This window comes from Nitrincola sp. A-D6 (assembly GCF_000764495.1).
GTDB lineage: Bacteria > Pseudomonadota > Gammaproteobacteria > Pseudomonadales > Balneatricaceae > Nitrincola.
Genome location: NZ_JRLB01000009.1, coordinates 1 through 56,438, shown reverse-complemented (window position 1 = coordinate 56,438; position 56,438 = coordinate 1). Strand labels below are relative to the sequence as shown.

65 protein-coding genes, 4 pseudogenes and 1 riboswitch are annotated in these 56,438 nt (G+C 50.5%); of the genes and pseudogenes, 34 read left to right on the top strand and 35 right to left on the bottom strand.

Translation table 11 applies throughout. The features are described from left to right. The first annotated feature begins 181 nt into the window (after positions 1-181). Genes LH51_RS02150 through LH51_RS02120 form a run of 8 tightly spaced genes read left to right on the top strand, consistent with a single transcriptional unit; the run spans position 182 to position 5,519 of the window. Positions 182-808, top strand: a complete 627-nt coding sequence (locus tag LH51_RS02150) for a sigma-70 family RNA polymerase sigma factor (RefSeq protein ID WP_235263431.1) — start codon at positions 182-184, stop codon at positions 806-808. Beyond that, the gene (locus LH51_RS02145) at positions 753-1,406 is read left to right on the top strand and encodes a ChrR family anti-sigma-E factor (protein WP_036519335.1); all 654 of its coding nucleotides are present in this window, start codon (positions 753-755) and stop codon (positions 1,404-1,406) included. Before LH51_RS02150 ends, LH51_RS02145 begins: the two co-directional genes overlap by 56 nt. Positions 1,407-1,414: 8 nt before the next feature. Further along, positions 1,415-1,834: a deoxyribodipyrimidine photo-lyase gene (locus LH51_RS21115; RefSeq protein ID WP_052063363.1), complete on the top strand. Its 420-nt coding sequence runs from the start codon at positions 1,415-1,417 to the stop codon at positions 1,832-1,834. Between the two features lie 14 nt (positions 1,835-1,848). Continuing rightward, complete coding sequence (locus LH51_RS02140; RefSeq protein ID WP_200881839.1) at positions 1,849-2,817, top strand: cryptochrome/photolyase family protein; 969 nt, start codon at positions 1,849-1,851, stop codon at positions 2,815-2,817. Between the two features lie 45 nt (positions 2,818-2,862). Then, positions 2,863-3,381 carry a retropepsin-like aspartic protease family protein gene (locus tag LH51_RS02135; protein ID WP_036519333.1) on the top strand — a complete coding sequence of 173 codons (519 nt, stop codon included), beginning with the start codon at positions 2,863-2,865 and terminating at the stop codon, positions 3,379-3,381. A 14-nt stretch (positions 3,382-3,395) separates the two neighbouring features. Beyond that, positions 3,396-3,755 (top strand): HopJ type III effector protein, encoded by a 360-nt coding sequence (locus LH51_RS02130; protein ID WP_442934802.1) that lies wholly within the window; start codon positions 3,396-3,398, stop codon positions 3,753-3,755. A gap of 5 nt (positions 3,756-3,760) precedes the next feature. Next, positions 3,761-5,089, top strand: a complete 1,329-nt coding sequence (locus tag LH51_RS02125) for a deoxyguanosinetriphosphate triphosphohydrolase (protein WP_144244142.1) — start codon at positions 3,761-3,763, stop codon at positions 5,087-5,089. A gap of 55 nt (positions 5,090-5,144) precedes the next feature. Beyond that, positions 5,145-5,519 carry a translation initiation factor Sui1 gene (locus tag LH51_RS02120; protein ID WP_036519330.1) on the top strand — a complete coding sequence of 125 codons (375 nt, stop codon included), beginning with the start codon at positions 5,145-5,147 and terminating at the stop codon, positions 5,517-5,519. 30 nt (positions 5,520-5,549) lie between these two features. Here the strand turns inward: LH51_RS02120 and LH51_RS21975 are convergent. The 4 genes and pseudogenes from LH51_RS21975 to LH51_RS23345 all read right to left on the bottom strand — a co-directional run bounded on the left by LH51_RS21975 (position 5,550) and on the right by LH51_RS23345 (position 10,550). Beyond that, positions 5,550-6,967: pseudogene (locus LH51_RS21975) on the bottom strand (putative bifunctional diguanylate cyclase/phosphodiesterase). 991 nt (positions 6,968-7,958) lie between these two features. Beyond that, the gene (locus tag LH51_RS02110) at positions 7,959-9,062 is read right to left on the bottom strand and encodes a lipid A deacylase LpxR family protein (RefSeq protein WP_036519403.1); all 1,104 of its coding nucleotides are present in this window, start codon (positions 9,060-9,062) and stop codon (positions 7,959-7,961) included. Between the two features lie 70 nt (positions 9,063-9,132). Next, positions 9,133-10,431: an aminotransferase-like domain-containing protein gene (locus tag LH51_RS02105; protein WP_052063360.1), complete on the bottom strand. Its 1,299-nt coding sequence runs from the start codon at positions 10,429-10,431 to the stop codon at positions 9,133-9,135. Beyond that, positions 10,428-10,550: a hypothetical protein gene (locus LH51_RS23345; RefSeq protein WP_268746516.1), complete on the bottom strand. Its 123-nt coding sequence runs from the start codon at positions 10,548-10,550 to the stop codon at positions 10,428-10,430. Before LH51_RS23345 ends, LH51_RS02105 begins: the two co-directional genes overlap by 4 nt. A 164-nt stretch (positions 10,551-10,714) precedes the next feature. Between LH51_RS23345 and LH51_RS02100 the strand changes: the two genes are divergently transcribed. From LH51_RS02100 to LH51_RS20720, 3 genes are all read left to right on the top strand, one after another. After that, positions 10,715-11,332, top strand: coding sequence for a LysE family translocator (locus tag LH51_RS02100; protein WP_036519326.1), 618 nt, complete (start codon positions 10,715-10,717; stop codon positions 11,330-11,332). Between the two features lie 76 nt (positions 11,333-11,408). Further along, positions 11,409-12,017, top strand: coding sequence for a retropepsin-like aspartic protease (locus LH51_RS02095; protein ID WP_081960623.1), 609 nt, complete (start codon positions 11,409-11,411; stop codon positions 12,015-12,017). Next, positions 12,014-12,172 carry a hypothetical protein gene (locus LH51_RS20720; protein ID WP_160173665.1) on the top strand — a complete coding sequence of 53 codons (159 nt, stop codon included), beginning with the start codon at positions 12,014-12,016 and terminating at the stop codon, positions 12,170-12,172. Before LH51_RS02095 ends, LH51_RS20720 begins: the two co-directional genes overlap by 4 nt. Here the strand turns inward: LH51_RS20720 and LH51_RS02090 are convergent. Next, complete coding sequence (locus LH51_RS02090; protein ID WP_036519321.1) at positions 12,132-13,088, bottom strand: hypothetical protein; 957 nt, start codon at positions 13,086-13,088, stop codon at positions 12,132-12,134. The two genes, LH51_RS20720 and LH51_RS02090, sit on opposite strands and share 41 nt — an antisense overlap. A 79-nt stretch (positions 13,089-13,167) precedes the next feature. Beyond that, positions 13,168-13,602, bottom strand: coding sequence for a hypothetical protein (locus tag LH51_RS20340; RefSeq protein ID WP_144244141.1), 435 nt, complete (start codon positions 13,600-13,602; stop codon positions 13,168-13,170). Between the two features lie 188 nt (positions 13,603-13,790). Between LH51_RS20340 and LH51_RS02085 the strand changes: the two genes are divergently transcribed. Next, positions 13,791-14,552 carry an SDR family oxidoreductase gene (locus tag LH51_RS02085; protein WP_036519318.1) on the top strand — a complete coding sequence of 254 codons (762 nt, stop codon included), beginning with the start codon at positions 13,791-13,793 and terminating at the stop codon, positions 14,550-14,552. A gap of 65 nt (positions 14,553-14,617) precedes the next feature. On the opposite strand, the gene LH51_RS02080 is transcribed toward LH51_RS02085, so the two are convergent. Next, positions 14,618-15,100, bottom strand: a complete 483-nt coding sequence (locus LH51_RS02080; protein ID WP_036519315.1) for a YajQ family cyclic di-GMP-binding protein — start codon at positions 15,098-15,100, stop codon at positions 14,618-14,620. Between the two features lie 65 nt (positions 15,101-15,165). On the opposite strand from LH51_RS02080, the gene LH51_RS02075 reads away from it, so the two are divergent. Both LH51_RS02075 and ppk2 read left to right on the top strand, forming a co-directional pair. Further along, positions 15,166-16,053: a ketopantoate reductase family protein gene (locus tag LH51_RS02075; protein ID WP_036519401.1), complete on the top strand. Its 888-nt coding sequence runs from the start codon at positions 15,166-15,168 to the stop codon at positions 16,051-16,053. 101 nt (positions 16,054-16,154) lie between these two features. Further along, positions 16,155-16,943 (top strand): polyphosphate kinase 2, encoded by a 789-nt coding sequence (gene ppk2, locus LH51_RS02070; protein ID WP_036519313.1) that lies wholly within the window; start codon positions 16,155-16,157, stop codon positions 16,941-16,943. Between the two features lie 5 nt (positions 16,944-16,948). Here ppk2 and LH51_RS02065 read toward each other — a convergent pair whose 3' ends face one another. Genes LH51_RS02065 through LH51_RS02050 form a run of 6 tightly spaced genes read right to left on the bottom strand, consistent with a single transcriptional unit; the run spans position 16,949 to position 20,045 of the window. Next, positions 16,949-17,497, bottom strand: a complete 549-nt coding sequence (locus LH51_RS02065; RefSeq protein ID WP_036519311.1) for a hypothetical protein — start codon at positions 17,495-17,497, stop codon at positions 16,949-16,951. A gap of 5 nt (positions 17,498-17,502) precedes the next feature. Further along, complete coding sequence (locus LH51_RS02060; protein WP_235263449.1) at positions 17,503-18,093, bottom strand: ABC transporter ATP-binding protein; 591 nt, start codon at positions 18,091-18,093, stop codon at positions 17,503-17,505. Beyond that, the gene (locus LH51_RS21110) at positions 18,012-18,233 is read right to left on the bottom strand and encodes a hypothetical protein (RefSeq protein ID WP_200881838.1); all 222 of its coding nucleotides are present in this window, start codon (positions 18,231-18,233) and stop codon (positions 18,012-18,014) included. The genes LH51_RS02060 and LH51_RS21110 overlap by 82 nt, the downstream gene beginning before the upstream one ends. Next, the gene (locus LH51_RS23340; RefSeq protein ID WP_268746515.1) at positions 18,224-18,607 is read right to left on the bottom strand and encodes a FecCD family ABC transporter permease; all 384 of its coding nucleotides are present in this window, start codon (positions 18,605-18,607) and stop codon (positions 18,224-18,226) included. Before LH51_RS23340 ends, LH51_RS21110 begins: the two co-directional genes overlap by 10 nt. Next, complete coding sequence (locus LH51_RS23335) at positions 18,604-19,206, bottom strand: iron chelate uptake ABC transporter family permease subunit (protein WP_268746514.1); 603 nt, start codon at positions 19,204-19,206, stop codon at positions 18,604-18,606. Before LH51_RS23335 ends, LH51_RS23340 begins: the two co-directional genes overlap by 4 nt. Further along, positions 19,197-20,045 (bottom strand): ABC transporter substrate-binding protein, encoded by an 849-nt coding sequence (locus LH51_RS02050; RefSeq protein ID WP_200881837.1) that lies wholly within the window; start codon positions 20,043-20,045, stop codon positions 19,197-19,199. The genes LH51_RS23335 and LH51_RS02050 overlap by 10 nt, the downstream gene beginning before the upstream one ends. A 93-nt stretch (positions 20,046-20,138) precedes the next feature. Beyond that, positions 20,139-20,348: riboswitch (cobalamin riboswitch) on the top strand. A gap of 116 nt (positions 20,349-20,464) precedes the next feature. Here LH51_RS02050 and LH51_RS02045 point away from each other — a divergent pair. From LH51_RS02045 to LH51_RS02030, 4 genes are all read left to right on the top strand, one after another. Next, positions 20,465-21,973 carry a TonB-dependent receptor plug domain-containing protein gene (locus LH51_RS02045; protein WP_144244140.1) on the top strand — a complete coding sequence of 503 codons (1,509 nt, stop codon included), beginning with the start codon at positions 20,465-20,467 and terminating at the stop codon, positions 21,971-21,973. A gap of 38 nt (positions 21,974-22,011) precedes the next feature. After that, positions 22,012-22,293, top strand: coding sequence for a TonB-dependent receptor domain-containing protein (locus tag LH51_RS23330; protein ID WP_036519305.1), 282 nt, complete (start codon positions 22,012-22,014; stop codon positions 22,291-22,293). A 222-nt stretch (positions 22,294-22,515) separates the two neighbouring features. Next, complete coding sequence (locus LH51_RS02035) at positions 22,516-23,088, top strand: cob(I)yrinic acid a,c-diamide adenosyltransferase (RefSeq protein ID WP_036519303.1); 573 nt, start codon at positions 22,516-22,518, stop codon at positions 23,086-23,088. 105 nt (positions 23,089-23,193) lie between these two features. Beyond that, positions 23,194-23,667, top strand: coding sequence for a YhcB family protein (locus tag LH51_RS02030; RefSeq protein WP_036519302.1), 474 nt, complete (start codon positions 23,194-23,196; stop codon positions 23,665-23,667). 112 nt (positions 23,668-23,779) lie between these two features. Here the strand turns inward: LH51_RS02030 and LH51_RS02025 are convergent, their stop codons facing one another. After that, positions 23,780-24,550, bottom strand: a complete 771-nt coding sequence (locus LH51_RS02025; protein ID WP_036519301.1) for a Nif3-like dinuclear metal center hexameric protein — start codon at positions 24,548-24,550, stop codon at positions 23,780-23,782. A 65-nt stretch (positions 24,551-24,615) separates the two neighbouring features. Between LH51_RS02025 and LH51_RS02020 the strand changes: the two genes are divergently transcribed. After that, a complete protein-coding gene (locus LH51_RS02020; protein WP_036519299.1) occupies positions 24,616-25,764 on the top strand; it encodes a trypsin-like peptidase domain-containing protein in 1,149 nt (382 codons plus the stop codon). 18 nt (positions 25,765-25,782) lie between these two features. Here LH51_RS02020 and hisD read toward each other — a convergent pair whose 3' ends face one another. From hisD to LH51_RS01975, 9 genes and pseudogenes are all read right to left on the bottom strand, one after another. Continuing rightward, on the bottom strand, positions 25,783-27,093 hold the full coding sequence (hisD, locus tag LH51_RS02015; protein WP_036519296.1) for a histidinol dehydrogenase: 1,311 nt from the start codon (positions 27,091-27,093) through the stop codon (positions 25,783-25,785). 1 nt (position 27,094) lies between these two features. Continuing rightward, positions 27,095-27,739, bottom strand: a complete 645-nt coding sequence (gene hisG, locus LH51_RS02010; protein WP_036519294.1) for an ATP phosphoribosyltransferase — start codon at positions 27,737-27,739, stop codon at positions 27,095-27,097. 11 nt (positions 27,740-27,750) lie between these two features. Then, positions 27,751-29,013, bottom strand: a complete 1,263-nt coding sequence (murA, locus tag LH51_RS02005) for a UDP-N-acetylglucosamine 1-carboxyvinyltransferase (RefSeq protein WP_036519291.1) — start codon at positions 29,011-29,013, stop codon at positions 27,751-27,753. Between the two features lie 24 nt (positions 29,014-29,037). Then, positions 29,038-29,277 (bottom strand): BolA family protein, encoded by a 240-nt coding sequence (locus LH51_RS02000; RefSeq protein ID WP_036519289.1) that lies wholly within the window; start codon positions 29,275-29,277, stop codon positions 29,038-29,040. Positions 29,278-29,367: 90 nt separating this feature from the next. Continuing rightward, on the bottom strand, positions 29,368-29,655 hold the full coding sequence (locus LH51_RS01995) for an STAS domain-containing protein (RefSeq protein WP_036519287.1): 288 nt from the start codon (positions 29,653-29,655) through the stop codon (positions 29,368-29,370). Then, on the bottom strand, positions 29,642-30,295 hold the full coding sequence (locus LH51_RS01990; RefSeq protein WP_052063359.1) for an MlaC/ttg2D family ABC transporter substrate-binding protein: 654 nt from the start codon (positions 30,293-30,295) through the stop codon (positions 29,642-29,644). Before LH51_RS01990 ends, LH51_RS01995 begins: the two co-directional genes overlap by 14 nt. A 5-nt stretch (positions 30,296-30,300) precedes the next feature. Then, positions 30,301-30,759, bottom strand: coding sequence for an outer membrane lipid asymmetry maintenance protein MlaD (mlaD, locus tag LH51_RS01985; protein WP_036519285.1), 459 nt, complete (start codon positions 30,757-30,759; stop codon positions 30,301-30,303). A 2-nt stretch (positions 30,760-30,761) separates the two neighbouring features. After that, positions 30,762-31,544: a lipid asymmetry maintenance ABC transporter permease subunit MlaE gene (mlaE, locus tag LH51_RS01980; protein WP_052063376.1), complete on the bottom strand. Its 783-nt coding sequence runs from the start codon at positions 31,542-31,544 to the stop codon at positions 30,762-30,764. Further along, positions 31,544-32,394, bottom strand: a pseudogene (locus LH51_RS01975) (ATP-binding cassette domain-containing protein). The gene mlaE and the pseudogene LH51_RS01975 overlap by 1 nt, the downstream one beginning before the upstream one ends. Before the next feature lie 179 nt (positions 32,395-32,573). Between LH51_RS01975 and LH51_RS01970 the strand changes: the two are divergent. The 11 genes from LH51_RS01970 (at position 32,574) to yjgA (ending at position 39,937) form a co-directional block, all read left to right on the top strand. Then, entirely contained in the window at positions 32,574-33,545 is a 972-nt protein-coding gene (locus LH51_RS01970) for a KpsF/GutQ family sugar-phosphate isomerase (protein ID WP_036519282.1), read from the top strand. 2 nt (positions 33,546-33,547) lie between these two features. Continuing rightward, positions 33,548-34,084: a KdsC family phosphatase gene (locus tag LH51_RS01965; protein WP_036519280.1), complete on the top strand. Its 537-nt coding sequence runs from the start codon at positions 33,548-33,550 to the stop codon at positions 34,082-34,084. Beyond that, complete coding sequence (gene lptC / locus LH51_RS01960) at positions 34,084-34,650, top strand: LPS export ABC transporter periplasmic protein LptC (RefSeq protein ID WP_036519277.1); 567 nt, start codon at positions 34,084-34,086, stop codon at positions 34,648-34,650. Before LH51_RS01965 ends, lptC begins: the two co-directional genes overlap by 1 nt. Beyond that, positions 34,637-35,149: a lipopolysaccharide transport periplasmic protein LptA gene (lptA, locus tag LH51_RS01955; protein WP_036519274.1), complete on the top strand. Its 513-nt coding sequence runs from the start codon at positions 34,637-34,639 to the stop codon at positions 35,147-35,149. Before lptC ends, lptA begins: the two co-directional genes overlap by 14 nt. 2 nt (positions 35,150-35,151) lie before the next feature. Further along, positions 35,152-35,880 (top strand): LPS export ABC transporter ATP-binding protein, encoded by a 729-nt coding sequence (gene lptB / locus LH51_RS01950; protein WP_036519271.1) that lies wholly within the window; start codon positions 35,152-35,154, stop codon positions 35,878-35,880. A 39-nt stretch (positions 35,881-35,919) separates the two neighbouring features. Further along, positions 35,920-37,425, top strand: coding sequence for an RNA polymerase factor sigma-54 (locus LH51_RS01945; protein WP_036519268.1), 1,506 nt, complete (start codon positions 35,920-35,922; stop codon positions 37,423-37,425). 48 nt (positions 37,426-37,473) lie between these two features. Beyond that, positions 37,474-37,764 carry a ribosome hibernation promoting factor gene (hpf, locus tag LH51_RS01940; RefSeq protein WP_036519265.1) on the top strand — a complete coding sequence of 97 codons (291 nt, stop codon included), beginning with the start codon at positions 37,474-37,476 and terminating at the stop codon, positions 37,762-37,764. Positions 37,765-37,785: 21 nt separating this feature from the next. Continuing rightward, positions 37,786-38,250: a PTS IIA-like nitrogen regulatory protein PtsN gene (gene ptsN / locus LH51_RS01935; RefSeq protein WP_036519263.1), complete on the top strand. Its 465-nt coding sequence runs from the start codon at positions 37,786-37,788 to the stop codon at positions 38,248-38,250. A gap of 3 nt (positions 38,251-38,253) precedes the next feature. Beyond that, on the top strand, positions 38,254-39,111 hold the full coding sequence (gene rapZ / locus LH51_RS01930; protein ID WP_036519261.1) for an RNase adapter RapZ: 858 nt from the start codon (positions 38,254-38,256) through the stop codon (positions 39,109-39,111). 73 nt (positions 39,112-39,184) lie between these two features. After that, positions 39,185-39,391 carry an HPr family phosphocarrier protein gene (locus LH51_RS01925; RefSeq protein WP_327124034.1) on the top strand — a complete coding sequence of 69 codons (207 nt, stop codon included), beginning with the start codon at positions 39,185-39,187 and terminating at the stop codon, positions 39,389-39,391. 9 nt (positions 39,392-39,400) lie between these two features. Continuing rightward, positions 39,401-39,937 (top strand): ribosome biogenesis factor YjgA, encoded by a 537-nt coding sequence (gene yjgA / locus LH51_RS01920; protein WP_036519258.1) that lies wholly within the window; start codon positions 39,401-39,403, stop codon positions 39,935-39,937. Between the two features lie 9 nt (positions 39,938-39,946). On the opposite strand, the gene LH51_RS01915 is transcribed toward yjgA, so the two are convergent. The 7 genes from LH51_RS01915 to LH51_RS01885 all read right to left on the bottom strand — a co-directional run bounded on the left by LH51_RS01915 (position 39,947) and on the right by LH51_RS01885 (position 48,058). Further along, entirely contained in the window at positions 39,947-41,860 is a 1,914-nt protein-coding gene (locus tag LH51_RS01915; protein ID WP_036519256.1) for a YhdP family phospholipid transporter, read from the bottom strand. Continuing rightward, positions 41,857-43,533, bottom strand: a complete 1,677-nt coding sequence (locus tag LH51_RS01910; protein WP_036519255.1) for a YhdP family protein — start codon at positions 43,531-43,533, stop codon at positions 41,857-41,859. The genes LH51_RS01915 and LH51_RS01910 overlap by 4 nt, the downstream gene beginning before the upstream one ends. A 9-nt stretch (positions 43,534-43,542) precedes the next feature. After that, positions 43,543-45,021, bottom strand: coding sequence for a ribonuclease G (rng, locus tag LH51_RS01905; RefSeq protein ID WP_036519394.1), 1,479 nt, complete (start codon positions 45,019-45,021; stop codon positions 43,543-43,545). A gap of 87 nt (positions 45,022-45,108) precedes the next feature. Beyond that, positions 45,109-45,621 (bottom strand): Maf family protein, encoded by a 513-nt coding sequence (locus tag LH51_RS01900; protein WP_327123986.1) that lies wholly within the window; start codon positions 45,619-45,621, stop codon positions 45,109-45,111. Positions 45,622-45,628: 7 nt separating this feature from the next. Then, positions 45,629-46,120 carry a rod shape-determining protein MreD gene (gene mreD, locus LH51_RS01895; protein ID WP_036519252.1) on the bottom strand — a complete coding sequence of 164 codons (492 nt, stop codon included), beginning with the start codon at positions 46,118-46,120 and terminating at the stop codon, positions 45,629-45,631. Then, on the bottom strand, positions 46,117-46,899 hold the full coding sequence (mreC, locus tag LH51_RS01890) for a rod shape-determining protein MreC (protein ID WP_268746513.1): 783 nt from the start codon (positions 46,897-46,899) through the stop codon (positions 46,117-46,119). The genes mreD and mreC overlap by 4 nt, the downstream gene beginning before the upstream one ends. Positions 46,900-47,020: 121 nt before the next feature. Then, a complete protein-coding gene (locus LH51_RS01885; protein WP_036519247.1) occupies positions 47,021-48,058 on the bottom strand; it encodes a rod shape-determining protein in 1,038 nt (345 codons plus the stop codon). Positions 48,059-48,205: 147 nt separating this feature from the next. Between LH51_RS01885 and gatC the strand changes: the two genes are divergently transcribed. From gatC to gatB, 3 genes and pseudogenes are all read left to right on the top strand, one after another. After that, the gene (gene gatC, locus LH51_RS01880; RefSeq protein WP_036519245.1) at positions 48,206-48,493 is read left to right on the top strand and encodes an Asp-tRNA(Asn)/Glu-tRNA(Gln) amidotransferase subunit GatC; all 288 of its coding nucleotides are present in this window, start codon (positions 48,206-48,208) and stop codon (positions 48,491-48,493) included. A gap of 31 nt (positions 48,494-48,524) precedes the next feature. Next, positions 48,525-49,978: pseudogene (gatA, locus tag LH51_RS01875) on the top strand (Asp-tRNA(Asn)/Glu-tRNA(Gln) amidotransferase subunit GatA). Between the two features lie 12 nt (positions 49,979-49,990). After that, positions 49,991-51,442 (top strand): Asp-tRNA(Asn)/Glu-tRNA(Gln) amidotransferase subunit GatB, encoded by a 1,452-nt coding sequence (gene gatB, locus LH51_RS01870; RefSeq protein ID WP_036519241.1) that lies wholly within the window; start codon positions 49,991-49,993, stop codon positions 51,440-51,442. Positions 51,443-51,519: 77 nt separating this feature from the next. Here gatB and LH51_RS01865 read toward each other — a convergent pair whose 3' ends face one another. Beyond that, on the bottom strand, positions 51,520-52,578 hold the full coding sequence (locus LH51_RS01865) for a cytochrome-c peroxidase (protein WP_036519239.1): 1,059 nt from the start codon (positions 52,576-52,578) through the stop codon (positions 51,520-51,522). A gap of 129 nt (positions 52,579-52,707) precedes the next feature. Next, positions 52,708-53,384 (bottom strand): annotated as a pseudogene (gene rpe, locus LH51_RS01860) (ribulose-phosphate 3-epimerase). A gap of 95 nt (positions 53,385-53,479) precedes the next feature. Here rpe and LH51_RS01855 point away from each other — a divergent pair. Next, positions 53,480-54,361 carry a DUF3530 family protein gene (locus tag LH51_RS01855; protein WP_036519238.1) on the top strand — a complete coding sequence of 294 codons (882 nt, stop codon included), beginning with the start codon at positions 53,480-53,482 and terminating at the stop codon, positions 54,359-54,361. On the opposite strand, the gene djlA is transcribed toward LH51_RS01855, so the two are convergent. From djlA to LH51_RS01840, 3 genes are all read right to left on the bottom strand, one after another. Next, complete coding sequence (gene djlA, locus LH51_RS01850; RefSeq protein WP_235263429.1) at positions 54,358-55,041, bottom strand: co-chaperone DjlA; 684 nt, start codon at positions 55,039-55,041, stop codon at positions 54,358-54,360. The two genes, LH51_RS01855 and djlA, sit on opposite strands and share 4 nt — an antisense overlap. A 145-nt stretch (positions 55,042-55,186) precedes the next feature. Next, the gene (murU, locus tag LH51_RS01845) at positions 55,187-55,879 is read right to left on the bottom strand and encodes an N-acetylmuramate alpha-1-phosphate uridylyltransferase MurU (RefSeq protein WP_036519237.1); all 693 of its coding nucleotides are present in this window, start codon (positions 55,877-55,879) and stop codon (positions 55,187-55,189) included. Beyond that, positions 55,876-56,438 (bottom strand): aminoglycoside phosphotransferase family protein (locus LH51_RS01840; protein WP_144244138.1); only part of this gene is annotated, 563 nt, incomplete at its 5' end. The genes murU and LH51_RS01840, both read right to left, overlap by 4 nt.

Sequence of the window (56,438 nt, the reverse complement as noted above, 5' to 3'; positions counted from 1 at the left end):
TCATGCCGCTGTGACTGGATATACCTTCTCTTACGATTCGGTATAAGCTTGTAGATCATCAGTGTTTATTAGATTTGTAGCATTTTACCTTTTATTAGCTAGATTTCTTTTTCAGTGATCCACCCGTTTAATGGCAGCGTAGGAGTTTGCAATGCAGGAAGATGAGCCCACGGGAGGCGATGTGAACGCAGTTATCAAAATCGCGGAAGAGAAGAAAAAAAAGGAACGTGACGAATGGTCAGCACGCCTTACTTCTCTGGCTGTAACTCAAGATAAAGCAACCTTTGCCGCTATTTTTGGCTACTTTGCCCCGCGTGTGAAGGCTTACATTGTACGCCTGGGCATGCCGCTGGCTACAGCTGAAGAAGTAACACAGGAAGCGATGCTGTCTGTATGGCGTAAAAGCCATATGTTCAACTCAGCCAAAGCCAGTGCCAGTACCTGGATTTTCACCCTGTCACGAAATCTTTGTATCGATCGTATGCGTCGAGAGAAGGCGGTTGAATATGAATTACCTGAAGAAGAACCAGATCCAGATCAACGTGATATGTCAGAACACGCCGTCATTGAAGAACGTATGCAAATAGCTATAGCTCAATTACCGGAAAATCAGGCACAGGTGCTGCATCTGTCCTATTACGAGGGCAAGTCGCACTCCGAGATTGCCGATCAACTGGGCATTCCATTAGGGAGTGTTAAATCAAGGCTGCGTCTGGCTTTTAGTAAGCTCAAAGCGCATTGGGGGAGGAAGAATGAATATTCGTCATCACTTCGACGATGCTACCTTGATGGCTTATGCGGCCGGTAGTTTGTCTCAAGGTATGGCGCTGTTGGTGGCGTGTCATCTGCACTGGTGTCCGGATTGCTGCGAGCGTGTGCGTCAGGCTGAAGCCATAGGCGGTGTATTGCTGGACAAAATCGCTCCCATGCCCGTAGATGACAGCGCGCTGAATCAATTGATGGCGCGACTGGATGACGATATGGCATCTGAAGTATCGTCACTGGTTACGCCAGCTCAATTGCCAGACGGTGTTCCCGCACCCTTGCATCATTATATTAACAGCTCACTGGACGATTTGCCGTGGAAGCGACTAGGTTATGGCGTACACCATATCGATCTGCATCTGGGGGGCAAGGGGACTACCCGTTTGCTTAAAATAGCCCCGGGTGTGTCTGTTCCACATCATACTCACAGTGGTAATGAGCTAACCCTGATTTTACGCGGATCTTACTCGGATGAAATCGGACGCTTCAGTGCCGGTGATGTGGCTGACCTGGATGGTGATGTGCATCATCAACCGCTAGTGGATACGGATCAGGACTGTATTTGCTTGATTGCTACTGACGCACCTTTGAAATTCAGTGGGCTGATGGGGCGTTTGGTGCAGCCTTTTATTGGTATGTAAGGGTGTCGATGAAACTGGTTTGGTTACGTAACGATTTGCGCCGGCTGGATAATCCGGCGCTTTTTTATGCTTGTGAAATGCGTCAGGGTGTTACCGCCGTAGTTACCTTGACTCCCTTGCAATGGCAGTTACACAGTGAAGGGCCTGCACGCATGGCACTGTGGCGTGACCAACTAAGGGCTTTGCAAAGCGATCTGGCTGAGCTGAATATTGGCCTGCGGGTGTTGCAACTCAAACACTTTGACGAGGTGCCTGGTGCATTGCAGCAGCTGGCAGCTGAATTGCAAGTGGATAGTCTCTATTTCAATTATGAATACCCCCTCAATGAGCGTCAGCGTGACCGCCAGGTGTGTACTGAGCTGGAGACCGCCGGTGTCCGTTGTCTGGGGTATCATGGTGAGCTTGTTATTGCTCCAGGCAGGTGGTGACCGGGCAGGGTGGGATGTTTAAAGTCTTCACCCCGTTCAGTCGTGCCTGGCGACAAAAATACCTGCAACAGCTACCTGAGCCCTTAGGTATGCCAGCCGCTCAACCCGAGCCAGCTCCTGCGGATAATATACCCGATGACCTGGGTTATCAGGCACTGGCTTCCCGTTTGATGCCTTATGACATGCAACACTGGCCAGTCGGTGAAGTGGCGGTGCATGAGCGTCTGAATGATTTTATTCACACGGCTGTGGCTGACTATGCGGGTCAGCGGGACTTTCCCGCTATCGATGGCACATCGCGCTTGTCACCCTATTTATCTATCGGTGCGTTGTCACCCCTGCAATGTCTGCAATGCCTTAAGGTTGAGACAGGTAGTGATGCCTGGCTGGAAAGCATCTGGCTGAATGAATTGATCTGGCGGGAGTTTTACCGTCATCTACTGGTCGCCTGGCCAGATATGAGCCGTATGGAGCCTTTCAGGCCCGAAGTCGAACAGCGTATCAGTTGGCAGCATCAACCGGCCTTGTTCGATGCCTGGTGTCGCGGTGAAACCGGTTATCCTATTGTAGATGCGGCGATGAAGCAGCTACTGACAACCGGTTGGATGCATAATCGGTTACGCATGGTGGTAGCTTCTTTTCTAACCAAACTGTTACGCGTCGACTGGCGCTTGGGCGCTGATTTTTTTATGGCACACCTGATCGATGCGGACTTCGCCTCCAATCTGGGAGGCTGGCAGTGGGCGGCATCGGTAGGTGCTGATGCCGCACCCTATTTTCGTATCTTCAACCCTCAGCTGCAGAGTGAAAAGTTTGATCCAGACGGTGCCTTCCTGCTGCATTGGTTACCTGAATTGGCCGATGTGCCTCGCCGACAACGTCACCTTCCTGGTGCCGGGCAGGAAAGGGGGCGTCCGGCCCCCATTATTGATTACAAGTCAGCCCGGCAGGCTGCATTGGATGACTATCAGCAGCGCTCCTAGGTATACTCTGGGGTTAATCTATGGCGATACAGGACTTAAGCGCTTATGAGGCACCCGGATCAGACTCGACGAACCACGGCACGCCTGTTCCAGGTGGCCTTCTGGTTGTTGTTGCTGCTAGCCTTTGCCCTGTACTTCAGTGGCTACCTTGAACAACGTGATCATCCCAATCGGCATCTTTCGCTAGCTGAAACAGACGGGCCTTCCGAGGTGGTATTACAGCGTAACCGCAGTGGACATTATATTGCTCCGGGCTTGATTAATGGCCACCCGGTGGTGTTTCTACTCGATACAGGTGCGACTACAATCAGTGTGCCAGAAGCTGTGGCGCGTCAGGCGCAGTTGCATCCCGGGCGGCGTAGCCGTGTTACTACCGCCAGCGGCGTGATTGATGTCTATCAAACAGAGCTTGAAACGGTGCAGTTGGGTAATATCCGTCTGGATCGGGTGCAGGCCCATATCAATCCGCATATGCCCAGCGATCTGGTCTTACTGGGTATGAGTTTTATGCAAAATCTTGAAATGACACAGCGTGATGGTACCTTGTCCTTGCGCATTCCCTGAGGAAAATTTACTCCATGACAGAACAAGCTATGACCCCTGAGTTGCTGATTCAATCCCTGCAGCAGGGTTCGGTGAACTTTACTCAGACTATCGAATGTATCGATGGCTACTATGACTTTACCCCAACTCCTTTTCAAAATGGTGATCAATCGAATCCGGCAGGCAGTAATACGGGCTCTTGCAAGATTCTGGCATTCGCGCAGCTACAGGGTTTGAGTGAAGCAGCAACCCTGAATGCTTTCGGTGATTATTATCTTGTGGATGTGTTGCAGCATCCGGATGCTGACGATCATCAAAATATCCGCAATTTTATGCGCCATGGCTGGTCGGGTGTAACCTTTGAAGGTCAGGCATTAGTGCCCAAACAGGATTGAATAACATGGGCAGAAGTATGCAATGGTCGCGATTGTTAACCACCAAACGCTATGGCCATGAGTTGCTGACAGCTGAAGAGACAGGTCGCAGTCACTTTCACAAAGATACAGATCGCATTGTTTTCTCCAGTGCATTTCGACGTTTGGGGCGTAAGACCCAGGTGCATCCTCTGGCATTGAACGACCATATCCATACCCGCCTGACTCACTCTATAGAAGTTGGAAGTCTGGGGCGCAGTCTGGGAATACGGGTAGGGGAGTTGATCGCTGATCAGTTACCCGACTGGGTGACACCGCATGATTTGGGTACTATTGTTCAGTCGGCCTGTCTGGCCCATGATATCGGTAATCCGCCGTTCGGCCATGCCGGTGAATATGCCATACGCGATTGGTTCAGGCGGCATGCCAAAGATCCGCGCTTTGAACATTTAAGCCCACTACAACTGGCAGACCTGCAAACCTTTGAAGGTAATGCACAAGGCTTCCGTGTGGTCACCCGTATCGAGAACAATCTGTTTGATGGTGGCTTGCGTCTTACCTATCCCACCCTGGGGACGCTGTTAAAGTATCCCTGGACGGTGGAGCGGGGTGGTAAACAGGGTAAGTTCAGCGTGTTCCAGACTGAAGTGGATATTTTGAATGCTCTGGGTAATGAGCTGGGCCTTATTTCACTGGGAGAGAATCACTGGTCACGCCATCCCCTGGCCTGGTTGATGGAAGCGGCGGATGATATCTGCTACGCCATCCTCGATCTTGAAGATGCCATTGAACTGCAGATTCTCACCTTTGACGAGGTCAAGCCTATCCTGCTGCAGCTTTGTGGTGATCTGAGTTTTGATGATGCTATATTTAACTCTCAGGCTTCGGCGCGGCGTAAAATATCCGCCCTGCGTGGCAAGGCCATGGAGAACATGGTCAACGCGGCGGTGCAAACCTATTGCCAGCATTATGAAGCCATCATGGCGGGTTCGTTCCAGGGGGAACTACTCAGTGATGGTGACCCCATGGTGGCTGAGGGATTGAGCACGGCAAAAGGTATCGCTCGTACCCGTGTTTTTCCGAACAATCGCAAAGCTGAACAGGAGGTAGGTGCCTATACCACTCTGGGGGTTTTACTGGATGCCTTTTGCGATGCCGTGTATGAATCTCATCAGCAACAGGGCGAAGCCTTAGGCTATCGTACTGAGAAAATTATTACCCTATTAGGCATTCATGCGCCACCGGCAAGCTGGCCCTTGTATGACAGTTATATGCGCGCTGTGGATTTTATCGGTGGCATGACCGATACCTATGCTAATTACCTGGCTCGCCAGATAGGTGGCGGGACAGGATAATCCCTGCTGAATTTTATGAGGTAACTTTTTTGAGGTAATTTTTTCGAGGTATCTAATGGCATCATTGAAAGATCAGCTCAGTGGACTGGTGTATTCCACTGAAACCGGCAAACATTGCCCGGAATGCGCAGAGCCTTTGGCATCCTGTCGCTGTGATGAGCTGTCCGAGGCAGCCCGCCTGGCTTCTCTGGACGGTGTGGTACGTATTCGTCGCGAAGTGGCGGGGCGAAAGGGCAAAGGGGTGACGACCGTTAGCGGCATTCCCTTGGCTGAAGCCGAACTGAAGCAGCTGGCAAAGAAAATCAAACAACGCTGTGGTACCGGGGGATCAGTGAAAGACGGTATTGTCGAGATACAGGGTGGTCAGCGTGAGCTAATCAAATCCATGCTGGAAGCGGAAGGTTTTAAGGTCAAACTGGCGGGTGGCTGATGAGTGAAATAGGGGGCTCCCTCTGATCTGCTAAGAAAGCCGTGTACGTTTTGCTTCTACAAAGCGTGTTAAGTCTGCTTTATCCAGTGGCCGTGCAAAGTAGTAGCCTTGAAACCTGTCGCAACCAAAACGGGTCAGCATCTCCAGTTGTGTCTGGGTTTCAATCCCCTCGCTATCACATCCATTTCAAGATTTTTACCAATAGTGATGATGCTTTGTACCATTTGTTGGGCACTTTTATCTGTTAAAGCGGCATCCATAAAGCTTTTGTCAATTTTAAGCTCATCAATTGGCAGTGTGCGCAACATGCTCAAAGATGAGTACCCTGTGCCAAAGTCGTCCATAGACAGCTGTATGCCAGCGCCTTTTAGGCTATGCAAAAGCGGCAAAACACTTGGTATATCTTCAATAAGCAAACTTTCGGTAATCTCCAGCGTTATCCAGGCACCATTGATATTTCCCAGGTGCATCTTTTCAATAAAATCGGCCGCAAAATCAGGCTCCAGCAATTGTCGTGCAGAAAGATTAATGGATGTGTGAAAAATGCTGCCAAGGGTGTGCTGTAGCTGTTTAATGTCGGCGAAGGTGGCTTCTATAATGTAGCGACCCAAAATGGGCATCTGTCCAGACGCTTCTGCCACGGGGATAAAAGCATCTGGAGGGACGTTACCCAGGCTTGAGCTGTCCCAGCGAACTAACGCCTCTACACCATAAAAGGAACCGTCGGCGGTGATTTGGGGTTGGTAAACCATGAACAGCTCACGATTTTCGATGGCACTGCGTAGCGCTTGCTCAATGTTAACGTTACGGAGATAGCTCTCTTGCATCGTATCTTTAAAAAGATGCGCCGTGTTTTTCAGACGCTTGGATTTGTACATGGCGATATCAGCCGCTCGTAACAGATCATCGATACTTTGGCCATGTTGAGGGTATTTGGCAATGCCAACACTGGCACTGACATGTAAACGCATGGAGTTGATCTGGTAGGGAGTTGATGCTGTTTCGATAAGCTGCTTTGCCAGGGCCATCAGGGTCGTGTCTTCATGGATGGAGGTTAGCAGGATGAATTCATCACCGCCATAGCGCAATAACGCAGCCTCGTTCGGCAAGACGCCAAGTAACCGTTGAGCCAGCTGTTCCAAAAGTACATCGCCGAGCTGGTGGCCAAAGTTGTCGTTGACGTTCTTGAAATTGTCCAGATCAATATAAAGCAGAGCAAAAGGGCTTGCTTGTGGGTAAATCCAGCTTTGCAGGTTGTTTTTTAGGTAACTTCTGTTTAGCAGGCCAGTAAGTTGGTCGTGGGTAGCCTGGTAAAGCAAGTCGGCATTACGCTTGGCTTCAGCTGTGGCGATGATGCGAAAGAGCACATACAGCAGTCCTTCCACACCTATAAAAATCAAAAAATAGGTGCCTAGTACTTTTGCAAAATCCTTCCAGATCACTTCCATTTGAGTCATCAGCATGAATCGGAGGTTATAGGTTGGATTGTATTGGAGGGAGGCTAAATGGGTTGTGCTTCCTGAGCTATAGAGAAATGAGATAGGCTGGTTTGAGTACCAAATAGCATCCAGTGCTCCCTCACCATGGGTTTTTTCTATGGCTTTTGTCATTGCTTCCTGTTTACTGGCTGGAAGAGGTTCCTGGTAAGGGGCGTAGCCGAGCTCTTCACCGTTGCTGGCGTATTGCACGTACATATCATCACGCATGATCAATGAAACATAGCGATTTTCCAGATCAATGTTTTTGACCAGGTGACCAAAAGAGTCTTCCAGGCGTAAAGCGGCCGTGATAACCCGGTAGACACTACCATCGGGGTTGCGTATTGCTTTGCGGATGGGAACAATCCAGTCTTGAAAGGGTTCAAAGAAATAAGTACGTCCAAAAACCATCGTCTCAGAATCCATTACTTGTATAAATGAAGTGCGAGACTCGGGTTGTTCCAGAAGGTTGGGAAAATTAGACACATCCAGCTCATTGGTGGCAAATAGCATATTTCCCTGGGGATCAACAAGGGCAATCGCAATGATAGCGGGGCTTTCTTCAAGGGCTGCATCAAGAATAACCATGGCGTTTTGATTATCCTGATAGGTCGCATCCTCTAAAAATCTATGTCCGAGGATGTCCAGCATAATTTCATTGGTTCTATAAAGGGCTTGTGTTGAGTTGGCAATCAGTCTGAGGGTATTTTCCTGGGAGTTTTGCGCATTGCTGAACAGTCTTTGCCACTGTGCGTAAGAAACAAAAATAAAATAAAGGCTAAAGAGCAGGGTCAAAATGTAAAAAATTGACCATAAGTTTTTTTTAAGAAGTGCCATAACACTGCCCTTTTATGAATTTTCATGAACCCAACGCTGCCCAAATAGCCATTGGTGTTCTATCACACATATATTAACTTATAGAATCATAGCAGTATTTTAGACATAAACGGATTAGCTTAATCTAAAGCGAATAAGATATCGCAAACGAGCCATAGCTGTGTGTACTTTCTTGTGATTTGAACTGTTTAGTGCGCCAGATAGTCGCGTAGGAGATCTTCCAGCGATCGATGGTTGTTGCTACGCCGATAGATAAATCACCCACCAAAGCACGCTTATCTACGGAATGACTGCTGCGAAAGGTGTTGCCATCCAGAAAAATATCCTGCAGTACCCAGCGTCCATCCATGGAAATAAAACCATGCGCCCCCCAGCTAGTGGATCTATTACTCTTGCCATTGATCGGTGCTGGTACACTGTTGTCTCCGCCAGGACGCAGTGCAGAGGTGCCAAAATCGGCAGGTAAGTTGTGGCCAATCCTGTACTGTACGCCCGTATTCAGATAGGTGGCGACATTGCCCAGACTGCCACCGCCGTGCACGATCAGATCTTGCTGTATGGCATCCCCCAAACGACTCCGGTGGATGCGGTTTTTATGCTCATAAACCAACTGTATACCCAGCTCGTTATGTAATTGATTATCCCAACCATTGAAGCGATCAAAATCACGCATATCATGAACCAGGTTTTGAAACTCCTCTGCCAGTGATGCCGGGCCAACCATGCCCAGATTAACTTCAAATGAATTCAGTCGGTTCAGCGTGCGCGTGTGATAACCCAGGCCAGCGTAAAGCCAGCCAGCATAAGGTCGATCATCAGGAACAATGCCGGTGCTTTCTGAGTTATCCGGGGTGTACATCTTCTGACCCAGAGAAAAGACAACCCGACGGCTGACTTCTTCTTTTGAACCTTGTGCTACCGGATCCAGAGGAGTCAGCAAACGGTTGGCTTGGCGCATCCACAGAGGCAGGCGTTCATCATCAATAAAGCTGTCTATGTCAGGCGAAACCCAGGAGGCACGCACACCATTGGTGTATTGCTGATCGGTTTGACTGAACAGATCATTCTCAAAAAAAAGATTAAGCACCCAGCGTTCACGTACTTCTGTGATGGCCTGCTGTTCGCTGAAGATCTCTGGAGTGTCTTCAGCTTGAGCGGAAAAGCTGAATAAGACCAAGAACATAGCGCTAAGGATAATAAGTGTTGAAAAGTGGCGTGAGAATGCCATGGTGAATACCTGAAAAAAGTCATGCTGAAGCCACATTGGCCAGCCCGCCATAGTACGCCTGTAGACGGGCTTATACCAGAGGTGCCGCATGGGAAGGTCCTTCTTGAAGTAAAGTTGCAAGCCGCTGTATGCCGGTTTCAAAGACAGCCGTGTCAGCCGGAGGAGTGACGCAAATGCGCACGGCCTGCGGTGCCGGATGGCTGCCAACACAGAAGGGGTCGGAGGCGATCAAGGTTACCCCTCGTCGCGCCGCTTCAGCAACGAAATCCACGGCACGCCAGGGTTCAGGCAGCTTCAGCCAGGCATGAAAGCCATAGGCGTGGGCTTCGGTTTCGTAATGTTGTAACTCTTTTTTAAGAATAGCCTGGCGCTTGCTGACTTCAGCCCACTGCCAGTCGATTAGCGTGTCGGCATTGCCTGAGCTGAGCCACTGGCAGGCAATGGCGCCCATTAAGCCCGGAACAGACCAGCATTGTGCACGAAGTGCTGCGCTGAGCCTCGGAATCAAATTACTGGGTGCCCGCAAGGCACCAAAACGCAGTCCGCCTTCAATGATTTTAGATACGCTGAAAATATACAGTGAGCGTTCCGGTGCCAGGCGGTAAAAGGGGATGCCGCGTTGCGCTGCAATCACATACTGTACGCCATCTTCAAGGATCAGCAGGTCGTGGCGTCGGGCGATCTGTACGATCGCTTCACGGCGTGCCTGACTCATATGCTCTCCGGTCGGATTGTTATATTCCGGCATAACGTAGAGCAGGCGGATTTTCTGTTGCTGACAGAGACGTTCTAATGCATCCGGAAGGATGCCTTGATGGTCTGTAGGCACCGGAAGATGCTTTAGACCCAGCTGCCGTGCCACGGCGATCATGCCAGGATAGGTTAACGCGGCAGAAGCCACCGCTTCACCTGGACGAATGAGCGCTTGCATGGCGAGATAATCGGCATGTTGACCACCTTCTGTGATTATCAGCTCACTCGCCTCAACCGGTAGCTCATGGAGGGTCATCCACTCGGCCAGAATCTCGCGCTGTGAGCGGTTGCCCTGCTCCGGCTGATACGCCAGTGACTGGCGCGTTATTTCTGGCTGGCTGGCTATCTGCTGTAAGCAAAAGGCTAATTGCTCAGCCCGAATCGGATTGGGCATCGGAATACTGAGTGACAAGTCTATGCTATCAGCACCGGCACGCGACAAGTGGTGAAACTCTGGTTCATCTGCCTGCGAACCGCGCACACGCGTACCACTTCCCACGCGGGCTTCGGTGAGTCCGCGGCGTTCCGCTTCGCGATAAGCCGGGTTACTGTACCCAGGTAATACCCAGGCATCCGCTAGCAGGCGCTGAGGGGGTAGTTTGTCGCCAGGGCTCATTTTCCCCAGGCAATATCAGCGGCCAACTGATCAGCCAATGTCAGATAAAGGGTGTCCTGGGTTTTATCCAGTTCCGGTAGCCAATGGCAACGGGACCGGGCTTTTTGTTGAATACTCACATGCCCTCCGAGGCGATTGTCCTGAATACAAAGGATTGTTTGCAGGACAATTAAGTAATTGCCGCATCAATTAATACACACTATGGTTAATTGTATGCATTTGTAAACCAAATATTAACTATATTAATTAAATTGTATCCATACAATATAATTTTGGAGGGGTTATGGAACTACCCGGCTATGAACTGCTGACCTTGATGATCCCGGTATTACTGTTTTCATTCAGTATGTCGGTCACACCCGGTCCAAATAATGTGATGTTGACCGCATCCGGGGCTAATTACGGTTTTGTACGCAGCATACCGCATATGCTGGGTATTACCGCGGGTGTGATGTTGTTGATGTCTTCAGTGGCACTGGGTTTGGGTATTCTGTTTGAGCAGTGGCCGGTCTTAATGACACTCTTAAAAATACTGGGTAGCGGCTATTTACTCTGGCTGGGATGGAAGATTTTTCACTCACCACCGCCTGAAATCCGTACTGAAACTGCAGGTAGTCCACTGACATTTTTTCAGGCAGCGATGTTTCAGTTTGTAAATCCAAAGGCCTGGATGATGGCCATTTCAGCCCTGGCGTCGTTCACCCTCAGTGGTGATGCTTTCGTCACCTCCGTGGTGCTGATCATTCTCGCTATGGCAGTGGTAAATCTGCCATCCATCGCTCTCTGGGCCAGCTTTGGGGTGTTACTCGGACGCTTGTTGAAAACGCCACGCCACTGGCGTGTATTTAACCGGTTAATGGGTGGGCTGACAGCATCTTGCGTGGTGATGATATTGATATAAGCGCTAGTGGAAATTGACCGGTATCTGGGTTATAAAGCCTGCATACCGGTCAATATATATACAGGAGGTTTACGCTATGCACAGGAAGCGCGTCACCCGTCAAATACATCGCATGGGTTTAATATTATTTTGTCTGCTGGCACCTGCAGCAGCACTTCAGGCGCAGATTCTGCATTACACTGATGATACAGGTCGGCGTATCTATGTGGATAATATCAGCAAAGTGCCGCATGCCTACCGTGATCAGTTGGAGAAACGTGGTTCACGTTTGACTCCGGAGCGTCGTGATGAGTTGGAAATGGAGCGTCAGGAACGCCTGAGTGCGCAGCAACAGCAGCAATACCTGCGGCAATTGGATCAGGCGATAGCGGCTCTACAAACTCCGCTGACCATGCGGGGGAATTCAGTGATGTTACCTGTTAAGGTGACCCTGCGAGGCCGCACTGCTAACACCCTGATGGTTCTGGATACCGGTGCATCGTCAACTGTGTTCCATCGGGATAAACTAAGCCAGTTACCGCTTGATGCACGCCCATCCGGTTATGCACGGGTGGCAAGTGGTGACGTGATAGAAACTTTTTCGGCACGCTTTGATCGCATCGAGATAGGCCCCTATCGAATTGATGGCCCTCGTGCTGACATTATCGATTTTCAGGGGGCGCTGGGGCACATGATGGCCTGTTGAGTATGGATTTTCTGCGCCAGGTGGATTACCGCATCGATTTTGATGCATCAAAGGTCATCTGGGACCCGGCCCGCATTGCTGAACTCAGGCAGCAGCGGGCGGACCTGGAAGCCGCTATCGCAGCGCTTGCTGAGCCAACTGAAGATCCAGAGTAGCCTTGAGTAGCCTGAACAGCTGAATAGCTGCATCTATCTCTTCTTTGCGGTTGGTCAGGCTTTCAATATTTAACCCTAATGGCAGCCCCAATGGCAGACAGGCTTCCAGTATCTGTTCCAGACTGTTCTGACAGATACGAATCGATTCTGATAAAGGATTTTCGGCATCCAGAATCCGCCAGCGAGTCGCTTCAGGGACAGAAATGCCCAGCCACTGCATAAAGCCCAGCGTTTTTTCACTGCCGCAAGGGGTGAATGTCAGAATAATGCGTTTAGGTGTTTCGCCACGCTGGCGACACTCGCGCGCATAGCCAGTGAGCAGATCAATGGTGGCCTGGGGGTTATAGACCGCCTGAGAGATGAAAAACTCACAGCCCTCCTTGCTTTTCTGTAGCAAACGCAGGTGTTCATTACCCTTAACAGCATGACGCTCCGCAATGGTGACACCACCGAGGTTAAAAGGTAATTGACTAGCGCGCAGTGTTGCATAAGCATCCGGCAAGCTCAGGCGGATCTGACCGTGCGAGGATGGACTGCCAACCAGTACCAGGTGCTGTTGACTGTATTTATCACTGGTTTCTTTCAGCCAGGCTGCAAAACTGGCACGGTCACGCTGGGCTACGCTTTTGTAGGCAATAGTGTCACGCCCCGACAGCTTTGCCAGCAGCCAGGCATAATCACGTGGATCCCGGGTTTCCATATAAGGAAAAGGGCGGGGCTGATCGGTACGACTGCTCTCATCCTGTATGTCATACACCACTACACCGTCGTAATCGATACTGTTCAAACGGCCGAGTAGTTTTTCAGCTATACCTGCCATCGCTTCATCATCAGTTCCAGCGCGTGGTGGCGTGGTGCCAATAAAATATACCCCTTGTTGTGGGTCGCGAAATTTGTCAGAAAGCGTGCGGCTCATGAATTACCCGGTTTGTCGTTGTGAGTTAAATTTTTGTCGCGATTAGTTTAACAATGAATTCTATTCAATAAACTATATTTCATTGTGAAATATTTGTGGGTATGGATGAGCGGTATTCATAGATGTTCGGATCATGGTCGGGTTTGTTGAAATTAGGGTGGGTGAAAGGGCTGATGGGATCGGAGTTTGTCTGACTCGCCGTGAACCCATCCATGGGGGCTCCAGTGCGCCTTCCATGGCGCACAGGGTCAGCCAAATCCGATCCCATCAGCCTCACTACCTGGGTGCCAGATTTAAGTTGGTTTGGCAGAGGAATTTGGGCGGGGTGGTGGTATCGCTTTGGTGGGACCGTCTGCCGCCCGGATGGCGGCAGTCGAGCGGTCATGGATGACGAAAAGCGCGTCACACCAAAGCGACACCACCACCCCAGCATGGCACCATGAAAAAAGGCACTGCCGCCTTTACCGGAGCCCCCATGCATGGGTTCACGGCGTGTCAGGCAGATCTGGCCCATTAGCCTGAGCGATATTGATACGGAAAAAGGGTACTGACCCCTTTACGACTCCTTTATTGCTATAAGGGTTTTTACTTATTACCTGGAACCTACTATCCTAGTCCGCTTATAACAGAATAATTGTTGCACTGCAGCATGATGCGGCGCACAATATGTAAGTGATATTAACGAATCAATAAGGGCAAACTATGGATCTGAAAGATAAAGTAGTCGTAGTAACTGGCGGTGGACGTGGTCTCGGTCGTGCAATGGCACTGGAATTGGCTGCTAAAGGCGCCAAACTCGCATTGGCCGACCTGAACCAACAGGACCTTGATGACACTATTACGCAGTGCAAGGAAAAAGGCTCAGAAGCACGTGGCTATATTTGCAACGTTTCGGTTGAAGCCGATGTTGAAAAACTTTTTAACGATGTTGTAACCGATTTTGGTGCAGTGCACGGTCTGGTAAACAATGCCGGTATTACCCGTGACGGTCTGTTTATTAAAGTTAAAGACGGCGCTGTCGTCAGCAAAATGAGCATGGATCAGTGGAACCTGGTTATGGACGTTAACCTGACCGGTACTTTCCTGTGTGGCCGTGAAGCCGCTATCAAAATGATTGAACTGGGCATCCAGGGCTGCATCATCAATATTTCTTCTGTGTCACGCTCCGGCAACATGGGCCAGACCAACTACACAGCGACAAAAGCCGGTGTACAGGCTATGGCCGTTACCTGGGCAAAAGAACTGTCTCGCTACGGTATCCGCGCCGCATCTATTGCGCCAGGTTATATCGGCACCGAAATGGTCATGAGCATGAAACCCGAAGCACTGGAAAAAATTGCAGCAGGTATTCCTGCCAAGCGCCTGGGTAAACCGGAAGAGATCGCTTCAACAGTGAGCTTCATTCTGGAAAACGACTATGTCAACGGTCGTTGCTTTGAAGTAGACGGCGGCCTGCGTATCTAACGCCGCGTCAGAGAAAAGGCTGCTACCGATAATACCGGTGCAGCCTTCGCTTTATTATTTAACTATTAATCGCGGAAATTATTGAACTGCAAAGGTAGTTCTACGTCTGATTCGCGCAGCAATGCCATCGCTTCCTGCAGATCATCGCGCTTTTTACCTGTTACCCGCACCTTCTCACCCTGAATCTGACTTTGCACTTTCATTTTGCTGTCTTTGATCAGCTTGGTGATTTTTTTACACTGCACCTGATCCAGCCCCTGGCGCAAAATAACTGTCTGCTTAGCCTTCACACCACTCAGATCCGGATCTTTAACCTCCATACAACGTATATCTATTTTGCGTGCGGTTAGTTTTGTACGCAGCAATTCAAGCATCTGCTGCAATTGGAAATCCACCTCAGCAATCAGCGTCACCGTTTCATCCTGCAGTTCAAATTCAGCTTTGACACCTTTGAAATCATAGCGACTGGCCAGATCTCTATTCGCTTGATCAACAGCATTGGTTACTTCGTGCGAATCCAGTTCGGAAACTATGTCAAATGAAGGCATACTATACTCCTGTCAGTAGTGAGCGGATGATCAAAACACCCGCCTCAGGTAAACGGAAAACAATTATGAAATGGCATATCCTCGGCGCTGGCGCCATGGGTAACCTGTTCGCGACCCGGTTGCTACAAGCCGGTCAGGACGTCAGCCTTATTCTGCGCCAGCCAAACCCTGAGGGCTATTATCAACTGCATTGCCTGGAGGGTAAAGCCAGACGCACTTATACCCTGACTGCACAATCCGCATCAGCGGATGAAGCGATCTGCAGATTACTCATTACCACCAAAGCCTATGACACCCAAGCCGCCCTGGCCTCAGTAGCCGATCGCTTAACACCAGACGCGACACTAGTGCTTTTGCAAAACGGCATGGGACAGCACCAGACTGTTCAGCAGCAGCACCCTTCAGCTGATGTCTGGGGTGCCGTCACCACTGCTGGCGCTTGGCGTCCGCAACCTGATGAACTTGTTTGTGTTGCTGCTGGAGAAACCCATATAGGTCCGTTTACTGCAGAAACGGCAGCATTACCCGCCGGTTGGACAGCACTGACTCCAGCACCCATCTATGTGCAGGATATACAAACAGCTCTCTGGCGCAAACTGGCAATCAATTGTGCCATCAACCCACTAACCGCCCTGCACCGCTGCCACAATGGCAAACTGGTAGAAAATCCTGAGTTTTATCAGCAGATGCAGCAACTCTGTGATGAAATTGAAACCCTGACTCACAGCCTGGGAATCACTCTGTTTGCAACAGACTTGATCGACCAGGCGGCCAAGGTAGCCCAGGCTACCGCGGATAATCGCTCATCGATGCTCCAGGATATTTGTCATGGACGCCCTACAGAGATCGAATTCATCACCGGTTACGTCTGCAGCCAGGCAGATCAGCTAGGCATCGACCTGCCCTGCAACAAGGCTTTACTGTCACAGGTTCGCGCCTTATCTGCAACCTGACCCTGTCTGCCAGAAAAGGTCGATTCAACTTGGCAGCCATCATGTTACACTTCAATGAAACCATCGGTAATACTTAACCGAACCCAGATCAGGATAGCGCTATGGCCGAAACCCCTACAGAGATCGAGTATCCCTACGATAAGAAAATGCAACGTAAGGTTTACGAGCAGGAAAAGCGTGCCTTACAGATCGAGTTGCTGAAAGTGCAGAGCTGGATGCGTGAAACAGGACAGCGCATCGTAATCATCTTTGAGGGACGCGATGCCGCAGGTAAAGGCGGTACCATCAAGCGCTTTATGGAACACCTTAACCCACGCCACGCGCGGATCATAGCTCTGGAAAAACCCTCCGATGTAGAGCGGGGCCAGTGGTACTTTCAGCGCTATGTTAAACAACTCCCCACCAGTGGCGAGATGGCGCTATTTGACCGTTCCTGGTACAACCGTGCCGGTGTCGAACGAGTGATGGGCTTTTGTTCACCTTCGGAATACCTGGAGTTCATGCGCCAGACACCCGAGCTGGAAAAAATGTTTGTGCGCAGCGGCATACGACTATTCAAACTATGGTTTGAAGTCAGCCGAGATGAACAGTTCGAACGCTTCCAGTCCAGACGTCTGGACCCGGTTAAACAGTGGAAACTGTCACCCATCGATATGGCATCTCTGGATAAATGGGATGCCTACACCGATGCCAAGGATGCCATGTTCCGCCATACAGATACGCCGGAAGCCCCCTGGACGGTGATCCTGTCGGATGACAAGAAACGCGCCCGACTCAATGCCATGCGCCACATTCTAAGTCAACTGCCCTACCCGGACAGAGATCCGGAAACGGATATTACACCTGACCCGCAAATCTGTATTCCGGCGCGAAAGCTGACTAACGGATAAGTTGATCACTGGTGGGAATTGCGCACAGCATAGCTTTTGCTGATGAAGACAGGTTCTTTAACGCCGCGACGCTGGTTAACGACCTGCGTCAGCACAAAACAAAAATTACACACCATGTTGAGTAATCGCGGCAGTACCTCCGGCACACTGATACCCTCTGCATCAACTCGCACCAGCGCACGGATAGCTTTTTTACTTGCGGAACGTGCCTGATGCAGCTGTGGTACAGGCGTGAGGCCTCGCGGCAATACAAAACCTGTGTTACGCGCTGCCACTTCAGTAGTGTAATGATTCAACCGGCTCCTGAGCCAACTCAGATCGTCTTCACTCACAGCCAGACGTCCACGAATAGAGCCGTTAGCATGAAAGGCTAAGGGTTGCAGCCGCTCCAGGTCTGCCGCCAGATCGTCCATGTCCGTCTCCAGAGCTGATAAAGCCATCCCCAGCAAAGTACACAACTCATCGGTGATGACTTCATAATCACACAGACAAGAAGACTCATGCACAAACGGATAGCAAATCTCATCCAGTTTTTTGCTTATTTTTAGTGACATCACAGTTATCCAATGACAGAAATGATGGGGGGATGGGCCTGCAGATCAACACAAGCATCTACCTGATATACCGCCCGCAGGTTATCCACTGTTAAGACTTCGGCCGGGGCTCCCTGCGCATAAACCTGCCCTTGATGCAGCAGACAAAGACGATCACAGTAACGCGCCGCTTGTGCCAGATCATGCAGTGACACTATCACGCCATGCTGTTGCTGTGCATAGTGGCGCAGCAGTTCCAACACACGACTTTGATAATACAGATCAAGACTGGCCAAAGGCTCATCGGCCAACAATAGCTGTGGCTCCCCTGCCAACACTCTTGCCAGCCAGACCCGGGCTTGCTCACCGCCAGACAATTTATCGACCGGCTGGTCCAACCACTGGGTCACACCCGTCTGATATGCTACCCGCTCCACGGGTGTCTTAGCTTCATCGTCCCACGGCAGGCGTCCAAGGCTGATAATATCGCGCACACTCAGTGCCCAGGCACTCTGACAACGTTGTGGCAACAGGCCTATCTGTCTTGCCCGCTGCTGTACCGACAGCCTGTTAAGTGGGGCGTTGTGCAGTTGAATATCTCCCTGGCAGGATTCAATACCCGCCAGACAATGCAGCAGAGTGGTTTTACCCGCACCATTAGGCCAATCAGCCCTAACATCTCACCGGGCTGCACTACCAGATCAACCGCTTTAAGCCGGGTATCAACTGTCAGCCCACTGACGTTCATCAGAGCCATCGTCTGCGCTCCCGCCATACCAGCCAGATAAACAAAGGCGCCCCCAGCAGCGAAGTCAGCACACCCAGTTTCAGCTCCGGACCGGCTGGCAGCAAACGCACCAGAATATCAGCCAGACAAACCAGGACGGCGCCCATCAATGCAGAAGGAATCAATACCCGGTCAGGTCGATTTCCGGCCAGCGGCCTGACCAGGTGCGGCACAATCAAGCCAACAAAACCGATGGCCCCTGCCACAGCCACTGACGTACCTACCAGCAAAGCCGCTCCCAAAATAATCAGTCGACTACCACGTGTATAAGAAAAGCCCATACTGCGTGCCACCTGCTCCCCCAAGCTTAGCCCCAGCAATAAGCGCCGCTGACTTAAGATCAATCCCCACCTACCAGCAATGCTGGCAGCAACAGCCACAGGTGTTCAAGCCCTCGCTCAGACACTGAACCCAGCAACCAGAACACCAATTCCTGCATAGCATAAGGGTTAGGTGCAAAATTCAACACCGCCGCCAGTAACGCACCTGTCAGGGTTGAGATGGCTAATCCAGCCATGATCACCATACCCTGACGCGCCGTACCTGCCAGAAACAGCATTAATGACATGGCCAGGCCTGCGCCCAGCAGACCGGCCAGCGCCGGCGCCGCACCACCAGCCATAGGAAACAAGCCAAAATAGAATACACAGGCGGCACCTAATGCCGCCCCCTGACTGGCTCCAGTCAAACCGGGATCAGCCAGTGGATTACGTAGCAGCCCCTGCAGCGCCGCGCCACTGAGACCAAGCGCGGCACCCACAGACATCGACAGCAGGGTGCGTGGCAAACGAATGTCACCGACCACTATCGCCGCCACACTATCTGAACCCAATACCCAGTCATACAAACCGGCCCATACCGCCACGTCGGTTGAGCCAACAGACAGCGAGAGGGTGGCTGTCAAACACATCAGCAACAGCAGAATGGGCAGAATCAATTCCACACCTCCCGTGCCTGGCGTAACTGTTCGATCAGCCCCCAGGTCCAGGGGCCTGGACACTGCCAGCGCCAGTAGTCTGTCATTAACCAACGCTGTTCCGGAATACGCCCGGCTAATGCCGGATGTTCAGCAAAGCGATTGGCCAGTGAAGGGCTATCCGGCGCTGCCCAAAGCAGCGCATCAGGTGGATCACTGACTAACTGTTCCAGATCCAGTGATACATACCCCTGATCGGTCAAATAATTAGACCAACCGGCCTGGCGCAAAATCTGGTCTTCGAAAGTCCCTGGACCTGTCCCTATACCGTTCGCCCCCAGCAGCAATAAACGCGGAGTCGGGAGGTCATGCAGCTGCTCATCCGGAGCGGGAGTAGCAAGATTGGCTGGCAGGCCGGTCAGTTGCAAAATAGAGCGTTCATAATCCTCAATCTGTTCAAGCGACTGAGGCAGGGAGACTACTGCCACCGGCAGGTGCAGAGTCTGCAGCCGATTTCGCAGCAACAATGCGTTGTATTCACCCACCAGAATCAGGTCTGGTTGTAACTGATAAATCTGCTCCAGCGAGCCATCATGTGCTGGCCAGTCATTCAATTTCAAGGGTAGAGGATAGCGTTTATGTAAGGGCGATAATCCGGCTATACGCGACCTGTCTACATGGTAAGCCAGTATCCAGTCCATACACAGATCCAAAGACAGGATACGCTGCGGAAACGACGATTCAGCGTCTGGCGCAGCTTCTGAGCTCAATGTTTCAGATCTCACAGCCAGTGCCCAGCCCAACAGCAAGGTCAGCATTAATGCACGCTGTAGCCCATTGCGCTTGTAAGGCATCCACTTCGCCATGATTTTTAAGACCTTCTCTGCCTGTAGAGGCTGGCAGAATAACGGAAATCCGGGATGACTTCACCCACTCGCCTCCCTATAATGGCACGGCTTATTTGATTTGCTCATTAAGGTGTCGCGTGATTCATGCACGCGATTAAACGGGAAACAGGTGCTGACACCCGTCAAAAGCCTGTGCTGCCCCCGCAACGGTAAGATGTTGTCATCGCAAACGCCACTGTGTTACTAAAACATGGGAAGGCGCGATGAACTGCGCTCTGCGCCGCATCAAGCCCGGATACCGGCCTAAGTGAGACTACTGTTGGTGTTGCGGAGGGCTTCACCCAGTCAAACTTACAGAACCGCCTGTTCTTGGTGGTGCTGTGTCTTTGGCTTTCCCTCCCTCGTCACGCCCTAACTTAGCGTATGAGGATACAAACTTGAAACATCCCCTGCTCAGACACACTCTGTTAATCACAACGTTAACGACCCTTAGTGCTCCACTTTTAGCCGATAGCGTTCAACTGGAACCCCTATTGGTGACGGTTACCACTCCGTTGCGCATGGCGCAGACTCTGAATGAGACCCAAGCTGCCACAACCGTCATCACCCGTGCCGATATTGAACGCCAGCAACCAGAATCTGTCGCGCAGCTACTGCGTGGACATCCCGGTATTGAATTTGCCAGTAGCGGTGGGGCAGGTTCGATAACCAGCCTGTTTATGCGCGGCAGCAACTCTAACCACACACTGGTAATGATCGATGGTGTCAAGATTAACAACCCAACCAGTGGCGGAGTCAGTTGGCAATTCCTGCCCGTCAACCAGATAGAGCGCGTCGAGATTGTACGCGGTCCACAATCCAGTGTCTGGGGTGCAGATGCTATTGGCGGTGTCGTCAACATCATCACCCGTAAAGCGACCGAACCCGGAACAGAAGGTGAGATTCGCGTAGGGGTTGGCCAGCAAAACACCCGACTGACCGACGCCAATTTCAGTGCGGCTAATGCAACCACACGTTTTACTTCGGCCTTGAGTTACCGTGAGTCTGATAGTATCAATGCCAGAACGGCTGATACCACTGATGAAAAAGATGGCTATGAGCATTATGGCCTGAGCTTGCAGCTTGAACATGATCTGAATGAGCGTAACACCCTTTCTGCCGGGTATCTGCGTAGCCAGGGCGACAACCAGTATGATAATTGCTCCGATGCTTTCTGGAACGCATCCAATGCCTGCAAAGAAGAGTTTGCCCTGCAAACACTCAACCTGGGCTGGACACATCAACTAACCAACGCCTGGCAAATAGATACATTGCTGCAACGCGTTGACGAAGATCGTGAAGATTTTTATGAAGGTCAAGACAATGGCCACACTCACACTCAGCGTGATCAACTCGGCATCAAGGCCACCCTGTCGACGGACCCTTTCAGCCTGGTTACCGGGTTGGATGCACAGAAAGAGCGCATACTGAAAGGCTCCGGCTTTACCCAGGACAGCCGGGATATCTTCGGTGTGTTTGCGCAGACTCACTATCGCCTGACCGATACCTGGACACTGTCAGCCGGGGTACGCCATGATGACGATGAGTTTTTCGGTAACCAGGCCACAGGTAACCTGGGACTGGACTGGCAACTGCATAGCGCCCATAACATTGGCGCCAGTATTTCTCAGGGATACCGGGCACCCAACCTGATGGAACTCTATGGACCGGCCAGTTGGGGTGCCAACCCGGATCTTAAACCAGAGGAGTCGATTAACTACGAGCTCTTCTGGCACTATCAGCCAGACTCGGCTTTTAATGCTGAGGTACGCCTGTTTCAGAATGAAATAGACAACCTGATTGTCTGGTCAGCGGGTCAAAACCTCAATATCAATGAGTCACGTATCAGAGGCACCGAAATTACACTGGCTATCAACTCGCCAACTGGCGCTTCGCTGGTGCCCTAACGCTTCAGGACCCGATCAACCGTGAAGATGACTCGCTATTGCTGCGCCGGGCACGGGAACATGGCCGGATTGATATTGACTATGCCGTCTCAAATTGGGGTGCAGGCGCCACAATTGAAGGTCAGAGCAAACGTTATGATTTTGGCGGTGACCGCATGGGCGGCTACGCGCTGCTGAACACCCGCGCGCATTGGCACCTGTCATCCGACTGGACCCTGCGCGCCAAAGTCGACAATCTATTCGATCAGGACTACGAACAAGCCCTTGGATACAACACTCCGGGACGCTACGTCGAAACCAGCCTGACCTATCGCTTTTAAAGGGAGCGGTGACTGCAGGCAGACAGGCCGGTAGGGCTTCTCCTTCAATCTGACCTCTGCTGCCATGGATGGCAGCAGTGAGCCCACAAGGACGTGTTCATGGCGCGTCAGATTGAAGGGGGAGCCCTGCCGGTCCCATACCAGCACTACTAGCAACTACCAGCACAACTACTCAACCCGCTATACTCAACCTAACTCCTTCACAACCAAGGTGTATAAACCATGTCTGACCGACTCGACCGTATCTACACCCGCAGTGGCGACAAAGGCACTACCGGATTGGCCAATGGCAAACGCATCCCCAAATCCCATCCGCGTATTGAAACCCTGGGCGATGTCGACGAACTGAACAGCCTCATAGGTCTGTTAATCGCTGAACTGGACGCTAACCATGCATTAAACACCCCCCTGGCACAGATCCAGAATGACCTGTTCGACCTGGGTGGTGAACTGGCGATAGCCGATGACAAGTATACCGTTATTACTCTGGACACCGTGACACGTCTGGAAACCTGCCTGGATCAGTTAAATACCAACCTACCGCCATTGAAAGAGTTTATTTTGCCAGGCGGCAGTCGTGCTGCAGCAACAGCCCACCTGGCACGTTCAGTCTGTCGCCGGGCGGAGCGACGCATCGTAGAGCTGAGCAGCCTGAATCAGGAAAGCATCAACCCGATGGGTGTCAGCTACTTGAATCGACTATCCGATTTATTGTTTGTAGTGGCTCGGACTCTGGCGCGGGAAAACAGTGGCAAGGAGATACACTGGAAACCAACCCCCCAGGAAAATCTCTAAAGCCTTATCCACCCGGTCAGCATTTAAGACCAAGGTTAATTTTACAGCCACGCCCGAAACGGGATAAGCTAAACACATCATCAGGATTATAAGAGGAAGCGTCGCATGGAACAGGAAACTCTCTGGATCGTTGCCGTAGTTGCACTTGTGGTGGGTGTATTAATTGGTTACCTGCTGGGAAAATCCGGTAGCAATAAAGTCAAGAGCAAGCGCCTCGAAGAAGAACTGCATGGTTCCAGAGCCGAGATGGACCGATATAAAGAGGAAGTGACCTCGCATTTCGAGCAAACTGCTGCTTTAGTTAATGAGCTAACCGACCAGTACCGCAAAGTGCACCAACACCTGGCTACCGGTGCACAAAATCTGTGTCCGGATCAGCAGGCGGGTCGTTCACTGCAGTCATCACTGCAGCCTAAACTGGAAGCTAACACTAGTGATGATACCACCCTTGAGCCAGCCACTCAGGAAACACCCGAAGCTGATCACCAGCCTCTAGCGATACAGCCCCCGAAGCGCCAAAAGACTGGGCACCGAAAAAACCCAATGATGAAGGAACACTATCTGACCGCTACGGGCTAAAAAAAGGGGGAGAAGAGAACCCTGAGGCTCCACCCTACCCAGATAGCGGCTTGAATGATGACGAAACAACACCTGCAAAGCCGAATCAGAAAAACTGAACCCCGGAAATCACTTAAACCGGATTGGCAATATCCACAAAACGGTGTTCAATTCCAAAATGGCGAGCCAGGTGCTCGCCTAACGCCTGAACACCATAGCGTTCCGTAGCATGATGACCTGCCCCGATGTAGTGAATACCGGCCTCACGAGCAATATGCACCACCGGCTCTGAAATCTCTCCACTGATATAAGTATCCGCACCCAGGGCGAGTGCCGTATCGATAAAACGTTCGGCGGCACCGGTACACCAGGCCACCTTACTCACCTTATGCTCCCCGCCAGCAATCACCTGGGGTTCGCGCTCCAGATGCTGCTCAATACGCCGAGCAAAGGATTTTAGTGTACAGGGTTCGGTGACATGACCAATATTTCCCAGCCCCAAGGGATTACCAGGTTCCATACTATCGTCAGATTCCAACCCCAAGCGTAAACCCAGGCGAGCATTATTTCCCAGAGTCGGATGTGCATCCAGCGGTAAATGATAAGCCAGCAGACTAATATCATGCATCATCAATGTTTTTATACGCCGGTACTTAATTCCTGTGAGGACTGCAGGCTCACCTTTCCAGAAATAACCATGATGCACAAGCACCAAATCAGCTTGCCAATCTACAGCCTCGTCTAACAAAGCCTGACAGGCGGTGACACCTGACAGGATTTTTTGCACTTGAGGACGGCCCTGCACCTGCAGACCATTTGGACAATAATCTTTGAAATCGCTGGACCGCAGTGTCTGGTTACAGTATTCCACCAGTACATTAATATCGACACTATTGTAATTCATCAGCTGATTCCCATTTATCAGTACAAAAACGTATACTATCAACAAACTTTAAACGAAATGGATTTATGCGTAAATTTAAACTCTTATCCTGGCCAGTGACCGTCGGTATTTTATTAGCTCTGCTGATCATTCAGTTTTTTTCTGAGCGCGCCAGTACACCAGAAACCAGAGTCAATGTAGTAGAGACACAGATATCACCTATTACAGATGGCATTTTGCAGCCACGTATTTCCTATGCCGACGCCGTGGATAAAGCCTCACCAGCCGTTGTGAATATTTACACCCAGACCCTTGTCAGAGAACCTGCTAACCCCTTACTTAGCGACCCTTTATTTCAGCAGTTTTTCAATATTGACCGCCTGCCACAGCAAGAGCGTATCCAGTCCAGTCTGGGTTCTGGTGTTATTTTAAGTGCAGATGGCTATGTGGTTACCAATAACCATGTTATCAGTGGTGCTGATAGTATTGTGGTGTCACTGCAGGATGGCCGGGAATCTCTCGCCCAAGTGATTGGCAGTGATCCGGAAACAGACTTAGCCTTGCTTAAGGTCAATCTAAACGAACTACCCAGTATTGTAATGAACACCTCCGAAACACTTCGTGTCGGTGATGTTGTATTGGCAATAGGCAACCCATTCGGTGTGGGACAGACCGTCACCCAGGGTATTGTCAGTGCCACCGGGCGCAACAGTATTGGCTTAAATACCTATGAAAACTTCATTCAGACTGACGCCGCCATCAACCCCGGCAACTCAGGTGGCGCATTAATTGACCCGAACGGCCATATGGTCGGTATTAATACCGCCATTTTTTCCCAATCCGGAGGGTCTCATGGTATCGGCTTTGCCATTCCGGCACTGACTGCGCTTCAGGTCATGCAGGATTTGATCGAGCATGGACGCGTGATTCGTGGCTGGCTGGGCATTGAAGTACAGGAAATCACGCCCAGACTGGCCGAGTCGTTTAATTTTGCCGCAGAAAATGGCGTAATTGTAACCGGTGTGGTACGTAATGGCCCTGCCCATCAGGCTGGACTGCAACCTGGTGATATCCTGACTGCTATTGATGCTGAATCCATCAGCAATGCACGTAGCCTGATGCTACAAATAGCACGCACCAAACCGGGCGAGAATATCCGTCTGGAGCTGCTCAGAAATGAACGCCACTTATCTCTGATTGTTCAACTGTCGGAACAAGTCCGCTCACCTAAATGAGCAGACCAGCCAGGGCAATTAGTCAGCTTTAATAATACGGTACTCAGCTGAGCGCGCATGCGCCGTCAGGCTTTCGCCGCGCGCCAGAACAGAAGCCACTTTACCCATCTCGGAAGCACCTGCCGCCGAGAACATAATGACAGAAGAGCGTTTCTGAAAATCATAAACGCCCAGCGGTGACGAAAACCGCGCCGTGCCCGAGGTGGGCAGTACATGGTTAGGGCCAGCACAGTAATCGCCCAGAGATTCCGCCGTGTAACGTCCCATAAAAATAGCACCCGCGTGGCGTATCTTCGGCAGCAAAGCTTCCGGATCGGCAATCGATAGCTCCAGGTGCTCTGGGGCAATACGATTACTTAACCTTGCTGCTTCATCCAGATCAGCTACTTCAATCAGAATCGCACGATTTTTGAGTGATACACTGATAATGTCACTACGCTCCATAGTGGGTAAGAGCTTTTCAATACTCTTAACCACCTGATCCAGATAGCTGGCATCAGGACAGATCAGGATAGACTGCGCATCTTCATCATGCTCAGCCTGAGAGAAAAGATCCATGGCAATCCAGTCCGGATCTGTCTGCCCATCACAGATCACCAGAATTTCAGAAGGACCAGCGATCATATCGATGCCTACTGCACCAAATACCGCACGCTTGGCTGTTGCTACAAAAATATTTCCTGGCCCGACGATTTTATCCACTCGCGGGACGGTTTCAGTGCCATAGGCAAGGGCCGCGACCGCCTGTGCGCCACCCAGGGTGAACACGCGGTCAACACCAGCTAAAGCGGCGGCGGCCAATACCAGCTCATTCACAACACCATCAGGTGTCGGTACCACCATAATAATCTCTTGTACACCTGCCACTTTGGCTGGTAAGGCATTCATTAGTACAGATGACGGATAAGCCGCCTTACCACCGGGTACATAAATACCCACTCGATCCATTGGTGTAACCTGTTGCCCAAGTACAGTGCCATCCGGTTCCGTATAGCGCCAGGACTCACTTTTCTGACGCTCATGGTAAGCACTGATACGCTGAGCTGCAGTTTCCAGCGCGGTGCGTTGATCCAGCGGCAGATTTTCCAATGCTTGCAGCAGACGAGTCTGGCTGACTTCCAGCTCAGCCATATGCGTTGCCTGCATGCGATCGAAGCGATTAGTGAACTCAATCAGCGCGGCATCCCCACGGGCTCTGACCTGCTCAATCACATCATCAACGATCTGATTAACCTTCTTATCCGAAACACTTTCCCAGGCCAGCATGCTATCCAGCTGACTATCGAAATCAGTCTGGCCAAACTTAAGACGTGTGATCTCTAATGACATATCAAACCTCACGTTTAGCTGCCACGGCAGCTTGCATTTGCTCAATTATGGGTTGGATCATCTCATACTTCATTTTCATGGAAGGCTGCCCCACCACTAAGCGTGAGCTGATATCCGCTATATGCTCTATGGGTTCAAGGCCATTGGCTCTTAAGGTATTACCTGTATCGACAATATCCACAATACGATCAGCCAAACCCATAATCGGTGCCAACTCCATCGCTCCATAGAGTTTGATAATATCCACTTGAGAACCCTTACGGGCATAAAAGTCACGGGTAATATTGACAAATTTACTCGCCACCCGCAGGCGCCCCTCGACAGGAGATGCCCCTTTCATACCAGCGACCATCAAACGACAGCGGGAAATCTCCAGATCCAGAGGTTCATAGAGTCCCTGCCCACCATGCTCCATCAGCACATCCTTACCTGCCACACCCATATCAGCTCCACCATATTCAACATAGGTAGGCACATCGGTGGCACGAATCACTAGTAGTTTGATATTGGCATGATTGGTATCAAATATCAGTTTACGGCTGCTGAAAATATCTTCCGCCGGATGTATATCGGCTGCCGCCAGCAAAGGAAGTGTTTCCGTCAGGATTCGCCCTTTGGAAAGGGCGATGGTCAGCTGCTGTGTCATAGACTACTCTCTTAACTTTTTACGCGTCGGATGGTAGCACCCAAACCCTGGAATTTTTCTTCTATGCACTCATAGCCCCGATCGATATGGTAGATACGATCTATCAGGGTTTCACCCTCAGCAACCAGCGCCGCAATGACCAGGCTGGCCGATGCACGTAAATCCGTTGCCATGACCGGTGCACCTTTGAGCTTATTCACACCTTCAATAATCGCCGTGTTGCCATCAATGGTAATATCGGCACCCATACGCTGCATTTCCTGCATATGCATAAAACGGTTTTCAAAGATCGTTTCACGCACAATACCGACACCGATTGCCACTGCATTCATCGCTGCAAACTGTGCCTGCATATCGGTAGGGAACGCCGGGTAAGGTGCTGTAGTCACATTGACCGCTTTCGGTCGGCGCCCATGCATATCCAATTCAATCCAGTCTTCACCCGTAGTAATTTCTGCACCGGTTTCCTGCAGTTTTTTCAATACCGCATCCAGTGTATCCGGGCGGGTGTTGTAGGCACGCACTTTGCCACCCGTTGTAGCCGCCGCGACCAAAAAAGTACCGGTTTCTATACGATCAGCCATGACTGCATAGTGACAGCCTTTGAGGGATTTAACACCGTGCACGCTAATCATATCGGTACCGGCACCACGAATATCTGCACCCATGGCATTTAAACAGTTGGCCAGATCCACGATTTCCGGCTCACGTGCCGCATTTTCAATCAGGGTTTCGCCATCCGCCAATGCAGCAGCCATCATGATATTTTCGGTACCGGTAACGGTAACGGTATCAAAAAAAACCTTACCGCCTTTCAGACGTCCATCACAGGTGGCTCGGATATAGCCCTGATCCACTTCAATATGCGCCCCCATAGCTTCCAGGCCACGCAGATGCAGATCCACTGGGCGACTACCTATGGCACAACCACCCGGAAGCGACACCTCAGCTTCACCAAAACGTGCCAATAGTGGTCCTAAAACCAGAATCGATGCACGCATGGTTTTCACCAAATCATAAGGTGCCACCACTGAGTCGATCTGCCTCGCATCTATCTCGGCACACTGATCACCAGTCAGTGTGACAGTGACGCCCAGTCTGCGCATCAACTCAAGCATGGTGTTAATGTCATGCAAATGTGGCAGGTTAGTTAGCGTCACTGGCTCATTCGCCAGCAGCGTAGCGGCCAAGATTGGCAGAGCCGCATTTTTTGCACCAGAGATACGCACCTCACCATTCAGGCACGCACCTCCTTGAATCAAAAACTTATCCATTTATCTGTCCGTATTAGGGCATGATTAATTCAGGGCAGCCCACTGCTCGGGAGTATAGGTTTTAATCGTTACAGCATGAATGTCACCACTGGCAATCTGCTTGTTCAGGCAGGCATAAACCAACTGCTGCTTCTTTACCGGACTTAAATCCGCAAACTGATTACTGATAACGGCAATTTCAAAATTACACCCTTCACCTGAGGTCAGTACCTGGCTATCAACCAGTTGACTTTCAATAACCTGTTTTACGTCTTCAGCTTGCATATAAACTCCGGAAACTTTTTTGACAGGGGGCAGATAATAACGCAAAACGGGTCTGAAAGGCGACATTACCTTTCAGACCCGTTAGGTCAATCAATGCAGATTTTCTTCAACACCAACCAAACGAGCTATAGCAAGCAGGTCCTCCGGCGTATTGATAGCCGTAAGCTCTATGCCTTTGGCCAGAGCCAGGCGCTCACAACAAAACCACAGAGACAAGGCGGAGCTATCAACCCGCCCCACAGCGGAAAAGTCTAACTGACATGGGCCTTGAAACTGTTTGATCTGACTCAGAAGCGCCGCACGTTTTTCTACAACTGTAGAAAACAGCAAATCGCCCGCAACAGGGATAACCTGAATGCCAGCCTCAGCCTTCGACATCTTCTACTACCTCGGCGATTGTACTGGCTACGCGCTCTTCCCAGCTGTCAATGACAGCCGAAATATCACGGGAGCTCTGATACATGTCAGCAAACTGGTTTTGAAAAGTCAGGCGTAAATTGATCCCTTCAACAGCCACGTTTACCAGCATCCAGTTATCATCAATATTACGCATATAGTAGAGTATGCTGTAAGTTTTCCCAGCGGTTGATGTCAACTGGACATTAACCACCTGCATATTTGGCTGTGGGCTGGGAGCACGTGGTGGTGTAATCGTATACTCACGAATAGAAAATTCACTCACAGCCATGGCGTAGGTTCTGATCAGGGTTGTTTTGAGTACACCCGCAAAACGCTCCAACTGATCTTCAGTTGCACTACGAGCAAAACGCCCCATAACCCCACGGCCAAAACCATAAAAATCGATGACAGGCGTAACTATCTGCTCAACTTCGGACTGCAAACGTATTCTGTTTTCCTCCTCAAACAGCGAGGTATCATTCATCAGATCAACTACTTTTTCGGTTGTATTTTCAACTACCAGCTTTGCAGCTTCCCAGTCCTCATCAGCCGCAAAGGCTTTAAATGTGAGTAGAATTGAAAACAAAAAAACCAGATTTGCTGCATACAACTTCTTCATGGTGTTTACTCACTAACCTGATTCATAAGGAACTTACCCACCAAATCTTCTAAAACAAGAGCAGACTGGGTATTAAAAATAAAATCGCCTTCGGCTAACACATCCATATCACCACCCGGCACAATGCCAACATATTGCTGACCCAACAGACCCGATGTCAAAATCATCGCTGAGCTATCGGAACTGATATAATCAACATCGGCAAATATTTCCATCTCCACTTCTGCCATCAGCATCTGCGGATCCAGGCGAATATTCTTGACCTCACCGATTTGCACACCGGACATGGCCACTTTAGCACGAGACGTCAGCCCCCCTATATTCTCAAAACTGGCATAGAGCTTATAACCACCCTGTTTCGGGGTAAGATTTAAACCACTGACATTCAATGCCAGCACGACCAAGGCCAGGAAGCCAATCAGCATAAACAGCCCTACACTGATTTCAACAGTACGGATACGCATTTTTACAAGTCTCCAAACATCAAAGCGGTAAGCACAAAGTCCAAGCCCAGAACAGCAAGCGATGCATAGACCACGGTACGGGTAGTAGCCTGACTGATTCCTTCTGAAGTCGGAATACAATCATAACCCTGATACACAGCGATCCAGGTAACGACAAACCCAAACACCACCGCTTTTATCAGGCCATTCAACACATCACCCTGAAAATCAACAGACTGCTGCATATTTGCCCAAAAAGCGCCACTGTAGATTCCCAACCAGTCAACAGCAACCAGAGAGGCTCCCCAGATGCCCACAACGGCAAAAATCATCGACAGCAGTGGCATACAGATAAAGCCAGCATAAAGGCGCGGCGCAATAATCCGGCGATAAGGATCAACACCGATCATTTCCAGGCTGGCCAACTGCTCAGTCGCTTTCATTAGTCCAATTTCAGCGGTAAGCGCTGAACCGGCACGCCCGGCAAACAATAAGGCGGTGACCACTGGAGCCAACTCCCGCAACAAGCTCAGCGCCACCATCTGACCGACCGCCTGTTCAGAGCCATAATCCACCAGGATCGTATAGCCCTGCAGTCCCAGCACCATACCGATAAAAATACCCGATACAGCGATGATCACCAGTGACAAAACACCGATAAAATAAATCTGTTTAATCAGCAAGGGAAACATCATTACCGGCGCGGGCGCTGCTACTACCGAATGAAACAGTATCTGGCCAGAGCGCCCAAGTGCCGCACACTTGGAAAGCGTTTTATGTCCCAGCCTTTGAATAGGGTCGAGTATCACCTAAAGGCTCCTCCTGCCATCAACTGTTCAGTAAGATCGGGGGCCGGATAGTGAAATGCTACCGGCCCATCAGGCAAACCTTCGATAAACTGACGCACCTGTTCAGAATCCTGATTTTTAAGCTGATCGGGTGTACCTTCAGCGATCACCTTACCCTCTGAAAGTACATAAATATAATCCGCAATCGACAGGGTTTCCTCAATATCATGTGAAACAATAATAGAGCTATGCCCCAGCGCTTCATTCAGGCGCTTGATCAGATTGACCAGTACGCCCTTAGCAATAGGGTCCTGGCCGGTAAAGGGTTCATCATACATGACAATATCAGGATCCAGCGCAATCGCACGGGCTAACGCCACACGCCGCGCCATTCCCCCGGAAAGTTCGCTAGGCATTAAGCCACAGCGCCACGCAAACCAACAGCCTGCAGCTTCATTAATACAATATCGCGAATCATCTCTTCGGGCAGCTGAGTATGCACCCGGATAGGGAAAGCGATATTATCAAACACGGTCATATCGGTGAACAGTGCACCGCTCTGAAACAACATGCCCATACGCTCACGCACAATAAACAGATCCCGACGACCGAGTGTAGGAATATTCTGATCATCCAGCAAAATCTGGCCAGAATCAGGCAATAGCTGACCACCAATCAACTTCAACAAGGTGGTTTTTCCGGTGCCCGAGGGTCCCATAATCGCAGTCACCTTACCACGTGGTATCTTGATACTGATATCATCAAAAATACGCGTTGAGCCCCGAAAAAAGCTCATATTACGTATTTCGATAATGATGTTATCCGAGGGTTGCGTTACCCCCTCCGCTGAGTCTTTTTCAACGTCCATCCCTATACCCTGCTACAACAGACAAGACCGGCAAATATACCATTATAGCGATCAAGTTAAAACGCACCTGTTATCCAGATTACGTACTGACAATAAATTGAGTTACGATCTCAGGCGATTCTGCGTTAAACTTATATTAACCTATCAAATTTCTAACAAGATGGCTGACCCCGATCCGAATGAGTACATTTAATTTTATTGCCGCCGGTACAAGAACTATTGAAATAGAACATGCCACCATCAGTGCTTTGCTGGCGCAGCTGAATGACAGTTTTAGCAAGGCCTGCGAGCTTTTGCTCAGTTGCGAGGGCCGCGTGATCGTGACCGGCATGGGTAAATCTGGCCATATCGGCAATAAAATTGCTGCCACCTTAGCCAGCACAGGCACTCCGGCTTTCTTTGTACATCCCGGAGAGGCCAGCCATGGTGACTTAGGTATGTTTACCGGCAAAGATGTGGTTCTGGCGCTATCCAACTCGGGGGAAACTACCGAAGTCATCACGATCTTACCCCTGATCAAGCGTATGGGCGCTCCTTTGGTCAGCATGACCTCAAATTCTGACTCCACCCTTTCACGCTTTGCCGATGTCAATCTGCACCTGCCCGTAGAACGTGAGGCCTGCCCTCACAACCTGGCGCCCACGTCCAGCACTACCGCACAGCTGGTAATGGGTGATGCGCTAGCGATTGCGCTACTGGAAGCACGTGGATTCAGCCCCGAAGATTTTGCATTTTCCCACCCAGGCGGCAGCCTGGGACGACAGCTGCTGCTGCGTGTTGATGACATTATGCATGCGGGTGAAGATATTCCTCAGGTGACTGTGAATACATCAATCCGCGAGGCGTTGCTGGAAGTGACACAGAAACGCTTAGGGATGACGGCTGTAACCAATACAACCGGTGAATTATTGGGTATTTTTACCGATGGTGACCTGCGTCGTACCCTGGACCAGGAAATTGACCTTAAAAACACCTCAATCGCCGACGTCATGACACCAGGTGGAACTACACTTAAAACAGGATCATTAGCTGCAGAGGCTCTGAAAGTGATGCAGGAGCGTAAAATCAATGCCTTGCTGATTACTGATCATCAAGGTCAGCTCGCTGGAGCACTGAATATGCATGATCTGTTAAAAGCCGGAGTCATATAACCATGACTGAAGTACTCTCCGATGCCCTGAAGCAACGCTTACAATCTATCCGGCTAGCCGTCTTTGACGTAGACGGCGTACTAACCGACGGTTCGCTGTACTTTTTACCTGATGGTCAGGAAGTCAAAGCCTTCAATACACTGGATGGATTAGGGTTAAAACTACTACAGAAAGCCGGTATTAAAACCGCTATCATCACAGGCCGTAGCTCGTCACAGGTCAGTATGCGCGCTAAGGCTCTGGGCGTAAACTGGTTAATCCAAGGGCGTGAAGATAAGCTCGCAGCACTGGAAGAGATCTGGCAGGAAAGCGGCGACAGTGCAGCCACTACAGCCTATATTGGTGATGATCTGCCTGATCTTGCCGCTATTATCACTGTTGCTTTTGGCGTATCCGTTCCCAACGGCCACCCAGTCGTTTGTAAAGAAGCCGACTGGTGTACCTCTCGCCGCGGCGGCACAGGCGCTGCACGTGAATTCTGCGAGGTATTATTATCAGCTCAGGGCAAACTATCCGGGCTGATTGAGGAATTTCGCTAATGTTTAATGCGGCTCGCCTTAAACTGATCACCGGTTTAGCCTTATTACTGGCAGCACTGCTTTACTGGGGCATTTTTGGTAGCCCTGGTGAAATACTGTCAGGCGACCCGGACGACCCCGAACGGGTGGATTTTTTTATTCGCGATGCGTATATCACCCGCTTTGATGAAAACGGCCAACTGTCCCGTATTATTGAATCTCCCCACCTGCAACATTTTCCGGTACCCGAGCTGATCACCTTAACCAGCCCATTGATTACACTACCTCGCGACAACGGGGGTGACACACAAATATCATCAGACCTGGGAAGCATGCCTGATGATGAAAGCAAGATTGAACTTGCAGGAAACGTCAGGGTTATTGATAATTCGGCTGCAGAAACACCCTGGGTACTGACAACATCAGTGATGACATTACTGCCGCCAGATGATTATGCCGAGACAGATGCCCCCGTACAGCTTATACAGGGCACTAACCGTACTGATGCAATCGGCATGCAGGCGTGGCTAAGAGAGCACCGCATAGACCTGCTGTCTGACGTAAGAGGATATTATGCCACATACTAAAACGTTAATACTGAGTCTTATCACAGGGCTACTCATGCTGAGTCAGACGGCCCACGCCCTGCCTGAAGACCAGGAGCAGCCAATCTATGTCTCAGCCGATCATGCCAGCATGAACGAACTCACCGGTGTCGCCGTGTATACCGGATCAGTTGAGATACGTCAGGGCACCATGCTGATGTTGGGCTCACGTGTCGAAATGCACCGTGATAATACGGGCAGCATTTCCAGAATTCTGTCTACTGGCTCTCCTGCTGAATTTCATCAGCAGGCCAGCACCAACCAGCCGCTAACCAAGGCCTATGGCTTGCGTATGGATTACCAGGTACCTACGCAGACGGTAACCATTACTGAAAACGCCCGTGTACTGCAGGATGCCGATGAGTTCACCGGTGAGCGCATTGTTTATGACATGGACAAATCTGTTGTTGATGCATTCAGAAGTGAATCTCAGGATGGTCAGCGTGTGCAAATGATCATCCAACCGAAAGGCAACCAGTGATTATGACAACCACACTGGAAGCGCTACATTTAGCAAAATCGTACAAAGGACGTGAGGTTGTACGTGACGTATCCTTAAAAATTGATCAAGGTGAAATCGTCGGCCTGCTCGGCCCCAATGGTGCGGGAAAAACCACGTGCTTCTACATGATCGTGGGGCTGGTGAATGCAGAAAAAGGAAATATTCGCCTTGCAAATCAAGATATTACAGACCTACCAATGCATAGGCGTGCCAACAAAGGCATAGGTTATCTACCACAGGAAGCCTCAGTGTTCAGAAAACTGAGTGTCAGTGACAACCTGATGGCCATTCTGGAAACACGCAAAGAACTATCAAAATCAGATCGGACTCAACGACTCGAAGACCTGTTACAGGAATTTCATATTACCCATATACGTAACAGTCCTGGCATGGCCTTGTCTGGAGGTGAACGTCGGCGCGTTGAAATAGCCCGCGCACTGGCCACTGAACCACGCTTCATTCTACTTGATGAGCCCTTCGCAGGCGTTGATCCAATTTCAGTCAATGATATTAAACAAACAATACGGCATCTTCAGGCTCGTAATATCGGTATACTGATAACAGATCACAATGTTCGCGAAACACTCGACATATGTGAACGTGCCTACATTGTAAGTGAAGGCGCCATCCTTGCAGATGGCAGCCCATCTGACATAATGGACAACGAGCAAGTACGCAGCGCCTATTTGGGCGATCAGTTCCGGCTGTAGTCGCTATCCCTGCCTCTGAATAAGTGATCTAAACGGCATATGAAGCAAGCGTTACATCTTAAGATCGGCCAACATCTCACGATGACGCCACAACTGCAGCAAGCCATCCGCTTACTGCAGTTGTCAACATTGGATCTGCAACAGGAAATTCAGCAAGCGCTGGATAGTAATCCTTTGCTGGAAGTCAGTGATGAAGAAACTGACACATCCGAAACGTCCGTGGATGAAACTTATGAAGATAAAGAGATTGCCGCGCTCAGCAGCAATAGCGAAACCTCAGATAGTTTCAGTGAAGAGTCAGTTGCTGATAACGACTGGAATGAATCCATTCCCGAAGACCTCCCCACCGACAGTAGTTGGGACGACACCTTTCAGGCCCAAAGCTCTGGCGTAGGCTCTGCTGCAGACAGTGACTGGTCTAATCAAGATAACGACACCCGCGAAGACACCCTCCAGGACCATCTGACCTGGCAGCTAAACCTGACACCCATGAGTGAACAGGACTACATGGTGGCTGAAGCCATCATCGACGCGACCGATGCTGATGGTTATCTGCGCAGCGACATACCCGAATTGCTGGAGCAATTTAAGGCACAACAGCCTGAGCTGTTTTCAGAGGCTGATGAAGATGAAATCCTCGCTGTCCTCCATCGTATTCAGCAGTTTGATCCACCCGGTGTAGCGGCGCGGGACCTGAGTGAATGCCTATGCATTCAGATCAAGCAACTACCGGAAGCGATTGAATGGCGTGAGCAAGCTATCCGCCTTTGTCGGGAGTTTCTCCCGCTACTCGGTAGTCACGATTACAAAACTCTCATGCGTAAAATGCGCCTGAATGATGTAGAACTGGACAGTGTCATCAACCTGATCCGCTCACTAAATCCCAAACCCGGTGCGTTGATCAGCTCCAGTCAATCTGAATACGTGATACCCGATGTCATGGTACGCAAAATCCATGATGAGTGGGTCGTATCACTCAATCCTGAGATTGCACCCAAACTCCAGATTAACTCCCAGTACGCCGATATGATCCGCCGTGCTGACAGCAGTGCTGACAACACTTATCTGAAAAACCACCTGCAGGAAGCCCGCTGGTTTTTAAAAAGCCTGTTAAGCCGAAATGACACTTTATTGAAAGTAGCGACAGAGATCGTTGAGCGTCAACGCGACTTTCTGGATAATGGCGATGAATCCATGAAACCGATGGTACTGCATGATATAGCCGAAGCGGTCTCGATGCATGAATCAACCATTTCCCGTGTCACCACGCAAAAATTCATCCATACCCCCAGAGGTATTTTTGAGTTGAAGTATTTCTTTTCCAGCCAGGTCAATACGGCGGATGGGGAAGGGGCTTCCTCCACAGCGATTCGAGCGCTGATCAAAAAGTTGATTTCTGCTGAAAACACAGCCAAACCCCTCAGCGACAATAAGATCGCACAACTGCTGAAAGAGCAGGGAATCAACGTAGCAAGACGCACCGTTGCAAAATATCGCGAAGCTCTGGGCATTCCACCTTCTAATGAGCGCAAGCGTCTGCTTTAATTAACTATAGAGTACGAGCTTATCGTACCGGCACTAAGGAGATATACCATGCAGATCAATATAACTGGTCACCACGTAGAACTGACAGATGCATTAAACGAATATGTTCGCAGCAAGTTTGTGCGCCTTGAACGTCATTTCGACAATATTACCAACGTACAGGTGACCCTGAGTGTTGAGAAGCAGCGCCAAAAAGCTGAAGCAGACTTACATGTAGCTGGTGGTGAAATATTTGCACAAGCCGAACAGGAAGACATGTATGCTGCTATAGACTCCATGATCGACAAACTGGATCGTCAGGTCATTAAGCACAAGGAAAAAATGAAATCTCATAAATAACCACTAACTACTGACTATCACATGCCTATATCCGAACTGCTGACCGAATCCCTGACACTCTGTCATATTGATGCTGTCAGCAAAAAACGCGTTTTAGAAATTGCCAGTGAAACCCTGGCAGCCGAAATAGATGAACTGGAAGCTGAAGATGTTTTCAGTGCCCTGTTGAATCGTGAGCGTCTCGGCAGCACCGGAATCGGCGACGGTGTGGCGATCCCACACTGTCGTCTGGCTGGCTGCACTCGTGCACTGGCACTGCTAATTACGCTGAAGGAGCCGATTGATTTTGATGCGATAGATAACCGTCCTGTCGACCTTCTCTGTTGCCTGCTGGTCCCGGAAGATGCTGCCACCGAGCACTTACAAACACTGGCTGGGTTAGCCGAACTCTTCAGCCAGTCTGAAATACGTGAAGCTCTGCGCAGCGAGACAGAAGCATCTGCTCTTTACAGTAGCTTTGTGAATTTCTCCAGGCAACGGTCCTAAGCTGTGAAACTTGTCATTTTGAGTGGTCGCTCCGGATCAGGCAAAACTACCGCCTTGCAAGCGCTTGAAGATGCGGGTTTTTACTGTATCGACAACCTGCCAGCCATACTCCTGCCGGAACTGATCAAGCAAATGACGGAGGCTAGCGGAAATCCCTCCAAGATAGCCGTTAGTATTGACGCCCGCAATCTGACCAGCAATCTGGAGCGTTTTCCAGCGCTACTGGAACAACTCAAACAGTTCAGCAATCTGAGTTGTGAGGTTATCTATCTTGATGCATCCGAATCCACGCTATTAAAGCGCTTCAGTGCAACCCGCCGTAAACATCCGCTCACAGATATTCATTCAGGATTACGTGAAGCAATTAACTACGAACGGGCCCTGCTTGAGCCGATAGCAACCCTGGCTGACATGCGCATTGACACCACCCGACTAACGCTCTATGAACTGCGTGATCGCATCAAACTGCGGATTACCCAAAGGCGTGAGCAATCACTGTCGCTGCTGTTTGAGTCTTTCGGATTCAAGCATGGAGTCCCCCTGGATGCTGACTTTACTTTTGATGTACGCACACTACCCAATCCGCATTGGGTGCCAGAGCTGCGCCCATTGACCGGACTGGATACCCAGGTACGTGATTTTCTGCAGCAATCATCTGATGTAGACGAAATGAAAGCTGATATTATCCACTTTCTGGAGCGCTGGTTACCCCGTTTCCGGCAGGATAACCGCAGTTATCTGACAGTTTGCATTGGCTGTACTGGTGGCCAACATCGCTCTGTCTATCTGGCTGAACACCTGGCTAGCCATTTCAGTGTGTCAATGGATAATGTCCATGTCCGACACCGTGAACTGACTTGATTGAGAAAGGCATGATTAAATCACCCATCACTATCATTAATAAACTCGGTTTACATGCCCGGCTGCCGCCAAACTGAGTACCCTGGCCAGTGGTTTTTCCAGCCAGATACAGGTAGAAAAAAATGGCCGCTGTGTCGATTGCAAAAGCATTATGGCGGTCATGATGCTGGCAGCCAGCAAAGGCACGGATCTGGTCCTTCACATTGAAGGCGATGATGAACAACAGGCTTTTGAAGCCATAACCACGCTGATCCACAACCGCTTTGATGAGCCAGAATAGAGCCTTCTTATGAATTCACCTGATCAAAATAAGTTTCAAGCTGATGATGAAGATACCCTTATCAGCCGCTCCGAACTGAAACGCCAAATGGAGGCGCTAAAGCAGCTCGGTAAACGCATTACTGAACTGCGCCCAGATCAGCAGGAAAAAATTCCTATGGATGAATCCCTGCGCGCCGCTGTCACGGAAACCCGACGAATCACATCCAATGGTGCACTGAAACGTCATATGCAGTTTATTGGCAAACTGATGCGTCATGCCGATGTTGATGCTATACGCCATGCACTGGATGAATTTGATACAGCCAGTCAGGCGCATAACCAGAAATTTCATGCTATTGAGCAGTGGCGAGAGCGATTATTAGTCGAAGGTGCGACCGGAAATGAAGCACTGGAAACCTTTATCGATACTTACCCACAGACTGATATTCAGCAACTGCGACAGTTGATCCGCAATACCCGCCAGGAAATAAAAAAGCAGCAGGCTCCTGTACAGTATCGCAAGCTCTTCCGCTTCCTTCGCGACACTACTGAAGAGCCCGTCTGAGTTGATCTGTCAACGCTCGTTGGTATTCAGCAAGCTTAATTGAGGGTCATCCCAGTGGCCCGTTAATGTATAGGCAATACGGGTTATTTTTTCGATCCGATCGCCCATAATTTTATCAAAAATGAACAGGGCTCCAGCTACCTGCGGCGCCCCAAGCAACACAGCTCCCAGAGCAAGGTTACTGCTCAATGGCACACTCACCTGAATTTTCTTATCCAACTGCTGAGTATTCAGGTTGACACTACCCGCAATTTCCATAGAAGCTGAAGGACCATCCAATATCAACGGATTGCGCGTTGTTGCTATACCCTTATTCAGATCATAGTCTGCTTTTAACTGATCAAATACCAACCCACGCTGAAGCAAATCACTGAAATCCAAACGTAAACGTCTGGATAGCGTATTCAGGTTAAGCAGCCCGAATACACGCAGTAAGTTTGCACCACTTCCAGATTCAATAATACGCCCATCATCAGCCTTAAAGCTGAACACACCGCCAAGGTCAGCAACACCAAACTGCCAGGGAGCACCTGGCCAGGTCAATTGAGCAGTAGCGGCCAGCTGGCTCGTTTCCAATGGCCTTCCCTGCCCCCAAAGTTCAAGCACATCAGCCAAATCAGTTCCGGACAGGTTTAAGGTCAGGTCCGTTGCCGCATGTGTCCCGGTCTGCCAATGCGCCCTACCACTAAGCGTGAAATCTAACAGCTGCCCTTGTATATCGTTAAAGATAACCTGCTGCGCCTGAGGTTGCATATGTAGTGTCCAGCGCCCCAGTGCACGCTGTCCCAAGCGGAGATCGTTTATTTGCAAGTCAAGCTCTGGTAGTTGTGTCATATCCACTGGCAAGTTTTTTTCAGTCATATCCGATTGTAACAGCGGTGCAGAAGAGTCTGTGTCGTCATGGGTCAAATGTAGATACTCAAACTGCGCCAACCATTCACCATCAGAGGTGAGTACCGACGGTTGAATATAGCCCTGAGTGCGTAACCCAGGCAACTCGCCCAACACTTCAAGCCTTGAGGCTTGTGGAAGCACCGGCTGTCCCTGCCCCAACACCAGTTGACCACGCAGCTTGGCTGACAAGTCTAAAACGCCTTGCAGCAACTGATCATAGTGAAAATGTAACCGAGAATTTTCAGGATAGATATCTACGTAGAGTGAGCGGCTTTCTTCAGCTGGCTTTGCCAGCATCAGCGGAAGATCAACGGCAGTTCCCACCAGATCGGAACGCAGCTCGATACGTGGACAGAGTGACTGTTCAGAACAAAGTGTCATATCCAGCTGTACCTGACTTTTGCCACTTAACCTGTCTGAAAGTGTTATACCCGCCAGATGATCCAGGTTAACGCTTGAAACGGCACCCTGCAGATGAACCCGAGTGGTGGATCCCTCAGTTTCTATCCGAGCATCTACCGACTCATCAAACAGGCGCCCCTGCAATCTATCAGAAGTCAGACCCTGTGCTGTTGTATAGCGGATCTGTCCATCTATAGCGTTAAAGCGTAAGTCTCTCTGTGACAGATGGAGGGTATTTTGATGCAGTGTCGTGTGCACCTGCACACCAAGTTTGTCTGGGTTATCAACCGGAACCTGTAGGCCTAAGCGGGTGGTAATATCTCCGGCCAGCTGCCAGTCATCAAAGGCCGGGCCCAGATAATCACCCAGCGCTGATTCAGACAGGAGCACACCAAAGTCAGAAGCATCCCCCTGTAAAATCGATGCCATATGCAACTGCTGACTTTTCGGCGGCAGATAGATCCAACCACTGTCGATCTGTGAATTGAGGATTTTCCCTTCGGCAATATCGATACGCAATTCGGTATTGCGCAGGTGCAAAAAAATTCGTCCATCGCGTACCACAGGCCAGTCGGGATGAAAGGCAAATTCGGCTTGCTCGGCATCCAGAAATAACTGTACGCTCACCGGCAAATGTTGGGAATCAGGCGTAAGCCGGCATGGATCAACAAACCCGCCTGATTAACCTGACCGGCACGGATAGCCCCCTTAAGCCAATCGTATAGCGTCTCGCCAAGTTCCCGTGGCGGGGTGTAAAACTCAGTTTGCAGGGCATCCGTATCAGTAATACCGATCAATAAACTGAATTCGATCTGCTCTTCGGGATCAAAGGGACGATACAAGCCAAACCGCCCGTTCGCACTAATCGCTTCATTACGCAAGCTGAGTAAGCCAGTATTCAAACGTAAAGCCTCACCCGTGATTTGCCAACTCACCAAACCACTCGCTTCAGTGTAGTCCCAGCCATTACCAAAAAGCTGCGGAAAGTTCAGTGTAAACGCCGCGCTTTCCAACTCAATCTGTCCCATCATCAGATTGGCATGTAACTGACCACTGATGCCAGACGCTTCAGGTGCATCCTGCCAGGCCGATACAGCCACATCATCCAACCGGGCCGTCAATACAAAACTCAACCAGTCTTGTGGATTCTCCCAACCCACCACCAATTGACTGATCTGTCCTTCTGGAGCCAGACGATCCAACACCTGCTCTGCCGCATCCGGCAACACATCCAGCATTTCCACCCAGTAATGCAATGCCGCAAGGTCAAGTGAATCAAGGGTAAAATGCAGCGGTTCAATACCTTGATTCGCTGCCAGGCGAAACTCGGAAATCAGCTCCGTCAACACCAGCGGCACCCCCTGCACACTGGCCTGCAAGGTTTTAAACTGTAATTGGTAACTATCATCGACCAGCGGCAGTAACACAAAGCGGCCTTTCAGATTATCAATTTCAGGCCACTGCGGGCCGGAGATCGACAGAGGTGTAACTGAAAAATCTCCTTGCAGCTCCGTCAGTTGGTGGTCAGACCAACCACCCCAAAGGTGTGCAGACAGGTTCAGAGCATCCATTTCCACTGGCAGAATACCCAGGTTCAGTAATTCAGTGCCCAACGCATCGCTCTGAAAATAGAAACGGTAATCCCCACCCAACGGATCAGCCGGATCAAAAGCACTGGCATGCAGCGCAAACACACCATAAGCGTCCTCACCAATACGTGGCATACGTGCTGAACCGCTGATCTGATATTCACCCCGGGCTGCTTCAAAAACGGCATTCAAGGGTGATATTAACTGCAATTCACCCACTTGCGGCTGCAAACCTATGTGCAAATTACTTAATATCAGGGAAGGCTGATGCTGCAATAGTGCCAGGAGTTTTGCGCTAGCATCTTCATTTTCGCTAGCTGATGGCAACCACCGCCCGTCATACTCCTGCCACAAGATGTCAGCATCCCGAAGTTCAGCCACACTGAAAACGGGCATCAGATGCTTCAGACTCTGTAGCACATCCAGGGTCATCTCCAACTGCTCTGCTTGCAACGAGAGAGTCGGCGCGTTTGTCGCTGAAGACAGTAGGGTCAGATCCTCGATTCGCACTTGCAAGTGCAGGCGGGAAAGTGAAGCATGAAGTTCACCAAAGCGGACATTTACACCAAGATTGGCACTAAGGCTGGCCGCAATTTGATCAGAAAAACGCGAAAGCTGAGGCAAGCCAAAGCGCAGGGATAAAAGCAACAAGGCTGGAATCAGCGCCAATATCAACAGGATTTTATATAGTTTGACTAACCGACGAGTCATAGTTCGGTCTCAGCGCAATACAACATCAAACTGCTCAGGCGTGTACTGTGTTTCTGACTGAAAACGAATCGTTTTACCAATAAATGCTTCCAGTTCAGCAACATGATCCGACGCCTCATCCATAAGGTAACCAACTACACTGGGAGCAGCCAACAGCAGATAGCTTTCGGTGTCATAAGCACGATGTTGCCGCAGTATTTCCCTGAAAATCTCATACGCCACTGTTTCAGGGGTTTTGACACTACCCCGACCCTCACAAACCGGGCAGGACTCGCATAGAATATGCTCCAGACTTTCCCGGGTTCGCTTGCGCGTCATCTCAATCAGACCCAGTTCGGAGACACCTGTTACTTTGCATTTAGCATGATCTTTTTCCAATACACGATCCAGTGTCCGCTGTACCTGGCGCTGATGATCCGGATCAGTCATATCAATAAAATCGATGATGATAATACCACCCAGATTACGCAGTCTAAGCTGACGCCCTATGGCCGTAGCCGCTTCCAGATTGGTTTTAAAGATGGTCTCTTCCAGATTACGGTGACCCACAAACCCACCGGTATTGATATCCACCGTAGTCATGGCTTCAGTCTGATCAAAAATAAGATAGCCACCCGATTTCAGCTCTACTTTACGCCCCAGCGCTTTCTGCATCTCTTCTTCAACATTAAACATGTCAAACAACGGGCGCTCACCCGGGTAATATTCGATTTTGTCGACTATTTCCGGTACCAGTACCTGTGCAAACTCCAGCGCACTCTGATAAGTTTCTTTGGAGTCAATACGAATACGCTCCACATCGGCGTGCGCCATATCGCGCAGAGCGCGCATATGCAACGGCAGATCTTCATAAACGATGGAAGAAACACTCGCCGATTGTATTTTTTGCTTCAGATTACGCCATAAGCGCCGCAGAAAATCCACATCGGCCCTGAGTTCATTCTCAGCTACACTTTCGGCTACAGTACGCAGAATAAAACCGCAGCTATCCTCACTTTCATCACTTTCTGACAACAGCGATTCCATAATCCCTTTGAGACGCTCACGCTCGTCTACATCATCAATCCTTTGCGAAATACCAATATGATCATTCATTGGCATTAAAACCAGATAACGTGACGGAATAGACAAATGCGTTGTCAGGCGCGCACCTTTACTACCGATAGGGTCTTTGGTCACCTGAACCAGCAGCGTCTCGCCTTCACGGATGACCTGCGCGATAGATGTCGTGGTTCTGCCAGTGCTATTAGCGCCATTATCAGCTACTACAAGCTCATCTACAGGAATAAATGCCGCACGCTCAAGGCCGATATCTACAAAAGCGGCCTGCATACCCGGCAAAACCCTGACTACACGCCCTTTATAAATATTACCGACTATACCGCGACGGCTGGCACGCTCGACGTAAATTTCCTGTGGCATACCATTTTCAACAACAGCGACACGGGTTTCCATCGGCGTAAAGTTGATCAATATTTCTTCAGCCATCGGCATGATCCTTTCCTCCTGTACCCTGCTGCCAGATCATCACACCATGGCGCTGCAACAAAGCGGCTGTTTCAAAAAGTGGCAGACCTACGACACCGGAATAACTGCCCACAAGGTACTAACGAAGACGGCGCCCTTACCCTGTATAGCGTAGCTGCCCGCCTTATCCCAAGGTTCCCCGGTATGCCAATAGGCTCGACACAGGGTTTCATTCAATTCGGTAAAGGAGACCTCACTACTCACATGAATGACTTCCTGTTGCTGCGGTGTTACCAGTGCGACAGCCGTGATGACCTGATGGGTACGCCCCGACAAAGCCATCAGCATATTAATCGCATCGGTCTCATTTTCAGGCTTACCGAGTATAGTGCCATCGACGGCCACACTGGTATCTGCACCGAGAACAGCCAGGGAATTTCCCAGTTTCTCATAACAGGCTGAGGCTTTATCCAGCGCCAGTCTGCGTGTGTAAGCAACAGGGCTTTCTCCGGCCTGAACAGCTTCACAGATACAGGCAGGTATGACCCGATATGCTACCCCTATCTGGTCCAGCAACGCTCGACGACGCGGAGATGCGGAAGCCAATATCAGCTCAGTCATGACAGTCTCACTCTATCCTGAAGGTTCTGCGTACACCGTGCAAAATAACATAGACCCAAGGCCAGAGCAGTGCACTCACTAATGAGGGCAGCATAAACTGCAAACCGCCTGATGTGGTGCCCGTAATACCCTGCATCCAGAAGAACAGTAACTGATTAACGCCTACCAGTACCATGATCATCATCGACTGCTGCCACAAGGGAAACATACGCAAACGTTTGTATAATAAAAGCACCAGGTAAGCAATCAATGTCAGCGATAAGGCATTCAATCCCAATACACTGCCACGAATAATATCGAGCAATACGCCCAGTGTAAAAGCACTCAGCAGGCCGACCCGGTGCGGCAACATCAACACCCAGTAGATCAACACCAGCGCCACCCATTCTGGTCGATACCAGAGCAAAAACTCAGGCAAGGGAATCTGACTGAGAATAAGCCCAATCAGAAAGGTCGCAAATATAATCAGCGAACCGCCCTGAGAGTGATCCTGTCTCATGGCGTAGGTAGCTCACCAGGAAAGTCGATTACCAACAACTGCCGACTACGATCAAGTCGTGCAGAAGGTCTGGCCTTGACTAGCAGAAAAGGACGGCCAGGGTCATGAATAATCTCTTCCACAACAGCGACCGGATAACCTCGGGGGAAGCGTCCACCCAGCCCGGAAGTCAGCAGCAAGTCACCCTCTTCTATATCTGCCGTACTAGGTACATGACTTAATTCCAGCTCACCTAACAGCCCTTTACCCAACGCAATACTTCTAAATCCACTACGATTCACTTCAACCGGAATCGCTGTGCGTGCATCCGTAATTAACATCACACGACTGGTATAGTGTGCCAGAGAAAGCACCTGTCCCATGATCCCACCGGCATCAATGACCGGTTGGCCTATGCGCAAGCCATCTTCAGAGCCTCGATTCAGAATAATCTCGTGTAAAAAAGGGTCAGGATTAATGCCAATAAGTTCTACTGCTTTGACATCAGGTTCCAGGCGTTCACGCGCATTCAGCAGCTCACGCAGCTGTCGATTCTCTTCGGTCAAAGACTCCATACGCTGTGACTTGCGCTGCAACTCCAGTGCCTCTGTACGCATCTGCTCGTTGTCACGAATTAACGCAGCGCGATCCACAAACAGATCTGATAGCTTATCAGCCGCGCGTGATGGCATATCCACCAGCCACTGCAGCGGCGTTACCAACAAAGAGAGATACATCCGCCCCTCTTTCATTTTCGGCCAGTTCAGATCCGTAGCGATGAGCCCCAGCGTCATCACCAAGAGGAAGACAAACAGAAAACGCGGGTTTCGGCCCCGAAAGATAGGATTAATCGGACACCTCCTGCTGTTCAGGGAACATAGGTATCCGATTCAGAGTGAGGGCTGGCCAGGTCGGCATGCGTTACTCGTGCGTCAATATCTCGAAAGAGTGCTTATCCAGCATCTCAAGTGCACGACCACCCCCTCTGGCCACACAGGTCAGCGGGTCTTCAGCCATGATCACCGGTAAGCCGGTTTCTTCACTGATCAGTCGATCAATATTACGCAACAGCGCACCGCCACCGGTCAGGACAATACCATGCTCAGCGATATCAGACGCCAGCTCAGGCGGACAACCTTCCAGCGCACTTTTAACGGCCTGAATAATCGCCGATAAAGGCTCCTGCAGCGCTTCAAGAATTTCATTGGAGTTCAGGGTAAAGCTACGCGGAATACCTTCAGCCAGGTTACGGCCACGCACATCAATTTCCAGCACTTCATTGCTCGGATAGGCGGTACCCACTTCCTGTTTGATGCGCTCAGCCGTGGCATCACCGATCAGGGTGCCGTAGTTGCGACGCACATAGGTGACGATGGATTCATCAAAGCGGTCGCCACCCACCCTGACTGATTCGGCGTAGACTATACCGTTAAGTGAAATCACGGCAATTTCAGTGGTGCCGCCACCTATATCCACCACCATGGAACCGGTGGCTTCATCGACAGGCAAACCTGCGCCTATGGCAGCCGCCATGGGCTCCTCAATCAGGTAAACTTCGCGGGCACCCGCACCTATGGCCGACTCACGGATGGCACGACGCTCAACCTGGGTGGATTTACACGGTACGCAGACCAACACACGCGGGCTGGGTGTCATAAAACTATTATCATGTACTTTACTGATAAAATACTGCAACATTTTTTCTGTAACATGGAAATCAGCTATCACACCGTCTTTCATGGGACGAATCGCGGTAATATTGCCTGGCGTACGACCCAGCATACGCTTGGCTTCAGTGCCTACGGCCGCTACAGTTTTCTGATTTCCTATGGTGCGAATAGCCACCACGGAAGGTTCATTTAGTACAATGTCACGATCCCGGACATAAATCAGTGTGTTGGCTGTACCGAGGTCGATGGAAAGGTCGCTTGAAAAAAGCCCTCTGAATTTCTTAAACATGTGAATGAGTACCTGAGATTCGCCAGTTTGGCCAATAATCCTGAAAGGCTGTAACTCTAACAATGGCAGGGATTTTGAGCAAGGCACAAATGTGTTAACTTATGCAGGATACCCATTTTTTTCAAGTTTAACGTGAGAAACTGCTATATGTCTCTGGATCGATCTGATGTCGAACGCATCGCGCATCTTGCCCGCCTGGCGATTTCTGAACCGGAAGTGCCTGAATATACCGAGAGCCTCAACAGCATTCTCAGCCTGATCGATCAGATGCAGGCCACCCCGACCGATGGCATAGAACCACTTGCACATCCGCTGGATGCTGTTCAACGCCTGCGCGCAGACTCTATCACTGAAACCAATCAGCGTGATCAGCTACAAGCCTGCGCACCAGCTGTAGAAAATGGCCTGTTCCTGGTCCCCAAAGTTATCGAATGATTGCCATCTTATTAGCGCAAGGAAACCACTGATGTTTAACCTGACACTCAGCGAGCTATCGCGTGCTCTCAGCCGGGGAGAGTTCAGCAGCCTGGAGCTCACTCAGTCGCTGCTGCAGCGTATCCACCGGCTTGACCACCACTACAACAGCTTCATCACACTGGCTGATGACACGGCATTATTACAAGCGAAAGCAGCTGATGCCACACGCGCCGCCGGCTATGCTACGCCGCTGACCGGTCTGCCGATTGCGCACAAGGATCTGTTTTGCACCCAGGGCCTGCGCACCAGCTGTGGCTCGAAAATGCTGGATAACTTTATCTCGCCCTACAATGCCACACTGGTGGAGCGTCTCAATCAGGCGGGCGCCGTTACTCTGGGAAAAACCAACATGGATGAATTTGCCATGGGTTCTTCCAATGAATCCAGCTATTACGGCCCGGCCCGTAACCCCTGGGATACACAATGTGTGCCCGGCGCTCATCCGGGGGCTCTGCGGCCGCCGTTGCCGCGCGCCTGATTCCAGCAGCTACCGGCTCTGACACCGGCGGTTCCATACGCCAACCTGCCGCACTCTGTGGCATCACCGGCCTTAAACCCACCTATGGACGCATCTCTCGCTATGGCATGGTAGCTTTTGCCTCCTCTTTGGATCAGGCTGGCCCGTTAACCCGTTCAGCCGAAGATGCCGCGCTGATGCTGCAAGTCATGGCCGGTGAAGACCCACTCGACTCCACTTGTTCAACTCAGGCCGTCCCTGATTACAGCGCTTCACTGAATGACTCACTGGAAGGCTTGCGCATTGGCCTGCCCAAAGAGTATTTCGCTGAAGGCACCGACCCGATCATATTGCAAAAAGTGCGTGAAGCCGTTGCCGAGTTCGAAAAACTGGGAGCGACGGTCAAAGAAGTCAGCCTGCCCAACACCCGACTGTGTATACCGGCCTATTACATTCTGGCACCGGCTGAAGCCTCGTCTAACCTGTCGCGTTTTGATGGGGTTCGCTATGGCCACCGCTGTGATGACCCCAAGGATCTGGAAGATCTGTACAAGCGCAGCCGCGCTGAAGGGTTTGGTACAGAGGTCAAACGTCGCATCATGGTGGGTACTTACGCCCTGTCAGAAGGTTTCTACGATGCCTACTACCGTAAGGCGCAACAGATCCGCCGCATGCTACAGCAGGATTTTGTCAGCGTACTCGATGAAGTTGATGTCATCATGGCTCCTGTTACCCCTTATCCAGCCTTCAAACTGGGTGAAAAAAACAGTGATCCGGTGTCCATGTATATGGAAGATATCTTCACCCTGTCAGTGAACCTGGCAGGACTTCCTGGCATGTCAGTTCCTTGTGGTTTCGCCGGAAAATTACCGGTTGGACTACAAATTATCGGCAACTATTTCGCCGAAGCAAAGCTACTGAACATCGCCCACAGATTCCAGCAAGTTACCGACTGGCATCAACAAGCACCCGCCACCCCTGAGTGAGGATAGAATAAGATGGAATGGGAAGTTGTTATCGGGCTGGAAATCCACGCCCAGCTCGCCACCCAAACAAAGATTTTTTCCGGTGCCAGCACCGCCTTTGGTGCTGAACCTAATACCCAGGCTTGTGCGGTCGATCTGGCACTTCCAGGAACCCTGCCCGTATTTAATGAAAACGCCCTGCGCATGGCGGTGATGTTTGGTCTGGCTGTCAATGCTGACATAGGAAAGCGTTCTGTATTTGACCGTAAAAACTATTTTTACCCGGATCTCCCCAAGGGCTACCAGACCACACAACTGGCGGAACCGATTGTTGGCCCTGGTCATATCGACATTGAACTGGACGATGGCAGCACACGCCGTGTACGTATTCACCATGCCCACCTGGAGGAGGATGCAGGCAAGTCACTGCATGAGGATTTTCATGGCATGACCGGTATTGACTTGAATCGTGCCGGTACGCCACTGGTCGAAATCGTTTCTGAACCGGATATGCGCTGTGCCAAAGAAGCCTCGGCTTATGCACGTAAAATTCACGCCATCATCACCACCCTGGGTATTTGTGATGGCAATATGGCCGAAGGCTCGATGCGTTGCGACTGCAACGTTTCAATTCGCCCCAAGGGTCAGGAAGCCCTCGGCACCCGCACCGAGTTGAAAAACATCAACTCTTTCCGCTTTATCGAACGCGCTATCGATACCGAAGTGGCGCGACAAATTGATCTGATAGAAGACGGCGGCCGCGTTATTCAGGAAACACGTCTTTACGATCCTGAACGCAATGAAACCCGAAGCATGCGCTCCAAGGAAGAAGCCAACGATTACCGTTACTTCCCCTGCCCTGATCTGCTACCGGTAGTTATTGATGACAGTTACATAGAGGCCATCCGTAATGACCTGCCAGAACTGCCGGATGCACGTCGTGCACGCTTTATCAGTGACTACGGCCTGTCAGCCTATGATGCGGCGGTACTGTCCGCTTACCGCCAACAGGCGGATTATTTTGAACAGGTGGTCACACTGGCCGGCGATGCCAAACTCTCGGCAAACTGGGTGACTGGTGAACTGGCCCGCTACCTGAATCAGCAAGATCTGGATATTAGCGACTCACCGGTTTCAGCCGAACAACTGGGTGGGCTGATCAAGCGCATCAAGGACGACACCATTACCGGTAAAATTGCCAAAACCGTGTTTGAAGTGATGTGGAATGAAGGCGGTACAGTCGATAGCATCGTCGAAGCCAAGGGTCTGAAACAGGTCAATGATGCCGGTGCTATTGAAGCCATGATCGACCAGGTGATTGCCGAATGCACGCCTCAGGTAGAACAGTATATTGCCGCCGAACCCGACAAACGCGGCAAAATGCTGGGCTTCTTTATGGGACAGGTAATGAAGCTGACTCAAGGAAAAGCCAACCCAGGGCAAGTACAGGGTGTTCTGAAGAAAAAGCTGGATGAGCGCTGCTAAACAGCAGCGCCAAGGACAAAAAAACCGGATCAATGATCCGGTTTTTTTGCTTCTACATGCTCAGTAATATCTACCGATCAGTAATCACCACCAACCATATCAACCGGACGTGGAGTTGATTTAGTGCTGACAGGCAGTTTCGGATACATTACATCCGGAACATCACCAGTCAAAGTACGCAGAAAGGCAGTGATTTTCTGAACTTCAGTGTCGTTCAGTTCAGCGCCCAGCTGAGCCACGCCCATAACCGCAACAGCTTCTTCCAGACCCCATACCGCACCGGAGTGGAAGTAAGGTGCTGTCAACTCAATATTACGCAGAGGTGCCGCACGGAAGACATAGTCATCTGTTGCTGTCTGAGTAACCTCAAAACGACCACGATCGCCTTCAGGCAGAATATCCGCACCAGGACGGGTAATCAGACCGAAGGGGAAGTAACCCTGACCACCAAAGTTCACACCGGAGTGACAGGCCGCACAACCCTTATCCATGAACAGAGCCAGACCTTCTTTCTGATCCGCATTCAACGCATCGTCTTCACCATTCAACCACAGATCAAACGGCGAGTTAGGCGTGATCAATGTGGCTTCAAACGCTTCGATGGCAACCGCCATATTATCAAAGGTAACCGGATCAGCCTCTTCTGGGAAAGACGCTTTAAAGCGATCGATATACTCTGGCATGCTGTTGAGTGTATCCACCACACGCGCTGGTGTGCTGCTCATTTCTACGCCAGCCTGAACCGGCCCTTTGGCCTGCTCAGCCAAATCAGCTGCACGACCATCCCAGAATTGGGCGGCATTGAATACGGCATTAAATACGGTCGGTGCGTTACGTGGCCCTTTCTGCCAGCCATGACCAATTGACACAGGAAGGTAGTCATCACCACCAAAGCCCACGTTATGGCAGGTATTACAGCTGATTAAATGGCTGGAAGACAAGCGTGGTTCAAAGAACAACATAGCCCCCAACTCGACTTTTTCCGGTGTCACTTCATTGCCTTCGATGACAGGTGGTTCCTGCGGAATGGCTTCAAACATTCCAGCCGCACGATCGCGTAGCGCATCAGCCATGGCAACCGATGAAGCCATCGACAAACAAACTGCAACCGATAATAGATTGATTTTTCTTTTCATTTTGCCCCTTTAACCCTGATTCAGGGTATTAAACTACCCTCAGTCTAGCAGGGTTATTCGTATTACCAAATGCTTCGGAGGCGAAAGTTCAATGAAAAAATTGATCTGGATCAATAAAAAATCCGGTACTCACACAACTTTAGTATGACTGAGACGGCTTCGCATTTGCGCTATCGTCTCGGCGTAGTCGGGCGTATTAAAGATAGCCGATCCGGCTACAAAGGTATCCGCACCGGCGGCGGCGATCTGTGCGATATTATCCACTGTTACGCCACCATCAACCTCAAGGCGCACTGGATAACCACTGGCATCAATGCGCTGGCGTGCCTCTCGCAGCTTATCCAGGGTTGCAGGGATAAATTTCTGTCCACCAAACCCGGGTTAACTGACATCAACAGGATGATATCGACCTTATCCATCACATAATCAAGATAATGCAGCGGTGTCGCCGGGTTAAATACCAGGCCCGATTTGCAACCGCCATCACGAATCAACTGCAACGAACGATCTATATGCTCGGAAGCCTCTGGATGGAAGGTAATCCAACTGGCGCCAGCCTCAATAAAATCACCGATCAAACGGTCTACGGGTTTAACCATTAAATGCACATCAATCGGCGCGCTGATCCCATGCTTACGCAAGGCTTTGCATACCATCGGCCCGATAGTCAGATTCGGTACATAATGGTTATCCATAACATCGAAGTGCACCACATCGGCGCCAGCGGCCAGCACAGCATTAACTTCATCACCCAAACGGGCAAAATCGGCCGATAAGATAGAAGGGGCTATCAGAAAGTCTGTCATAAAATTTCCCTGTCGTCAGTCTGTAAAATTTACGTTATTGTAGCGAATAACTGAGCGAGCATCAGCTTTACCTATAGTGAGGCCTCATCAACACCATGACGAAATCCAGATCCTGTATTTTTCTGGCAACACTGCTAGTGGCTAGTCTGAGCAGCATTTCCAGCCAAACCCAAGCCTACAGCTTGAGACAGTTAACCGACGCTGTGCCTGCTGATACAGAAATAGTGATGCTGGAACAGAGTGATAACAGCTACCCAGCACTACTGCAACAAGCCGAACGTGCTGAAGCGCATGGTGGCCTTCTGATACTAACTGATACTGACAGTGACACTCAGTGGCTGGAACAATCCCACGCCATACGCCTGCATCTGGCAGAACACGGCTGGTGGACACTGACCAGCCAACTCCCGCTTACACCCCGTAATAACTCAGAAACATCAGCAGAGCAACAAGAAGAGGCACACACACTACACAAGGAGCAGGTGCAACAACGCATTCAGCAAGGATTGCAAACCCTGCGCGAGCGTGAACAAGAGCGTTTGCTGATTTTAGCCATCGGGCGCAGCGCCGCACAAGCAATCGACTATCTGCACCAAAACCCGGCAGAAAGTGACACACGACTGATCATAATCAATCCACGGCCTGCAGATGATCAAAACTGGGCCCTGCTCCTCAGACAACTGGCCGAATTGGACATAACCTTGCTTGATCTTTACGCCGAGCCTTACCCACCTGGCGAAATAGCCATACCAGATGCCAGAATGCGGCGTAATGCCGCCACACAGGCTGGGCGGACAAACTATCATCAAAGCCGCATCAAAACACCCTGGGCAGGCTGGAGCCAGGACATGCCCTGGCTGACTCGTCAGCTCAGAGGTAAACTATTGCGACACATTATCGAACCGGATCAACAAGCTGCCGAACAAGCGCTTACAACTGAAAATATAGATCAGCTACCACCGGGCGTTCGCCGTTAACGAAATCCGCGCGCGGTACGAATACGATCGTAGGCACTCTGAATCTCTTGTGTTCTTTCCTTGGCTAACTGCATCATGGCTTCCGGCATACCCCGAGATACCAGTTTATCCGGATGGTGCTGGCTCATCAGCTTGCGCCAGGCTTTTTTGATCTCGGCATCACTGGCCGATTCACTGATACCCAACACACCATAAGCTTCTGCCATGAGCGATTCATGTGAGCGGCCAGTGGCATGATCCCAATCCCCCGCATGGCGAGCAAAAGCTTGTGCCGCTTGAATACGCTGCATAACAGCGCGCATTTCTATGGAACTAAACGCCAGCAAATGACAAATCTCTTCAATTACCGACAACTCCGCAGCTGACATATCACCATCTGCCATAGCCACCTGCAACTGCAGCTCCAAAAACATCAACTTGACCGGCAAGCGATGCCTCAGCACCAATGCCAGGGGTTTCAACACGGACTGCATATCGAAATCAGCTTGTTTACCCTGCGAGAAATATTGAATCGCCTGCTGTTTGGCGGCCTCATTCAACTGCATACGCGCCATGACTTCACGTGCAAAATCTATTTCTGATTCGGTAACACGACCGTCCGCCTTGGCAATCTTCCCCATCACTGTAAAGGTGGCACGAAAGAACAGCTGTTGCGGCGCAATAGCCTTGATTTTGGACAAAGTCCTTTGCAAAAAATAACCAATCGCTCCCCGAACACGAGACCAAACAGCCCCCCGAACAGCAAACCAACCAGGCCACCCAACACCAGGCCGGTTTTATAACGGATAAACCCTTGCCCGGCTTTCTCACCCCAATGCTGATTACTCACGCTAACCCTTCCTCACCTAATTGCTGATCCAACTGATACAAACGCTCCGGCGTACCAACGTCCGACCAGCTTCCGCCATGATAGACACCACGCAAATACCCGCCGCTAATCGCCTGCCTGAACAAAGGTGCCAAAGGAAAACATCCCGGCTGACACGATTCAAAAAAACGCCCTTTCAACACACTGATACCACTAAAAGTTAAGGAGCGCCCATCGACAGGATGCAGATAACCACTATCAGCCAGCTTAAAATCACCTTGAGCATGCCAATCCGGATTATCCACCATCAAAAGCACACCCAGATCCTGCTCTGACAGACTGATACCTGTCAGGACGCTCAAGTCCAGATCACAAAATACATCGGCATTGATCACCAAAAAACAGTCGTCAGGATAATTGATTAACTGCGGCAGTGCTTTGAAGATACCACCACCAGTTTCCAGGGGCTCGGGTTCGGCTGAATAACTAATTTCCAACCCCCACTGTTTTCCGCACCCCAACTCGGCCTCCAACTGATCACCCAGCCAGGCATGATTGATAACCACCTGAGTAATACCTGACGCCGCCAGGCGCTCCAGATGCCAGACTATCAGCGCCTTGCCACCCACCTTCAACAGGGGTTTGGGCGTGTGCAGTGTTAGTGGACGCATGCGCGTGCCCAAGCCCGCCGCCAGTATCATCGCCCTCATATATACCACCGCTCATTCAGATCACGACCCTGTAATTCCGGCTGCTGATTAACGGCAGGTATAACCTCAGTTATCAACCAGGTAGCAAACTCAGTGAACTCTGGATAACGTCGGGCGCTGTGATACAGGTTGCGCAAGGTAAGCGGGATATCCTGAAGATAGGCGGCTTTTCCATCACGTAAACACAGGCGTGCGAATATACCGCATACTTTGAGGTGGCGCTGCATTCCCATCCAGTCAAATGCCTGCTTGAACGCGGCTGCATCCATCGTGCGTGCTACTGGAGACTGCTGCTGAAACTGCGCAACCCACGCGGTCACTTTCTCTTCCGGCCAATGAATATAACTGTCACGCAATAGTGACACCAAATCATACGTCAGCGCACCGGCAACCGCATCCTGAAAATCAATCACCCCTATTTGTGCATCCGGCAATAGCATCAGATTACGCGAATGATAATCACGATGTACCGTTACCTGTGGTTGCGCCAATGCAGCGTGTATCAGCCGCGTCTCCACGCTGGCTAAAGCATCGGACTGAGACTGGTTAGCGCTAACCC

Coding starts and splice junctions, on each gene's coding strand:
- murU (WP_036519237.1), bottom strand. CDS start 55,879: ATGAGGGCGATGATACTGGCGGCGGGCTTGGGCACGCGCATGCGTCCA.
- LH51_RS02030 (WP_036519302.1), top strand. CDS start 23,194: ATGGAACAGGAAACTCTCTGGATCGTTGCCGTAGTTGCACTTGTGGTG.
- ppk2 (WP_036519313.1), top strand. CDS start 16,155: ATGGCCGAAACCCCTACAGAGATCGAGTATCCCTACGATAAGAAAATG.
- LH51_RS01855 (WP_036519238.1), top strand. CDS start 53,480: ATGACGAAATCCAGATCCTGTATTTTTCTGGCAACACTGCTAGTGGCT.
- gatC (WP_036519245.1), top strand. CDS start 48,206: ATGTCTCTGGATCGATCTGATGTCGAACGCATCGCGCATCTTGCCCGC.
- lptA (WP_036519274.1), top strand. CDS start 34,637: ATGCCACATACTAAAACGTTAATACTGAGTCTTATCACAGGGCTACTC.
- LH51_RS01865 (WP_036519239.1), bottom strand. CDS start 52,578: ATGAAAAGAAAAATCAATCTATTATCGGTTGCAGTTTGTTTGTCGATG.
- LH51_RS02130 (WP_442934802.1), top strand. CDS start 3,396: ATGACAGAACAAGCTATGACCCCTGAGTTGCTGATTCAATCCCTGCAG.
- LH51_RS02085 (WP_036519318.1), top strand. CDS start 13,791: ATGGATCTGAAAGATAAAGTAGTCGTAGTAACTGGCGGTGGACGTGGT.
- LH51_RS02140 (WP_200881839.1), top strand. CDS start 1,849: ATGTTTAAAGTCTTCACCCCGTTCAGTCGTGCCTGGCGACAAAAATAC.
- mreD (WP_036519252.1), bottom strand. CDS start 46,120: ATGAGACAGGATCACTCTCAGGGCGGTTCGCTGATTATATTTGCGACC.
- LH51_RS02075 (WP_036519401.1), top strand. CDS start 15,166: ATGAAATGGCATATCCTCGGCGCTGGCGCCATGGGTAACCTGTTCGCG.
- rng (WP_036519394.1), bottom strand. CDS start 45,021: ATGGCTGAAGAAATATTGATCAACTTTACGCCGATGGAAACCCGTGTC.
- LH51_RS21110 (WP_200881838.1), bottom strand. CDS start 18,233: ATGGCTCTGATGAACGTCAGTGGGCTGACAGTTGATACCCGGCTTAAA.
- LH51_RS02105 (WP_052063360.1), bottom strand. CDS start 10,431: ATGAGCCCTGGCGACAAACTACCCCCTCAGCGCCTGCTAGCGGATGCC.
- LH51_RS02110 (WP_036519403.1), bottom strand. CDS start 9,062: ATGGCATTCTCACGCCACTTTTCAACACTTATTATCCTTAGCGCTATG.
- ptsN (WP_036519263.1), top strand. CDS start 37,786: ATGCCTATATCCGAACTGCTGACCGAATCCCTGACACTCTGTCATATT.
- LH51_RS02090 (WP_036519321.1), bottom strand. CDS start 13,088: ATGAGCCGCACGCTTTCTGACAAATTTCGCGACCCACAACAAGGGGTA.
- LH51_RS02035 (WP_036519303.1), top strand. CDS start 22,516: ATGTCTGACCGACTCGACCGTATCTACACCCGCAGTGGCGACAAAGGC.
- hisD (WP_036519296.1), bottom strand. CDS start 27,093: ATGTCATTAGAGATCACACGTCTTAAGTTTGGCCAGACTGATTTCGAT.
- LH51_RS02000 (WP_036519289.1), bottom strand. CDS start 29,277: ATGCAAGCTGAAGACGTAAAACAGGTTATTGAAAGTCAACTGGTTGAT.
- LH51_RS02025 (WP_036519301.1), bottom strand. CDS start 24,550: ATGAATTACAATAGTGTCGATATTAATGTACTGGTGGAATACTGTAAC.
- lptC (WP_036519277.1), top strand. CDS start 34,084: ATGTTTAATGCGGCTCGCCTTAAACTGATCACCGGTTTAGCCTTATTA.
- LH51_RS01995 (WP_036519287.1), bottom strand. CDS start 29,655: ATGTCGAAGGCTGAGGCTGGCATTCAGGTTATCCCTGTTGCGGGCGAT.
- LH51_RS01945 (WP_036519268.1), top strand. CDS start 35,920: ATGAAGCAAGCGTTACATCTTAAGATCGGCCAACATCTCACGATGACG.
- LH51_RS01990 (WP_052063359.1), bottom strand. CDS start 30,295: ATGAAGAAGTTGTATGCAGCAAATCTGGTTTTTTTGTTTTCAATTCTA.
- LH51_RS02050 (WP_200881837.1), bottom strand. CDS start 20,045: ATGGCGAAGTGGATGCCTTACAAGCGCAATGGGCTACAGCGTGCATTA.
- LH51_RS02120 (WP_036519330.1), top strand. CDS start 5,145: ATGGCATCATTGAAAGATCAGCTCAGTGGACTGGTGTATTCCACTGAA.
- murA (WP_036519291.1), bottom strand. CDS start 29,013: ATGGATAAGTTTTTGATTCAAGGAGGTGCGTGCCTGAATGGTGAGGTG.
- yjgA (WP_036519258.1), top strand. CDS start 39,401: ATGAATTCACCTGATCAAAATAAGTTTCAAGCTGATGATGAAGATACC.
- LH51_RS02135 (WP_036519333.1), top strand. CDS start 2,863: ATGAGGCACCCGGATCAGACTCGACGAACCACGGCACGCCTGTTCCAG.
- LH51_RS01885 (WP_036519247.1), bottom strand. CDS start 48,058: ATGTTTAAGAAATTCAGAGGGCTTTTTTCAAGCGACCTTTCCATCGAC.
- LH51_RS02080 (WP_036519315.1), bottom strand. CDS start 15,100: ATGCCTTCATTTGACATAGTTTCCGAACTGGATTCGCACGAAGTAACC.
- hpf (WP_036519265.1), top strand. CDS start 37,474: ATGCAGATCAATATAACTGGTCACCACGTAGAACTGACAGATGCATTA.
- LH51_RS02065 (WP_036519311.1), bottom strand. CDS start 17,497: ATGTCACTAAAAATAAGCAAAAAACTGGATGAGATTTGCTATCCGTTT.
- LH51_RS02100 (WP_036519326.1), top strand. CDS start 10,715: ATGGAACTACCCGGCTATGAACTGCTGACCTTGATGATCCCGGTATTA.
- LH51_RS02020 (WP_036519299.1), top strand. CDS start 24,616: ATGCGTAAATTTAAACTCTTATCCTGGCCAGTGACCGTCGGTATTTTA.
- LH51_RS21115 (WP_052063363.1), top strand. CDS start 1,415: ATGAAACTGGTTTGGTTACGTAACGATTTGCGCCGGCTGGATAATCCG.
- hisG (WP_036519294.1), bottom strand. CDS start 27,739: ATGACACAGCAGCTGACCATCGCCCTTTCCAAAGGGCGAATCCTGACG.
- LH51_RS01965 (WP_036519280.1), top strand. CDS start 33,548: ATGACTGAAGTACTCTCCGATGCCCTGAAGCAACGCTTACAATCTATC.
- LH51_RS02145 (WP_036519335.1), top strand. CDS start 753: ATGAATATTCGTCATCACTTCGACGATGCTACCTTGATGGCTTATGCG.
- LH51_RS20340 (WP_144244141.1), bottom strand. CDS start 13,602: ATGGGCCAGATCTGCCTGACACGCCGTGAACCCATGCATGGGGGCTCC.
- LH51_RS02095 (WP_081960623.1), top strand. CDS start 11,409: ATGCACAGGAAGCGCGTCACCCGTCAAATACATCGCATGGGTTTAATA.
- LH51_RS01900 (WP_327123986.1), bottom strand. CDS start 45,621: ATGACTGAGCTGATATTGGCTTCCGCATCTCCGCGTCGTCGAGCGTTG.
- gatB (WP_036519241.1), top strand. CDS start 49,991: ATGGAATGGGAAGTTGTTATCGGGCTGGAAATCCACGCCCAGCTCGCC.
- LH51_RS02125 (WP_144244142.1), top strand. CDS start 3,761: ATGGGCAGAAGTATGCAATGGTCGCGATTGTTAACCACCAAACGCTAT.
- LH51_RS01970 (WP_036519282.1), top strand. CDS start 32,574: ATGAGTACATTTAATTTTATTGCCGCCGGTACAAGAACTATTGAAATA.
- LH51_RS01910 (WP_036519255.1), bottom strand. CDS start 43,533: ATGACTCGTCGGTTAGTCAAACTATATAAAATCCTGTTGATATTGGCG.
- mlaD (WP_036519285.1), bottom strand. CDS start 30,759: ATGCGTATCCGTACTGTTGAAATCAGTGTAGGGCTGTTTATGCTGATT.
- lptB (WP_036519271.1), top strand. CDS start 35,152: ATGACAACCACACTGGAAGCGCTACATTTAGCAAAATCGTACAAAGGA.